At 73.6% G+C, this 55,813-nt stretch carries 50 protein-coding genes, 2 tRNA genes, 1 pseudogene and 1 riboswitch (2 of these 54 cut by a window edge); of the genes and pseudogenes, 34 read left to right on the top strand and 19 right to left on the bottom strand.

The genetic code is table 11. From position 1 onward, the window contains the following. Positions 1–442, bottom strand: the start of a protein-coding gene (locus ACWPXV_RS02970; protein ID WP_454083823.1) for a metallophosphoesterase. It extends 1,592 nt beyond the left edge of the window; only the first 442 of its 2,034 coding nucleotides appear in the window; its start codon is at positions 440–442; the stop codon falls past the left edge of the window. A gap of 184 nt (positions 443–626) precedes the next feature. On the opposite strand from ACWPXV_RS02970, the gene ACWPXV_RS02975 reads away from it, so the two are divergent. Further along, a complete protein-coding gene (locus ACWPXV_RS02975) occupies positions 627–1,211 on the top strand; it encodes an alternate-type signal peptide domain-containing protein (protein ID WP_454083824.1) in 585 nt (194 codons plus the stop codon). A gap of 53 nt (positions 1,212–1,264) precedes the next feature. After that, positions 1,265–2,188: a signal peptidase I gene (locus tag ACWPXV_RS02980; RefSeq protein ID WP_454083825.1), complete on the top strand. Its 924-nt coding sequence runs from the start codon at positions 1,265–1,267 to the stop codon at positions 2,186–2,188. 276 nt (positions 2,189–2,464) lie between these two features. On the opposite strand, the gene ACWPXV_RS02985 is transcribed toward ACWPXV_RS02980, so the two are convergent. The 3 genes from ACWPXV_RS02985 to ACWPXV_RS02995 are packed head-to-tail and all read right to left on the bottom strand — an operon-like array spanning position 2,465 to position 5,537. Continuing rightward, entirely contained in the window at positions 2,465–3,280 is an 816-nt protein-coding gene (locus tag ACWPXV_RS02985; RefSeq protein WP_454083826.1) for a heme ABC transporter ATP-binding protein, read from the bottom strand. Then, entirely contained in the window at positions 3,277–4,401 is a 1,125-nt protein-coding gene (locus ACWPXV_RS02990) for a FecCD family ABC transporter permease (protein WP_454083827.1), read from the bottom strand. The genes ACWPXV_RS02985 and ACWPXV_RS02990 overlap by 4 nt, the downstream gene beginning before the upstream one ends. Then, entirely contained in the window at positions 4,398–5,537 is a 1,140-nt protein-coding gene (locus ACWPXV_RS02995) for a heme/hemin ABC transporter substrate-binding protein (protein WP_454083828.1), read from the bottom strand. Before ACWPXV_RS02995 ends, ACWPXV_RS02990 begins: the two co-directional genes overlap by 4 nt. 121 nt (positions 5,538–5,658) lie before the next feature. Here ACWPXV_RS02995 and ACWPXV_RS03000 point away from each other — a divergent pair, with 121 nt between their 5' ends. After that, on the top strand, positions 5,659–6,432 hold the full coding sequence (locus ACWPXV_RS03000; protein ID WP_454083829.1) for a hypothetical protein: 774 nt from the start codon (positions 5,659–5,661) through the stop codon (positions 6,430–6,432). Positions 6,433–6,443: 11 nt separating this feature from the next. Then, positions 6,444–11,153 (top strand): HtaA domain-containing protein, encoded by a 4,710-nt coding sequence (locus ACWPXV_RS03005; RefSeq protein WP_454083830.1) that lies wholly within the window; start codon positions 6,444–6,446, stop codon positions 11,151–11,153. Between the two features lie 97 nt (positions 11,154–11,250). Here ACWPXV_RS03005 and ACWPXV_RS03010 read toward each other — a convergent pair whose 3' ends face one another. The 4 genes from ACWPXV_RS03010 to ACWPXV_RS03025 form a co-directional block, all read right to left on the bottom strand. Beyond that, positions 11,251–11,904, bottom strand: coding sequence for a biliverdin-producing heme oxygenase (locus tag ACWPXV_RS03010; protein WP_454083831.1), 654 nt, complete (start codon positions 11,902–11,904; stop codon positions 11,251–11,253). Between the two features lie 175 nt (positions 11,905–12,079). Then, complete coding sequence (gene serC / locus ACWPXV_RS03015; protein ID WP_454083832.1) at positions 12,080–13,189, bottom strand: phosphoserine transaminase; 1,110 nt, start codon at positions 13,187–13,189, stop codon at positions 12,080–12,082. Between the two features lie 124 nt (positions 13,190–13,313). Beyond that, positions 13,314–14,330, bottom strand: a complete 1,017-nt coding sequence (locus ACWPXV_RS03020; protein WP_454083892.1) for a citrate/2-methylcitrate synthase — start codon at positions 14,328–14,330, stop codon at positions 13,314–13,316. 27 nt (positions 14,331–14,357) lie between these two features. Continuing rightward, positions 14,358–14,903: a MarR family winged helix-turn-helix transcriptional regulator gene (locus tag ACWPXV_RS03025; RefSeq protein ID WP_454083833.1), complete on the bottom strand. Its 546-nt coding sequence runs from the start codon at positions 14,901–14,903 to the stop codon at positions 14,358–14,360. A 79-nt stretch (positions 14,904–14,982) separates the two neighbouring features. Between ACWPXV_RS03025 and ACWPXV_RS03030 the strand changes: the two genes are divergently transcribed. The 16 genes from ACWPXV_RS03030 to ddaH all read left to right on the top strand — a co-directional run bounded on the left by ACWPXV_RS03030 (position 14,983) and on the right by ddaH (position 29,349). Beyond that, the gene (locus ACWPXV_RS03030) at positions 14,983–17,169 is read left to right on the top strand and encodes an MMPL family transporter (protein ID WP_454083834.1); all 2,187 of its coding nucleotides are present in this window, start codon (positions 14,983–14,985) and stop codon (positions 17,167–17,169) included. Then, entirely contained in the window at positions 17,166–17,966 is an 801-nt protein-coding gene (locus ACWPXV_RS03035; protein WP_454083835.1) for a TspO/MBR family protein, read from the top strand. The genes ACWPXV_RS03030 and ACWPXV_RS03035 overlap by 4 nt, the downstream gene beginning before the upstream one ends. Continuing rightward, a complete protein-coding gene (gene idi / locus ACWPXV_RS03040) occupies positions 17,963–18,517 on the top strand; it encodes an isopentenyl-diphosphate Delta-isomerase (protein ID WP_454083836.1) in 555 nt (184 codons plus the stop codon). The genes ACWPXV_RS03035 and idi overlap by 4 nt, the downstream gene beginning before the upstream one ends. Continuing rightward, positions 18,514–19,560: a polyprenyl synthetase family protein gene (locus ACWPXV_RS03045; protein ID WP_454083837.1), complete on the top strand. Its 1,047-nt coding sequence runs from the start codon at positions 18,514–18,516 to the stop codon at positions 19,558–19,560. The genes idi and ACWPXV_RS03045 overlap by 4 nt, the downstream gene beginning before the upstream one ends. Further along, on the top strand, positions 19,557–20,426 hold the full coding sequence (locus ACWPXV_RS03050) for a phytoene/squalene synthase family protein (RefSeq protein ID WP_454083838.1): 870 nt from the start codon (positions 19,557–19,559) through the stop codon (positions 20,424–20,426). The genes ACWPXV_RS03045 and ACWPXV_RS03050 overlap by 4 nt, the downstream gene beginning before the upstream one ends. Continuing rightward, entirely contained in the window at positions 20,423–22,021 is a 1,599-nt protein-coding gene (gene crtI, locus ACWPXV_RS03055) for a phytoene desaturase family protein (protein ID WP_454083839.1), read from the top strand. The genes ACWPXV_RS03050 and crtI overlap by 4 nt, the downstream gene beginning before the upstream one ends. Continuing rightward, positions 22,021–22,359, top strand: a complete 339-nt coding sequence (locus ACWPXV_RS03060; protein WP_454083893.1) for a lycopene cyclase domain-containing protein — start codon at positions 22,021–22,023, stop codon at positions 22,357–22,359. The genes crtI and ACWPXV_RS03060 overlap by 1 nt, the downstream gene beginning before the upstream one ends. Further along, a complete protein-coding gene (locus ACWPXV_RS03065) occupies positions 22,360–22,680 on the top strand; it encodes a lycopene cyclase domain-containing protein (protein ID WP_454083840.1) in 321 nt (106 codons plus the stop codon). Next, a complete protein-coding gene (locus ACWPXV_RS03070; RefSeq protein ID WP_454083841.1) occupies positions 22,677–23,555 on the top strand; it encodes a prenyltransferase in 879 nt (292 codons plus the stop codon). Before ACWPXV_RS03065 ends, ACWPXV_RS03070 begins: the two co-directional genes overlap by 4 nt. Further along, the gene (locus ACWPXV_RS03075) at positions 23,555–24,148 is read left to right on the top strand and encodes a hypothetical protein (protein ID WP_454083842.1); all 594 of its coding nucleotides are present in this window, start codon (positions 23,555–23,557) and stop codon (positions 24,146–24,148) included. Before ACWPXV_RS03070 ends, ACWPXV_RS03075 begins: the two co-directional genes overlap by 1 nt. After that, positions 24,145–24,891 (top strand): glycosyltransferase family 2 protein, encoded by a 747-nt coding sequence (locus ACWPXV_RS03080; protein ID WP_454083843.1) that lies wholly within the window; start codon positions 24,145–24,147, stop codon positions 24,889–24,891. The genes ACWPXV_RS03075 and ACWPXV_RS03080 overlap by 4 nt, the downstream gene beginning before the upstream one ends. Then, on the top strand, positions 24,888–25,499 hold the full coding sequence (locus ACWPXV_RS03085; protein ID WP_454083844.1) for a pyrimidine dimer DNA glycosylase/endonuclease V: 612 nt from the start codon (positions 24,888–24,890) through the stop codon (positions 25,497–25,499). The genes ACWPXV_RS03080 and ACWPXV_RS03085 overlap by 4 nt, the downstream gene beginning before the upstream one ends. Next, positions 25,496–26,182, top strand: coding sequence for an iron dependent repressor, metal binding and dimerization domain protein (locus ACWPXV_RS03090; RefSeq protein ID WP_454083845.1), 687 nt, complete (start codon positions 25,496–25,498; stop codon positions 26,180–26,182). Before ACWPXV_RS03085 ends, ACWPXV_RS03090 begins: the two co-directional genes overlap by 4 nt. Before the next feature lie 179 nt (positions 26,183–26,361). Next, positions 26,362–26,515, top strand: a riboswitch (cyclic di-AMP (ydaO/yuaA leader). Between the two features lie 2 nt (positions 26,516–26,517). Then, a complete protein-coding gene (locus tag ACWPXV_RS03095) occupies positions 26,518–27,390 on the top strand; it encodes a C40 family peptidase (RefSeq protein WP_454083846.1) in 873 nt (290 codons plus the stop codon). Positions 27,391–27,519: 129 nt separating this feature from the next. Further along, complete coding sequence (locus ACWPXV_RS03100; RefSeq protein ID WP_454083847.1) at positions 27,520–28,452, top strand: universal stress protein; 933 nt, start codon at positions 27,520–27,522, stop codon at positions 28,450–28,452. Positions 28,453–28,521: 69 nt separating this feature from the next. After that, positions 28,522–29,349, top strand: a complete 828-nt coding sequence (gene ddaH, locus ACWPXV_RS03105) for a dimethylargininase (protein ID WP_454083848.1) — start codon at positions 28,522–28,524, stop codon at positions 29,347–29,349. Positions 29,350–29,362: 13 nt separating this feature from the next. Here the strand turns inward: ddaH and ACWPXV_RS03110 are convergent, their stop codons facing one another. The 4 genes from ACWPXV_RS03110 to ACWPXV_RS03125 are packed head-to-tail and all read right to left on the bottom strand — an operon-like array spanning position 29,363 to position 32,609. Further along, positions 29,363–29,815, bottom strand: coding sequence for a hypothetical protein (locus ACWPXV_RS03110; protein WP_454083849.1), 453 nt, complete (start codon positions 29,813–29,815; stop codon positions 29,363–29,365). Between the two features lie 18 nt (positions 29,816–29,833). After that, positions 29,834–30,277: a hypothetical protein gene (locus ACWPXV_RS03115; protein ID WP_454083850.1), complete on the bottom strand. Its 444-nt coding sequence runs from the start codon at positions 30,275–30,277 to the stop codon at positions 29,834–29,836. Beyond that, positions 30,274–31,761, bottom strand: a complete 1,488-nt coding sequence (locus ACWPXV_RS03120) for a hypothetical protein (protein WP_454083851.1) — start codon at positions 31,759–31,761, stop codon at positions 30,274–30,276. The genes ACWPXV_RS03115 and ACWPXV_RS03120 overlap by 4 nt, the downstream gene beginning before the upstream one ends. Further along, positions 31,758–32,609, bottom strand: a complete 852-nt coding sequence (locus ACWPXV_RS03125) for a hypothetical protein (protein ID WP_454083852.1) — start codon at positions 32,607–32,609, stop codon at positions 31,758–31,760. Before ACWPXV_RS03125 ends, ACWPXV_RS03120 begins: the two co-directional genes overlap by 4 nt. A 389-nt stretch (positions 32,610–32,998) precedes the next feature. On the opposite strand from ACWPXV_RS03125, the gene ACWPXV_RS03130 reads away from it, so the two are divergent. Continuing rightward, complete coding sequence (locus tag ACWPXV_RS03130; protein WP_454083853.1) at positions 32,999–34,255, top strand: O-succinylhomoserine sulfhydrylase; 1,257 nt, start codon at positions 32,999–33,001, stop codon at positions 34,253–34,255. Positions 34,256–34,490: 235 nt separating this feature from the next. Here the strand turns inward: ACWPXV_RS03130 and ACWPXV_RS03135 are convergent, their stop codons facing one another. After that, positions 34,491–34,925: a hypothetical protein gene (locus tag ACWPXV_RS03135; protein ID WP_454083854.1), complete on the bottom strand. Its 435-nt coding sequence runs from the start codon at positions 34,923–34,925 to the stop codon at positions 34,491–34,493. A 55-nt stretch (positions 34,926–34,980) separates the two neighbouring features. Here ACWPXV_RS03135 and ACWPXV_RS03140 point away from each other — a divergent pair. From ACWPXV_RS03140 to ACWPXV_RS03150, 3 genes are all read left to right on the top strand, one after another. After that, positions 34,981–35,053 (top strand) — tRNA-Arg (locus ACWPXV_RS03140). A 225-nt stretch (positions 35,054–35,278) separates the two neighbouring features. After that, the gene (locus tag ACWPXV_RS03145; protein ID WP_454083855.1) at positions 35,279–39,625 is read left to right on the top strand and encodes a hypothetical protein; all 4,347 of its coding nucleotides are present in this window, start codon (positions 35,279–35,281) and stop codon (positions 39,623–39,625) included. A 29-nt stretch (positions 39,626–39,654) separates the two neighbouring features. After that, entirely contained in the window at positions 39,655–39,891 is a 237-nt protein-coding gene (locus tag ACWPXV_RS03150; RefSeq protein ID WP_454083856.1) for a hypothetical protein, read from the top strand. Between the two features lie 2 nt (positions 39,892–39,893). Here ACWPXV_RS03150 and mscL read toward each other — a convergent pair whose 3' ends face one another. The 3 genes and pseudogenes from mscL to ACWPXV_RS03165 all read right to left on the bottom strand — a co-directional run. Further along, positions 39,894–40,295: a large conductance mechanosensitive channel protein MscL gene (gene mscL / locus ACWPXV_RS03155; protein WP_454083857.1), complete on the bottom strand. Its 402-nt coding sequence runs from the start codon at positions 40,293–40,295 to the stop codon at positions 39,894–39,896. 158 nt (positions 40,296–40,453) lie between these two features. Beyond that, positions 40,454–40,780, bottom strand: a complete 327-nt coding sequence (locus ACWPXV_RS03160; RefSeq protein WP_454083896.1) for a hypothetical protein — start codon at positions 40,778–40,780, stop codon at positions 40,454–40,456. Positions 40,781–40,812: 32 nt separating this feature from the next. Further along, positions 40,813–41,319: pseudogene (locus ACWPXV_RS03165) on the bottom strand (SAF domain-containing protein); the annotation flags it as partial. Here ACWPXV_RS03165 and ACWPXV_RS03170 point away from each other — a divergent pair. Next, entirely contained in the window at positions 41,258–43,861 is a 2,604-nt protein-coding gene (locus ACWPXV_RS03170; protein ID WP_454083858.1) for a penicillin acylase family protein, read from the top strand. The pseudogene ACWPXV_RS03165 and the gene ACWPXV_RS03170 sit on opposite strands and share 62 nt — an antisense overlap. Before the next feature lie 45 nt (positions 43,862–43,906). Here the strand turns inward: ACWPXV_RS03170 and ACWPXV_RS03175 are convergent, their stop codons facing one another. Beyond that, positions 43,907–44,551, bottom strand: a complete 645-nt coding sequence (locus ACWPXV_RS03175; RefSeq protein ID WP_454083859.1) for a 5-formyltetrahydrofolate cyclo-ligase — start codon at positions 44,549–44,551, stop codon at positions 43,907–43,909. Positions 44,552–44,638: 87 nt separating this feature from the next. On the opposite strand from ACWPXV_RS03175, the gene ACWPXV_RS03180 reads away from it, so the two are divergent. The 5 genes from ACWPXV_RS03180 to ACWPXV_RS03200 all read left to right on the top strand — a co-directional run bounded on the left by ACWPXV_RS03180 (position 44,639) and on the right by ACWPXV_RS03200 (position 48,592). After that, a complete protein-coding gene (locus ACWPXV_RS03180; protein WP_454083860.1) occupies positions 44,639–45,601 on the top strand; it encodes a UTP--glucose-1-phosphate uridylyltransferase in 963 nt (320 codons plus the stop codon). Further along, positions 45,598–46,812 (top strand): molybdopterin molybdotransferase MoeA, encoded by a 1,215-nt coding sequence (locus tag ACWPXV_RS03185; RefSeq protein ID WP_454083861.1) that lies wholly within the window; start codon positions 45,598–45,600, stop codon positions 46,810–46,812. Before ACWPXV_RS03180 ends, ACWPXV_RS03185 begins: the two co-directional genes overlap by 4 nt. Continuing rightward, positions 46,812–47,423 carry a GNAT family N-acetyltransferase gene (locus ACWPXV_RS03190; protein ID WP_454083862.1) on the top strand — a complete coding sequence of 204 codons (612 nt, stop codon included), beginning with the start codon at positions 46,812–46,814 and terminating at the stop codon, positions 47,421–47,423. Before ACWPXV_RS03185 ends, ACWPXV_RS03190 begins: the two co-directional genes overlap by 1 nt. A gap of 79 nt (positions 47,424–47,502) precedes the next feature. Continuing rightward, complete coding sequence (locus ACWPXV_RS03195; protein ID WP_454083863.1) at positions 47,503–48,087, top strand: hypothetical protein; 585 nt, start codon at positions 47,503–47,505, stop codon at positions 48,085–48,087. 214 nt (positions 48,088–48,301) lie between these two features. After that, a complete protein-coding gene (locus ACWPXV_RS03200) occupies positions 48,302–48,592 on the top strand; it encodes a hypothetical protein (RefSeq protein WP_454083864.1) in 291 nt (96 codons plus the stop codon). Between the two features lie 127 nt (positions 48,593–48,719). Here ACWPXV_RS03200 and ACWPXV_RS03205 read toward each other — a convergent pair whose 3' ends face one another. After that, positions 48,720–49,943 carry an arginine deiminase gene (locus ACWPXV_RS03205; protein ID WP_454083865.1) on the bottom strand — a complete coding sequence of 408 codons (1,224 nt, stop codon included), beginning with the start codon at positions 49,941–49,943 and terminating at the stop codon, positions 48,720–48,722. A 147-nt stretch (positions 49,944–50,090) separates the two neighbouring features. Here ACWPXV_RS03205 and ACWPXV_RS03210 point away from each other — a divergent pair. From ACWPXV_RS03210 to ACWPXV_RS03225, 4 genes are all read left to right on the top strand, one after another. After that, positions 50,091–50,163 (top strand) — tRNA-Ala (locus tag ACWPXV_RS03210). A 249-nt stretch (positions 50,164–50,412) separates the two neighbouring features. Then, complete coding sequence (locus ACWPXV_RS03215; protein WP_454083866.1) at positions 50,413–52,368, top strand: MFS transporter; 1,956 nt, start codon at positions 50,413–50,415, stop codon at positions 52,366–52,368. Positions 52,369–52,911: 543 nt separating this feature from the next. Beyond that, a complete protein-coding gene (locus tag ACWPXV_RS03220) occupies positions 52,912–53,532 on the top strand; it encodes an SLATT domain-containing protein (RefSeq protein WP_454083867.1) in 621 nt (206 codons plus the stop codon). Next, a complete protein-coding gene (locus tag ACWPXV_RS03225; RefSeq protein WP_454083868.1) occupies positions 53,519–54,889 on the top strand; it encodes a reverse transcriptase domain-containing protein in 1,371 nt (456 codons plus the stop codon). Before ACWPXV_RS03220 ends, ACWPXV_RS03225 begins: the two co-directional genes overlap by 14 nt. 34 nt (positions 54,890–54,923) lie before the next feature. Here ACWPXV_RS03225 and ACWPXV_RS03230 read toward each other — a convergent pair whose 3' ends face one another. Further along, positions 54,924–55,813, bottom strand: the 3' portion of a protein-coding gene (locus tag ACWPXV_RS03230) for an NAD(P)/FAD-dependent oxidoreductase (protein WP_454083869.1). The gene runs 106 nt beyond the window's last position; only the last 890 of its 996 coding nucleotides appear in the window; its start codon lies beyond the right edge, outside the window — the gene reads right to left on this strand; its stop codon occupies positions 54,924–54,926.

The raw sequence follows: 55,813 nt of genomic DNA on the forward strand, positions 1-55,813 counted from the left end.
CCTCCCGGCTCGGGGCGGTGGTCAAGGTGCTGCGCACCTCCGAGTCGCCCTGTCGTACGAGGTACTCGTACTCGGTCCCCGGCTCGAGGCCCTCGACCCGCACCTGGTGCCGGTAGGCGCGCCCCTCGCGGAACCAGTCGCCCCACTCCGGGTGGTCCACCGCCTGCTGCCGGTTGTTGTCGGTCCAGTCGAGATGGGCCTGCAGCTCCGGGGTCGAGGCGACGGGCTCCCGTCCGGCCAGCTGCAGCTCACCGGGCTCCTCCTCCCAGGAGAACCAGGTGACGAGCATCGAGTCCGTCGTCGGGCTCTGCAGGTAGGGCTGGACGCGGAAGTCGTCGGTGGCGGCGCTCGCGGGGACACCGGCGAGGGCGGAGACGGCGAGAGCGGCAGCGGCGCCGAGCGCGCACGCGCGGGCGGGGGTGGACGGGCGGACTGTGACCATGCGCACATCGAAGCAGAGGGCGCCGACATCCACGCGCCGGACGGAGGGGACGGTGCCGCCCCGGCAGGAGATCTTGAGGGAGTCCTGAGGTGGGCCTGGGGTGAGCGCGCGGGTCCGCTGAGGTCGGCGGCAGATATTTGCTTCAGCGCCGGACGGACCGGCACCAGCCCGAGAGGACACCACCATGGCTCGCAGCACCACCACCACCTCCCGCTTCACCTCCACCACGTGGAAGGCCATCGCGGCCACCGCCGCCGGCGTCGTCCTGCTCGGTGCGGGCGGCGCGACCTTCGCCGAGTGGTCGGACTCCGAGGCCGCCGCGACCGACACCGCGATCACCTCCGGTGTCCTCGACCTCGCCGCCGGCGAGGGCACGTGGACCAACGTCGTCGGCACCGACGTCACGGCCGCCGTCGAGGACGGCAGCTACCTCGTCGTCCCCGGCGACGCCCTCACCTACCGCGAGACCATGACGGTCGACGCGCAGGGTGACCTGCTCCGTGGAACGGTCGCCCACAACCTCGAGGGCCTCACCGGCGACGCCGAGCTCCTCTCCAAGCTCGCCGCCAGCACGACCATGACCCTCAACGGCACCCCCGTCGCGGGCGCCTCCACCACCGTCGTCGCCGACGACGAGCTCCAGGACCTCGACGTCGCCGTCACCGTCGCCTTCGACGCGACGACCGCCGGCCTCGTCGGCCAGGGCCAGAGCGTCACGCTCGGCGGCCTCGACGTCACCCTCACCCAGGCGCGCATCGCCGGCGAGTGACCCGGCCCCACCACCCGCACCGGCCCCGTCCCAGCAGCGACCAGGAGACCTTGATGAGCACCGCGACCGCCACCCTCACCCCCGCCCGGCACCGCGTCGAGCCGGCACCGCGCCGCCCCGGCATCGTGCGCACGCTGGTCACCCGCGTGCTCCCCGGGGTGCTGCTCGTGGCGCTGCTCGCCCTGCTCGGCGCCCTCATTTTGGTCCCGCGTCTGCTCGGGTGGGCCCCGCTCACCGTCCTCAGCGGCTCGATGGAGCCGACCATCCCCACCGGCAGCCAGATCGTCATCTCCCCGGTGACCGACGTCGAGTCGCTCGAGGTGGGGGACGTCATCACCGTCATGCCCTACCCGGACGACCCCACGCTCGTCACGCACCGCATCGTCGAGCGGGCCGAGACCCCGGCGGGCCCCTCCTTCAGCACCCAGGGCGACGCGAACGACGTCGTCGACCCGTGGCAGGTCACCGAGACGCAGGTCCGCGGCGAGGTCCGCTACTGGGTCCCCGCCGCCGGCTACGTCGCGACCGCGCTGTCCGGTCACACCAAGGCGATCGGCACGGCCGTCATCGCCGCCGCACTCTTCGGCTACGCCGCCCTGCAGGTGGTCCGCGCCGGGCGTGAGCGCCGCACCGCGGACGCCGTCGTCGGCCCGGTCGTCGACCGCGAGCGCCTCACCCGCCTGGAGGACGAGGTCGGCCACGAGGCCGCCGTCGGGATGGTCGAGCGCTTCGTCGACATGCTCCCCACCCGGGTGGCCCGTCTTCACGACGCGGTCGCCGCCGGCGAGGTCCCCGAGCTGCGCGACGCCTCGCTCAGCCTGGGCGGCACGGCGTCGATGCTCGGCGCCGACCGGCTCGCCGAGGTGGCGGCCACGTGCCGCGCCGCGGACGCCGCCATGGCGCGCGAGGTCCTCGCCGAGCTCGACCGGCTCGCCGACGCGACCGAGCGTGAGCTCGTTGCCGTGCAGCAGGCCTAGCGCCGGGCGAGATCGGCGCGTTGCTCGCCGGGTGGGGCAAGCAGCACGACGACGTGTTGCGAGAGGTACAGCACGAGCGTCATGTACAGACACTGGACACGACTCGTTTACATGTTAAGTTTCCCAGTCAATAGTTGACATGTTGGCGAAGTGTGTTGAGGGAGTTGACGCGTTTCCACGACGTCAAAGTGGGACGCGAGCGGCTCTTCGTCAACCACGAGTTCCTCGGCGTTCTCATCCGCCCGGAGTAAGCCCTCCCGTCGCCGCGCAGCAGGCCTAGCGCCGGGCGAGGATGATCGGCGCCGCCGTGCGGGGGTGGGGCAGGACCTCGACGGCGTGCTGGTAGACGCCGGACAGCAGGTCCGGCTGCAGCACCTCGGCCGGCGCGCCGACCGCGGCCACGCGGCCACGGTCGAGCACGGCCACCCTGTCCGCGTACCCCGCGGCCAGATTGAGGTCGTGAAGGACGACGACGACGGCGTCACCCGCCGCCGCCCGGTCCCTCGCCAGGGCCAGGACGAGCTCCTGGTGGTGGAGGTCGAGGGCGGCGGTCGGCTCGTCGAGGAGGACGACGCCCGCGGACTGGGCGAGCACGCGGGCCAGCGAGACGCGGGCCTGCTCACCGCCGGACAGCGAGCTGAAGGTGCGGTCGGCGAGAGCTGTCGTCTCGGTCAGCTCCATCGCGCGGGCGACGGCGGCGTCGTCGTCGTCCTCGCGGGCGGTGTGTGACCACGGGGAGCGGCCCATCTCCACCACCTGCCGGCAGGTGAAAGGGAAGGTGAGGGTGACGCGCTGGACGAGGACGGCGCGGCGCATCGCGGCCTCCGTCGTCGACCACTCGCGGAGCGGACGGCCGGCGAGCGTCACGCTGCCGCCCGCCGGGACGTCCCCGCTGAGCACGCCGAGGAGCGTCGACTTGCCCGCCCCGTTGGGGCCCACGAGGGCGACGACCTCGCCCGCGCGGACGCCGAGGCTCACGTCGTCGAGGATCGTGGCGCCGCCGAGGACGACGCGGGCGCCGTCGACGGTGATCGCGGTCTCGCCCCGCTCGAGCGGCTCGGGCAGGCGGGGGCGGCGCGGCAGGAGCCTCATGCCCACCCTCCCTGGGTCGTGCGCATGCGGCGCATGAGCCACAGGAAGAACGGTCCGCCGACCACCGAGGTGAGCATGCCCAGGGGCAGGTCGGCGAAGGGGACGGCGGTGCGCGCGACGAGGTCCGCGACCGTGAGCAGCAGCGCGCCCCCGACGGCGCTGGCCGGCAGCAGCAGGCGGTGGCCCGGCCCGGCGACGAGCCGCACGAGGTGCGGGACGACGAGCCCGACGAAGGCGATGACGCCCGCGAAGGCGACGCCCGCGCCGACGAGGAGCGCGATGACGACGATCGCCACGACCCGCAGCCGTTCGACGTTGACCCCGAGGTGCCGGGCCGAGCGGTCCCCGAGCGAGAGGAGGTCGAGCTGGCGGGCGAGGAGGAGGGACACGGCGATCCCGACGACGACGAAGGGCGTGACGACGCCGACCGCTTGCCAGCGGGCGCCGTTGAGGCTGCCGAGCTGCCAGAAGACGATCTGCTCGCGGGCGGTGGGGCTGGCGATGAAGGTGTTGAAGGCGACGATCGCCGAGGCGATCGCGGTGACGGCCACGCCGGTGAGGATGAGGGTGATGGCCTCGGTGCGCCCGCCGGAGCGGGACAGGGAGTAGACGAGCAGGGTCGTGGCGAGCGCGGCGACGAAGGCCGCGAGCGGCACCGTCCACGTGCCGAGGACGTCGAGCCCGGTGACGATCGCGAGGCTCGCGCCGACGGCCGCGCCGGGGGAGACGCCGATGATGGCCGGCTCGGCCAGCGGGTTGCCGAAGACGCCCTGCATGAGGGCGCCGGCCACCGCGAGCGCCGCCCCGACGACGACGGCGAGCGCGATGCGCGGGAAGCGCACCTGCCACAGCGCGGCGTCGCCCTGCGGGTGGCGGGGGCCGGTGACGGAGTCGAGCGGGAGGTCGACGTGGAGGCCGATACCGCCCAGCAGCCACTCGAGGGCGCCGTCGAGCCGGCCGAGCACCGAGCCGGCGACCTCCCCCGGGGGGATCGCCAGCTGCCCGGCGCCCGCAGCGACGACGCACACGACGGCGAGCGCGAGGGCGGTGCCGGTGAGCAGCCACCAGCCGCGGCCGCGCCCGGCGGTGGTGGCGGCAGGCGCGGTGACGGTCGCGGTCACTCGTAGACCGCCTCGGCCAGGGCGGTGACGACCCGGCCGGTGCGCGGTCCGAAGCTGAGGAGCACGGTGTCGTCCACGTCGACGACGCGGCCGTCGGCCACCGCCTCCGTCTGCGCCAGGCCAGGGACGAGGGAGAGGCCGTCGGGGCCTCCCACGGACTCCAGGCCGGCGCTCATGAGGAGGAGGACGTCGGGCTGGACGCTGATCATCGTCTCGGCGCTGATCTGGGTGAAGGGCCGCTCGAGGCCGGCCTCGGTGCCGACGTCACGCGCGCCGATGGCGCGGATGAGCGAGTCGGCGCCGGATCCCGGACCGCCGAGGAGCTGGACCATGCCGCCGCGCAGGTAGAGGAAGGCGACGGCGGGGGACTGGGCGCCGGTCGGGGCGTCGTCGAGGGCCGCGGTGATCTCCTGCTGGGTGCGCGCGACGAGCTCCTCACCGGCGTCGGGCACACCGAGCGCGCCGGCGACGGCGCGGATGTGCGTGGGGATCGTGTCCATCGAGCGGGTGTCGTCGAAGAAGATCACCGGGATGCCGGCGTCACGCAGCTGGAGCTGGACCTCGGTGGGGCCGATGGTCGTGTCGGTGAGGACGACGCTCGGGTTGAGGGCGAGGATCGCCTCGGCGTTGAGGTCGTGCGCCCCGGGGGTGACGACGGGCAGGTCCGCCGCCTCGGGGAAGCCGGTGGAGGTGTCGCGCCCGACGACGTTGTCCCCCAGTCCGAGGGAGAAGACGATCTCGGCGAGGGTGCCGTAGAGGTCGACGGCGAGGATGCGGCTGGTGTCCGCCACCTCGACGACGGCGCCGTCGCAGGACTCGACCGTGACGGGCAGCTGCTGCGCGGGCGCCGTCGCCACCGGGTCGATGGTGTCATCCGTCACGACGGCGGTGGTGGGCGCGGTGAGCAGGCTCGCGTCACCGCTCGCGGTGCGCTCGGGGAGCGGCTCGCCGTCGTGGTCGTGCGTGACGGCGAAACCCTCGACCGGGTCGCCGCACGCCTGCACGGTTTCCGCGGCCGCAGGCGCCGTCTGCGCCGTCGTCGTCCCAGCCGGTTCCGCCGGGCCTCCTGCGCACGCCGAGAGGGTCAGTGCCGCGACAGCGGCGACGAGCGCGAGGCGCGCGGGAAGGCGGGTCATGAAGTTCCTTGGACGGGCGGGTGCGCTGGGCGTGTGTGCGCTGGTGGACAATTTACGTGACGTACCCGTAGCGTAATCGTCGATTAGGCTTGCCTTACCTAAGTGTGCCACGAGGAGAGAGATGTCACGGACCCCTGAACCTGCTGGCCACGGCCAGTTCGACGGCCGCGCACGCGGCCGTCTTCTTGCCGTGCTGGCTGCCGGCATCGCCCTCGTGGGCGGCCTCTTCGTCGCGGCCCCGGCGGCCGCCGCCTCCGCCAGCGGCCCCGACGGCCAGCAGGTGACGGTCGAGCCCTCGAGCGGCCTCGACCCGGACGGGCAGCAGGTCACGGTGAGCGGCTCCGGCTTCGACACCTCCAAGGGCGTCTACGTCGCGCTGTGCGTGGACAAGGGGGCTGGCCAGCAGCCCGGCCCGTGCCTCGGTGGCGTCGACATGGAGGGCGCCGGCGGTGCCTCCGCCTGGATCTCCTCCAACCCGCCCGCCTACGGCGAGGGACTTGCCCAGCCCTTCACCGAGTCTGGGGGGCGCGGTTCCTTCTCCGTGACCCTCAGCGTCTCCGCCGCCGACTCCTTCACCGACTGCCTCGACCCCGCCGTCGCCCCCAACGGCTGCGTCATCGGCACCCGCGCCGACCACACGCGCGGCGGTGACCGCTCCGCCGACGTCCGCATCCCCGTGACCTTCGCCACCGGCAACTCCGACGCGGGCGCCGACGCCGCCGCGGGATCCGGGTCCGAGCAGTCCGGCTCGGGCGGCGATGCCGCCGCCGAGGCCGACTCCGACGGCTCGCTCGCCACCACCGGTGTCACCGTCGGCATCATCGCCGGCGCCGCTGCGCTCCTCCTCGCCGCGGGTGTCGCGGCACTCCGCCTCCGTCGTCGTCACTCCGCCTAGACAGGACCCTGATGAGCACCACGACCTGGCGCGCCCGCGCGCGCCGCACCCTCGCCGCTGTCACGACGACGGCGCTCGCAGCCGGCGCCGTCGTCGTCGGCACCGGCACGACGGCGCTCGCCGCCGAGCCCGCCGCGACGGTCGAGTCCGGCAGCGCCCAGTGGGGCGTCAAGGAGTCCTTCCGCCGGTACGTCACCTCGCCCATCGCGCACGGCTCGGTGACGGCAGTCGCGCCCGCCCAGCAGCTCGACGACGGGCGCTTCGGCTTCGTCGCGGAGAGCGGCAGCGTCGAGGGCACGACGGCGCGGGTCGACCTCGCCGGCGGCGTCTCCTTCGCGGGGCACGACGAGGGCGAGGGGCCGGTCCTCGAGGTGCACCTCTCGGACGTCCAGGTGGTCATCGACGGCGACGAGGGATCGCTGGTCGCAGACGTCACCTCCCGTGCATTCGTCAACACGACGACCGTCGGCGAGCTCGTCGCGTACACGGACGTCGAGCTCGGCTCGATTGACCTCAGCTCCGCGCCGCTGACGGTCGCGGACGGGGTCGCCTCCCTCGTGAACGCTCCGGTCACGCTCACCGCGGACGGCGTTCCCGCGTTCGCCAACTTCTACAAGGCCGGTGACGCGCTCGACCCGCTGAGCTTCAGCGTCGAGCTCGAGGCGAGCACCGTGGCCCCGCAGGTCACGGTCCAGCCGCAGGACGTCTCGGTCGACACCGGCGACGACGCGGTCTTCAGCGCGGCCGCGACCGGCACGCCTGAGCCCACTGTCCAGTGGCAGACCCGCCCCGGCGCGGACGCCGAGTGGCAGGACGTCGCGGACGCCACGGCCACCGACCTCACGCTTCCCGCCGTCGCCGCGGAGCGGAACGGACTGCAGGTGCGCGCCGTCTTCAGCAACGGCACCGAGCCGGACGCCGTGACCGCCGCCGCGACCCTCACCGTCGCCGCCGCGCCGGTCGAGCCGGAGGAGCCGGTCGAGCCCGAGGAGCCGGTGGCGTTCGAGCCGGCGATCGAGGTCTTCGCCGCCGACGGCGTGACGCCGCTCGGTGACGCCGAGGTGGCCTACGGGGACACCGTCGTCGTCAAGGGCACGGGCTTCGACCCGGCCGCGAACGTCGGTGGCCGCGGCGTCCCGATCCCGAGCACGCTGCCGCAGGGCACCTACGTCGTCTTCGGCAAGTTCGCCGAGCAGTGGCAGCCGTCGCAGGACGTGCCGTCCTCCGCCCGCGTGGTGGGCGCGCAGAAGTGGGCGCTCGCCGAGGGTGTGCTCGACCAGGTGCCGCCGAACTACCAGCACGTGATCCGTCGCCAGTGGGTCGACATCGCCGAGGACGGTTCGTTCACGGCCGAGCTCACGGTCACCGAGCCGGCAGCGGGCTGGCCGGAGGACGGCGGCTTCGGTGTCTACACCTACGCGGCGGGCGGCGTGAAGAACCCCGCGCAGGAGCTGTCGGTGCCGCTCAACGTGGTCGACGAGCCGACTGAACCGGTGGAGTGGACCCCCGCGATCGAGGTCTTCGCCGCCGACGGCGTCACCCCGGTCGGTGACGCGATGCTCACCTACGGGGACACCGTCGTCGTCAGGGGCACGGGCTTCGACCCGGCCGCGAACGTCGGCGGGCGCGGCGTGCCGATCCCGAGCACGCTGCCGCAAGGAACCTACGTCGTCTTCGGCAGCTTTGCTGACCAGTGGCGCCCCTCGCAGGACGCGCCGAGCTCCAACCGCGTGATCGGGGCGCAGAAGTGGGCGCTCGCCGAGGGGGTCCTCGACCAGGTGCCCGCCAACTTCCAGGGCGCGATCCGTGGTCAGTGGGTCGACATCGCCCAGGACGGTTCGTTCACGGCCGAGCTGACGCTCGGTGGCCTGGGCAAGGCATGGCCCCAGGACGGCACCTTCGGTGTGTACACCTATGCCGCCGGCGGCGTGACGAACGCCGAGCAGGAGCTCAGCGTCCCGCTCAACTTCATGCCCGAGCCGCAGATCGAGGTCCTCACGGCCGACGGCAAGCCCGTCGGAGAGTCCCAGCTGGTGGAGGGGGACACCGTCGTCGTCAAGGGCACGGGCTTCGACCCGGCCGCGAACGTCGGCGGGCGCGGCGTGCCCATCCCGAGCACGCTCCCGCAGGGCACGTACGTGGTGCTCGGGAAGTTTGCCGAGCAGTGGCAGCCGTCGCTCGACGTGCCCTCCTCGGCACGGGTTGTCGGTGACCAGCGCTGGGCGCTGGCCGAGAACGTGCTGGACCAGGTGCCGCCGACCTTCCAGGGTGCGATCCGTCGCCAGTGGGTGGACATCGCCGAGGACGGTTCCTTCACGGCCGAGCTCACGGTGACCGAGCCGAAGGACGGCTGGCCGCAGGATGGCACCTTCGGTGTCTACACCTACGCCGCTGGCGGCGTGAAGAGCCCCGCGCAGGAGCTGTCTGTCCCGCTCGACGTCGTCGCGGAGCGCACGCCGCAGCTCGAGGTGACGCCCACCGAGGACATCACCGTCGGCACGGTCGTCTCCGTCGAGGGCACGGGCTACGCCCCGAACCGGAAGCTCTCGGTCGCCTTCACCTCCGACACCCCGACCGCGGAGGGTGTCATGGTCGGTCCGCCGCCTACCGGGTGGCTGCAGCACGAGGTCGTCACGACCGACGCGCTCGGCAGCTTCGAGCGTGAGATCACCGTCCGCGGCTGGTTCACCGGCACCGGGGACGACTGCAGCCAGGTGCAGTGCTACCTCGCGACCTTCAACTCGGCCCAGCTCAGCGACGCCGACGAGGTCGACGTCACCGACCGCAGCCAGGACGTCTTCGTCCCGGTCACCTTCGTCGCCGGAGCCGTCGAGCCGACCCCGGAGCCCGGCGCCCCGACCGTCGTCGCCGACCCGGGCCAGGTCGAGCGGGGCGATGTCGTCACCATCAGCGGCAGCGACCTGCCCGCGGGGGACGTCACGGTCGAGCTCGCGCCGAGCACCGCACCGGCCACCGGGCACCTCGACTGGGGCGTCAAGGAGTCCTTCCGCTCCTACGTCACCAGCCCGATCGCCCACGGCGCGATCACGACGAGTGAGGACGTGACGCGCAACGACGACGGGACCTTCCGCTTCCCCGCCACGCTCGCCTCCCAGGACCCGGCCGCCGGCGCCGCGCTCGTGAGCTTCGCCGGCAGCGTCCAGTTCGAGGGCCACGAGATCGAGGGCGTCCCTGCTCTCGACATCCTCCTCGAGAACCTGCGCGTCCAGGTGACGCCCGACTCGGCCGTCCTCGTCGCCGACGCGACCTCCCGCGAGTTCGCCGGCACGACGAGCACCGGCGAGCCGGTCGAGTACCCGGGCGTCGTGCTGGCGTCCCTCGACCCCGAGGCCTTCACGGTCGCGGGCGCCGAGGTCACGGCGGAGGCCTCCGCGGCCACGCTGACGACCGCGGGCGTCCCCGCGTTCGGCACCTTCTACGACGCCGGGGACGAGCTGGACCCGGTGAGCGTCGCGGTCACCGTCGGGGGCGCCGTCCCTGCCGCTCTCGCGCTCCCCACCGACGAGCCGACGGAGATCGCCGTCGTCACGGTCGAGGAGGACGGCTCCTTCACCAGGTCGTGGACCGTGCCGGAGGACTTCCCGCTGGGTGGCTACGCCGTCGTGCTGCGGGACGAGGCCGGGGCGGTGCTCGCGAGCGACGCCCTCACCGTCCTCGCCGTGACGCCTGACGCGCCGTCCGAGCCCGGGGAGCCCGGGGAGCCCGGTGAGGAGCCGGGTGAGCCCGGCGAGGAGCCTGCGCCGACGCGTGGCGCGGTCACCGTGTCGCCGGACCCGGTGGTGCAGGGCGCCACGGCGACCCTCACCGGCAGCGGTCTCGAGCCCGGCACCCGCGTGGGCGCCGTCATCGACGCCGCCGGCGCTCCGGGCGGCCTCACCTGGGGTGTCAAGAAGTCCTTCCGGAGCTACATCACCGGCAGCATCGCCCACGGCTCGGTGACCGTCACGGCACCGGCCAGCGAGACCGCCGGCGGCTACGTCTTCGGCGACGGCCGGGGCAACGGGGACGCGACCGACGGCACCGCTCACTTCGGCGGTGAGGTGGCCTTCGCCGGCCACGAGATCGGTGGTGCCTCCCAGCTGCAGATGACGATCACGGACCCGTCCGTCGTCATCGAGGGTGGCGAGGGCTACCTCGTCGCGGACGTCACCAGCCGCTCGCTCCAGGGCGACGGCGTGGTCGACTACCCGCGCGTCCGTCTCGCCGAGCTCGACCTCGACGCCGTCCAGGTGGCCGGTGGTCGGCTGGTCGGGACCGACGTGCCCGCGCGGCTGACGGACGCGGGCGTGCCCGCCTTCGCCGACTTCTACGAGGCCGGCGAGGCGCTCGACCCGGTGACCTTCAGCGTCCCCGTCGCGGAGGGCGAGCTCGACCTCAGCGAGCTCGACGTCGCCGAGGCGGTCGTCGGAGAGGACGGCACGGTCGAGCTGAGCTGGACCGCCCCCGCGGACATCGCCCTCGGCTCGCACCGCATCGACCTCGTGACCGACGGCGAGTCCGTGGCCGACACGACCTTCACGGTCGCGGCTGCAGGCGCCGGCACGGACACCGACGACGACGGCGCAGGCTCCGGCACCACCGCCGGTGGCACCGGCGCCAACCTCGCCCAGACCGGTGCGGAGGCGGCGGCCCTCGCGGCCCTCGCGGCCACCGTCCTGCTTGCCGGCCTGGTGCTCGCCACCCGCAGGCAGCGCGCCTGACCCGACGGGGCCGCACCCGGGTGCGGCCCCGTCGCCCAGGCCCGAGAACGACGAAGCCCCGCGTGGAGGACCACGCGGGGCTTCGTCGTCGGGCAGGTCAGGCGTGGTGCCGCTCGCCGAGGGCCGCGAAGAGGGCTGTGCTCAGCTCGAAGGCGACGGTCGCCTCCTCGACAGCCATCTCGATGTCGAGAGGACTGAGGTCGAGGGCGTCGAGCTGCTCGCGGTAGGTGTCCTTGAAGACCTTGGGCTTGGCGATGCCGGCGAAGGTGTAGAAGGCCACGCCCTCCTCGCCCAGGCCGTAGTGGCGCTGGACGAGCCGCTTGATGGCCTGGCCGCCTGAGAGGTCCCCGAGGTAGCGGGTGTAGGCGTGCGCGGCGTACCGCGGCAGGTCCCCGGCGACCTGCGCGATGCGCTCGGCGTAGGCGCGGGCCGCGGGCAGGACGGCGATGCGCTCGCGCCAGTCCTCGCCGTGGAGGAACGCGAGGTCCGCCTCGATGGAGGGGGTACGGGTGAGGTCGGCGAAGACGAGGCTGGAGCCGCGCGCGGCCCCGACGAGCTCGGCGCTGGCCGCCTCGAGGGCGACGTAGATGCCGTACTGCTGGGCGGCGAGGTCCGCGTAGGCGGCCCGGTCGAGGCGCCCGTGCATGAGGTCGGTGATGAAGGGGACCGACTCCGCACGCTCGTGGGCGGCACGCGTGCGCTCGCGCAGCTGCGCGGAGAGCGGGGCAGTGGCGATTGAGGGCGCACTCATGTGGGCTCCTTCGATGGTCGGCCGGTGAGGTGAGCCTTACCTTAGCCGAGTTTCGTGACGCTCATGTTGCGCAATTCATCAGACGAAGGTAAGCCCCCTCTCCGCATATGGGCGATCTCGGCAACGAGATCCCCGCAGACGCCGCAAGAATCGCCCATATGCGGAAGGGGGAGTGCTAGAGGGCGGCGACGACGTGGTCGACGCAGGCGGTGAGCGCGCGGACGTCCTCGGGGTCGACGGCGGGGAACATGCCGACGCGCAGCTGGTTGCGGCCGAGCTTGCGGTAGGGCTCGACGTCGACGATGCCGTTCTCCCGCAGCACCGAGGCGACCCTCGCCGCATCGATCTGCTCCGCGAGATCGATCGTCCCGACGACGGGGGAGCGGTGCTCGGGCACGCCGACGAAGGGGGTGGCCCAGTCGCGCTCGGCGGCCCAGCGGTAGAGGATCTGCGCCGACTGCGCGCTGCGCCCTGCCGCCCACGCGAGCCCGCCCTGGTCGCGCATCCAGTCCAGCTGCTCTGCCATGAGGACGAGGGTGGCGATCGCCGGGGTGTTGAGCGTCTGGTCCTTGCGGGAGTTCTCCACCGCCGCGGGCAGGGACAGGAACTCCGGGACCCACCGGCCGCTCGCCGCGATCTCCTCCACCCGGGCCAGGGCCGGGGGCGACATGACGGCGAACCAGAGCCCGCCGTCGGAGCCGAAGCTCTTCTGCGGCGCGAAGTAGTAGACGTCGGTCTGGCTGAGGTCGACCGGCACCCCGCCCGCGGCGGAGGTGGCGTCCACGCAGACGAGGGCGCCGTCGTCGGCCACCCGCTCGACGGGGGCGACGACGCCGGTGGACGTCTCGTTCTGCGGCCACGCGTAGAGGTCGACGCCGTCGACGGGGCCGAGCGTCGCGAGCGAGCCGGGCTCGGCGGTCTCGACGTGCGGGTCGGCGAGGAAGGGCGCGCGGTGGGTAACGGCGGCGAACTTCTGGCCGAACTCCCCGAAGGCGGCGTGGGCGGCGCGCTCGCGGACCAGGCCGAGGCTGGCGGCGTCCCAGAAGGCGGTGGACCCGCCGTTGCCGAGGACCACCTCGTAGCCCTCCGGTGCCCCGAGGAGGTCGGCCACGCCCTCGCGGACCCGGCCGACGAGCGAGCGCACCGGTGCTTGCCGGTGGGAGGTGCCCAGCAGCGTCTCGCCGACGGCGGCGAGCGCCGCGACGTGGGAGGGGCGGACCTTGCTCGGGCCGCAGCCGAAGCGGCCGTCCGCGGGCAGGAGCTCGGCGGGGATCTGGATCGTCATGGTCCCCGATCCTCCCACCTGGACGGCTCGGGAGGGTCCCGCGTCCAGACGGGACGGCCGCGTTTCCGGCTCCGGTTCCGGGCGGGATCTGGCTGTCGGGAACAAGTCGGCTGTCGGTAACAAGTCAGCTGTCGTGGGCGGGGAGCGGGGGCGGGGGCGGGTCAGGGTGGAGGGACTTCTGGGCCTCGAGGATGTGGGCGGACCAGCCGGCGGTGCGGCCGCAGACGATGAGGGCGTTGAAGAGCCTCGCCTCGAAGCCGACGTGATCGAGGAGCAGGGCGCCCCAGAAGTTGACGTCGGCGCTCGACGGGCGCCCGGTCACCTCGGCGATCCGCTCACGGCCGACCTCCTCGATGGCGCGGCCGGCGGCGAAGAGCCGCACGTCGAGCTGGCGGCACACCTCGCGGAGCATGGCCGCGCGCCGGTCCCGCTCGCGCGGCACGAGCCCCGGGACCATCGCCCGCTCGCGCAGCGCGTCGTCCACGGCCGTGGCCGGGTCCACGCCGTCGTGCACGCGCACCGCGACCTGCTGGGCGCGGGCCGCGGCTCCGGCGGCGAGCGGCCCGCTCACCCCGGAGATCGCCCCCGCGAGGCAGGCGCCGACGTCCGCGCCCGTGCTCGCCGCGGTCCGGGCGATCAGCGTCGAGGGGGAGTCGGGGCCGTCCTCCGCGACGATCGTCCACAGCGCGTCCAGGGCGCGGGCGTGGTCCGGGCGGGTGTCCCCGCGCCACCGGATGAGGAAGCGATCGGCGACCGAGCGGCCCTGCTGCACCTCGTGCTGCGGGACCATCGCCAGCTCGGGTCCGCGGGCGGACTGCGCGACGAAGGACAGTGCCAGCACCGAGGCGCGGGCCAGGTCGTCCCGGGCGCGGGCGGGGGTGATGTCGAGCAGCGGCCGGAAGCCCCACACCGGGGCGAGCTGCGCGATCGCGCTCTGCACGTCCACCCGGGTGTCCCCGGTCCGCACGGGCAGCGGGAAGGGCTCTGCGGGTGGCAGGGCCGGGTTCTCGACGTCGTCGACGAGAAGGCCCCACACCGACTCGACGTGGCGGTCCAGGAGCCCCGACACGGGCTGGCCGCGGTAGAGCGGCTCGTCGTCGGGGCCGAGGGAGAAGATCGGCCGGTGCGGAGTGGTGTCCATCACGCGTCGATGGTAGGCGCTCCCGCCTCAGCCCAGGTCGTCGGTCCGGGGGAGGTCGGCGAGCATCCGGATGAGCAGGGCCCGCAGCTGGGCGGTCTCCGACGGGCTGAGGGAGCTGCCGATGAGCGCCTCCACGGACTGTGCCCGGTCCAGGGCCGTGAGCGCGTCCCGGCCGTCCTCCGTGAGGGAGACGACGTGCCGGCGGCGGTCCTCGGCGTGAGGGGTGCGGGTGATGTGGCCGCTGGCCTGCAGCCCGCGCAGGACCCGGCCGATCGTCTGCTCGGTGACGTGCATCTGCGCGGCGATCTCGCGCTGGGACAGCGAGCCGCGCGCCAGGACGACGAGCACCGGCACCGACGCGTGCGTGAGCTCCCACTGGGCCAGGTAGGCGTCCCAGGCGCGCTCGACGCGCCGGGCCGCCGCGGACAGCAGCCGGCCGGTCGGCCAGGTCTCGGGCGGCGGGAAGGCCGCGCCCTCCGTCGCGGTGCGCGTGCCCCCGGCTCCCGGTGAGCGGTCCAGCTCTCGGTCGGTCACGATGTCCTTCCGGTTGCGCGCCTCGGGCGACTCGATCATATTACTAAGCGTGCTTAGTGTTAAGGGTGGCGAGTCCGGCCCCAGTCACCGTAAGTCCGACGGTCGTCGCGGCGCACTCGTGCGCGCGCTCCTCACCGTCCTCGTCCTCCTCGCCTGGCTCGCCGTCGGCGGTCTGGGCGGCATGGCGCAGGGCTCGCTGTCGGAGGTGCAGACCAACGACCAGGCCGCGTTCCTCCCCTCGAGCGCCGAGTCGACCCGCGCCGACGAGCTCGCCCAGGAGTTCGCCGGGGACCAGCCCCTGCCGGCACTGCTCGTCGCGACGGCGTCCGGCGGCGGCGAGCTCTCCCCGGAGCAGCTCGCCGCGGCCGAGGAGTTCGCCGGGCAGGTGCCCGAGCTCGAGCTGGGGGACGGCCGAGTCCTCCGTGACGTCCTCGAGGGTCCCGTCCCCGTCGTCCCCGCCGAGGACGGCGAGGCCATCCTCCTACCGGTCTCGATCAACGGTGACGAGGCCGAGGAGAACGTCGGTGACACGGGGGAGCGGACCGGCAACGTCGTCGTCACCGAGCTGCGCACCCTCGCGGCGGACACGCTCGCCGACGCGGACCTCGACACCTGGGTGACCGGGCCGGCCGGCTTCGTCTCGGACCTCGGCGCCGCCTTCGGTGGCATCGACGGCGTCCTGCTCCTGGTCGCGCTCGTCGTCGTGCTCGTCATCCTCGTCGTCGTCTACCGCTCCCCGATCCTGCCCTTCACCGTCCTGCTCACCGCGGTCTTCTCCCTGTGCGCCGCCGCCCTCGTCATCAAGCCGCTCGCGGGCAGCGGTGCCCTCCTCCTCAACGGCCAGAGCCAGGGCATCTTGTCGATCCTCGTCATCGGCGCGGCCACCGACTACTCCCTGCTCCTCGTCGCCCGCTACCGCGAGGAGCTCACCCGCAACGCCGAGCCGCGCCAGGCGATGGCCAAGGCGTGGCGTGCCTCCGTGCCGCCCGTCCTCGCCTCCGCCGGCACCGTCATCGCCGGCCTGCTGTGCCTGCTCCTGTCGGACCTCGGCTCCAACGCGAGCCTCGGTCCGGTCGGCGCGATCGGCATCGCCGCCGCCGTCGTCGGCGCCCTCACCCTCCTCCCGGCGCTGCTCCTCGTCGCGGGCAGCCGCTCCCGCGCGCTGTTCTGGCCGCGCCGGCCCCAGTACCGCCCCGACGCCGCCCCGGCCTCGGAGAACGCCACGGGCCTGTGGGGTCGCATCGCCGGCGCGGTCGCCCGCCGCCCGCGCCTCATCTGGGGCACGACCGCCGTCGCCCTCCTCGCGCTCGCCGCCTTCCTGCCCACCCTGCAGGCCGAGGGCACCGGCGAGGGGGACGTCTTCCTCAACCCGACCGAGGCGGTCGAGGGCCAGGACGTGCTCGTCGAGCACTTCGAGGGCGCCGGACAGGTGCAGCCGCTCGTCGTCATCACCGCCGAGGGCAGCGCCGAGGACGCCGTCGAGGCGATCGAGGGCGTCGAGGGCGTCGAGAGCGCCCAGCTCTTCACCGGTGAGGACGACGCCCCCGTCGTCGTCGACGGCCTCGTCGAGATCCAGGCCGCCACCACCGCGACGTCGGAGAGCCAGGAGGCCACAGTCGTGGCCGGCGAGGTCCGGGACACCGTCCGCGGCGTCGACCCCGACGCGCTCGTCGGTGGCGCCGCGGCCCAGCGCCTGGACACGCAGGAGACGGCGGAGCAGGACCTGCGGACGATCGTCCCGCTCGTCCTCGCGGTCATCTTCGTCATGCTCGTCATCCTGCTGCGGGCCATCGTCGCGCCGCTGGTCATCCTCGCGGTCAACGTCCTGTCCTTCGCGGCCACGCTGGGACTGTCGGCGATCTTCTTCAACCACGTCTTCGACTTCCCGGGCGCGGACGCCTCCGTCCCGCTCTTCGGCTTCGTCTTCCTCGTGGCGCTGAGCATCGACTACTCGATCTTCCTCATGACCCGGGTGCGGGAGGAGGCGCTGGAGCACGGCACCCGCAGCGGCGTGCGCCGGGGCCTGACGATGACCGGTGGTGTCATCACCTCCGCCGGCCTCGTGCTCGCCGCCACCTTCGGCGCGCTCGTCGTCATCCCGCTGCTCTTCCTCGTCCAGCTCGCCTTCATCGTCGCCGTCGGTGTCCTCATCGACACCTTCATCGTCCGCAGCCTCCTCGTCTCCGGGCTCGTCTACGACATCGGCCGGAACGTATGGTGGCCCTGGAAGGCCCGCGTGCCCGAGGACGAGGACGACTCGACGGCGGCCGCGAAGGAGACGACGGCGGTGGGGAGCAGCGCATGAGTCAGGACCGGCCGGCGCTCGTGCGCCAGCTCGCGGTGACCGTCGCCTACGTCGTGTGCGTGGTCGGCTCGCTCATCGGGGTGGGCCTCTTCGGCGGCACGCCCATCGCCGAGGCCGCCGGCGGCGTGCTCGCCGCCGACTCCACCCACCTCGCCCCCGACTCCCCGGCGTTCTCCGTGTGGAGCGTCATCTACGGCGGCCTGGGGCTGTACACGCTGTGGCAGTGGTGGGACCGCACCGACCGGCGCCGGATCGCCTGGCTCGTCGTCGCGTCCCTCGTGCTCAACGCCGCCTGGATCCTCACCGTGCAGGCCGGGCAGGTGTGGCTGAGTGTCGTCGTCATCGTCGCGCTCCTCGCCGTGCTCGCGCTCACCTTCCAGCGGCTGCTCGCGGTCCCGCCGCGCAGCCGGGTGGAGGCGCTCGTCGCGGACGGCACGATGGGGCTCTACCTCGGCTGGGTGAGCGTGGCGACCTGCGCCAACACCGCCGCCGCGCTGCTCGACAGCGGCTTCACCGGTGGCGGCGCCCCCGAGTGGTGGGCGGTCGGCGTGCTCGCCGCCGTCGCCGTCGTCGGGGTGGCCGTCGCCGTGGTCGGCCGCGGACGGCTCGCGCCCGCCGCCACCATCGTGTGGGGACTGAGCTGGATCGCCGTGGCCCGCACCTCCGGTGCGCCCGAGTCGACCACCACCGCTGTCGCGGCGGTGACGGCCGCCGCCGTCGTCGCCGGCGTCACGATCGTCGTGCGGCTGCGCACGGGAGCTGAGACACGAGTCGGAAGACAGGAGACCACGACATGACCGCCTCGACCGAGGACCTGGTGACGCTGCTGGCCGAGGACGGCACGGCCATCGGCACGGCCCCGCGGCCGACCGTGCACACCGCGGAGACGCCCCTGCACCTCGCCTTCTCCTGCTACCTCACCGACGCGAGCGGCCGGCTCCTGCTCACCCGCCGGGCGCTGAGCAAGAAGACGTGGCCCGGGGTGTGGACCAACTCCTTCTGCGGGCACCCGCGGCCGGGGGAGGACATCGCCGAGGCGATCACGCGCCACGCCCGCCACGAGCTCGGCCTCGAGGTCACCGACGTGCGCCCCGCCGTCCCCGACTTCCGCTACCGCGCCGTCGACGCGTCCGGCATCGTCGAGAACGAGATCTGTCCCGTCTTCGTCGCGACGACCACGCAGGAGCCGGAGCCCAACCCGGAGGAGGTCGCCGAGCACCGGTGGGTCGAGCCCCGCGAGGCCGTGCAGACCGTCGAGGTCGCGCCGTGGGCCGTCAGCCCGTGGATGGTCGCGCAGGTCGAGCGTCTCGTGGCCGCCGGCCACCTGCCTGAGAGCGCCTCCGGATGAGCGCCCCACCGCGCGAGACGGTGGACACCGCGCCGGTGGACGCCGCGCTCGCCGGCTTCTTCACCGACGGCACGCGCCACCTCGTGGGCGTGGAGCACACCCGCCTGTGGGCCGCGCTCCGGGACGCCTCGGCGGGCGGCAAGCGGCTGCGGCCCATGCTGTTCCACAGCGTCTACCTCGCCCTGGGCGGGCGGCAGACCGACGTCGCCGCGCAGGTGGGGGCCGCCCTCGAGCTGCTCCACACTGCGCTCGTCGTCCACGACGACGTCATCGACGGCGACACGGTCCGCCGTGGCCGGCCCAACGTCGTCGGCGCCTTCGCGGCCGACGCGCGCGGGCGCGGCCACGACGCCGAGCGCGCCACTCACTACGGGCAGAGCGCGGCCATCCTCGCGGGCGACCTCGCCCTCGCCGGAGCCGTCCGCGTCATCGCGCTGTGCGGGGCGAGCCCGGCCACCGTCGCGCGCATGCTCGACCTCGTGGACCGGGCGCTGCACCTCAGCGCCGCCGGCGAGCTCACCGACGTGCGCCTCAGCCTCGAGGGCGACGCCGACGTCCCCTCCGTCATCACGATGGAGCACCAGAAGACGGCGGTGTACTCCTTCGAGCTGCCGCTCCAGCTGGCCGCGGTGCTCGCGGGGGCCCACGCCGAGCACGAGGCCGCGCTCACCCGCTTCGCCCGGCTCCTCGGCATCGTCTACCAGATCCGCGACGACCTCGACGGCATGTTCGGTGACGAGGCGGCCACCGGGAAGAGCTCGGTCTCGGACCTGCGTGAGGGCAAGTGCACCCCGCTCATGGCCTACGCCCGCACCACCCCCGCGTGGGCGCAGATCCGCCCCTACCTCGCCTCCGGCACCGCCGACGACGACGACGCCGCGCGCGTCCGTCTCCTCCTCGAGGAGTGCGGGGCGCGGGCCTTCGTCGAGGGGCTCGCCGAGGAGCTGACCGGTGAGGCCCGCGAGGCCGTCGCGCACCTGCCCGAGGCCCCGCTCCTGGACGAGTGGGCCAGTGCCGTCACCCGCGGGGCGAGGGCGGCGTGAGCCAACCGTCCCGCCGGCCCGCCGCGGCCTCCCGGTACGACGACGTCGCCAGCCGCAGCGCCGCCGTCGTCATCGCCACGTACTCGACGTCCTTCGGGTGGGCGTGCCGCCTGCTCGCGCCCGGCGACCGGGAGCACGTGCGCAACATCTACGCGCTCGTGCGGGTCGCCGACGAGGTCGTCGACGACCCCGACCAGTCGTGGTCCGCCGCCGACCGCGGCGCCATGCTCGACGCGCTCGAGGAGGACACCGGGCAGGCGCTGCTCAGCGGCCGCAGCGCCAACCTCGTCGTCCACGCCTTCGCCCGCACCGCCCGCCGCTACGGCATCGGCCCCGAGCTCATCACCCCGTTCTTCGCCTCGATGCGCGCGGACCTGTCCGTCGACGCGCACGACGAGGCGAGCCTGGCCGAGTACGTCCACGGCTCGGCGGAGGTCGTCGGGCTCATGTGCCTGCGCGTGTTCGTCGACGGCGACGACGACACCTACGAGCGCCTCGCCTCGGGCGCCAGCCGCCTGGGCGCCGCCTTCCAGAAGGTGAACTTCCTGCGCGACCTCGGCCAGGACCACGACGCGCTGGGGCGCACGTACTTCCCGGGGCTGGACCCTGCTGCCTTCACCGATGCCCACCGCGACGCCCTCCTCGACGACATCGACGCGGACCTGGCCGCCGCCGAGCGCGCGCTGGTCCGGCTGCCCTCGAGCAGCCGCCGCGCCGTGCGGGTGGCTCACGGCCTGTTCAGCGAGCTGTCCCGGCGGCTGCGGGAGACCCCCGCCACGCAGATCCGGTCAGAGCGGGTGCGGGTCCCCGACCCCGTCAAGGCGCGCATCGTGCTGCGCGGGACCCTCACGGGAGGACGTCGATGACCCACTCGGCCGCACCGGGCGGGGCGGCGCGCGCCGACGCGCCCACCGCCGTCGTCGTCGGGGGAGGGATCTCGGGGCTGGCGACGGCCGCCCTGCTCGCCCGCGACGGCTTCCGCGTCGAGCTCCTCGAGCAGCGCGAGGAGGTGGGCGGCCGCGCCGGCAGCTGGAGCGCCGAGGGCTTCCGCTTCGACACCGGCCCGTCCTGGTACCTCATGCCCGAGGTCTTCGACCGGTTCTTCGGGCTGCTCGGCAGCTCGAGCGCCGAACAGCTCGACCTCGTCACGCTCGACCCCGCCTACCGGGTCTTCTACGAGGGGCACACCGAGGCGCTGGACGTCCTGCCGGACCGCGAGGCCAACCTCGCCGCCTTCGAGCGGGTCGAGCCCGGGGCCGGCCGCCGCCTGGCGCAGTACCTCGACACCGCGCAGGAGACCTACGACATGGCGCTGCGCCACTTCCTCTACACGAGCTTCACCTCGTGGCGGGACCTGGCCGTGCCGGACGTCGCCCGCCGGGCCCACCGGCTGCTCCCGCTCCTGGGCCGCTCGCTCAAGGCGCACGTCGCCGCGAGCTTCACCGACCGCCGGCTGCGCCAGATCCTCGGCTACCCGGCGGTCTTCCTCGGCTCCTCGCCCGACCGCACGCCGAGCATGTACCACCTCATGAGCGCCCTCGACCTCACCGGCGGGGTCCAGTACCCGCAGGGCGGCTTCACCCGGCTCATCGAGGCCGTCACCGGGCTCGCCGAGCAGCAGGGAGTCACCGTCCGCACCGGCGCCACGGTCACCGCCGTGACGACCGAGTCCGGCCCCCGGGGCCGGCGCCGCCCGCGGTCCCGCGTCACGGGCGTCCGCTACCGCGACGCCGCCGGCGCCGAGCACCGGCTGCGTGCCGACGTCGTCGTCGCGGCGACGGACCTCCACCACGTCGAGACCGAGCTGCTCCCGCCCGCCGTGCGCGAGCGGCCCGCCCGCTGGTGGCAGCGGCGCGACCCCGGCCCCGGCGGCGTGCTCGTCTACCTCGGCGTGGACGGCAAGCTGCCCCAGCTGCCCCACCACACGCTCCTGTTCACCGAGGACTGGGACCGCAACTTCCGCGACATCCGCGAGGGGCGCGTGCCGAGCCCCGCCTCCGCCTACGTGTGCACGCCCTCGCGCACCGACCCGGGCGTCGCGCCCGCGGACGCGGAGAACGTCTTCATCCTCGTCCCGGTCCCCGCCGACCCGTCCCTCGGGCGCGGCGGTGTCGACGGCGGCGGGGACCGCGCCGTCGAGGAGATCGCCGACGCCGCCATCGACCAGCTCGCCTCCTGGACCGGGATCGCGGACCTGCGCGAGCGCATCCGGGTGCGCCGGACCGTCGGGCCCGGTGACTTCGCCGCGGACCTCAACTCCTGGCGCGGGGGCATGCTCGGCCCGGCGCACACCCTGCGGCAGAGCGCCTTCTTCCGGCCGGGCAACGCCTCGCGGAAGGTGAGCGGCCTGTACTACGCCGGGGCGAGCACCATCCCGGGCATCGGGCTGCCGATGTGCCTCATCAGCGCCGAGATCGTCCGTGACCGGGTGCACGCCGAGATGGCACTGTGGGCCTCGTGATCGCTCTTGCCTACCTCGCGGCGCTGCTCGTCTCGCTCGGCTGCATGGCCCTGCTCGACGCCCGCTTCCGGCTCGTCCTGTGGGCCGACGCCCGGCGCGGCGCCCTCGTGCTCGCCGTCGGCGTCGCGTTCTTCCTCCTGTGGGACGTCGCCGCGATCGCCTCCGGCTTCTACCACCGCGGGGAGAGCGACGCGATGACCGGCATCATGCTCGCCCCCGAGCTGCCCCTGGAGGAGCTCGTCTTCGTCACCTTCCTCTGCTACCTCACCCTCGTCCTCCACGGGCTCGTCCTCCTGCTCCTGCGCTCGCGCCGCACGACGACGGCGGAGGTGGGCTGAGTGAGCTACCTCCTGCTCGCGGGCCTGTTCCTGGTGCCCGTCCTCGCCACCGCCGTCGTCGCCACCCGGGTGCGGCGGCTGGGCCGGCGCTGGTGGGCGGCGACGGCGGTCACGCTCGTCACGCTGTTCGTCCTCACGGTCGTCTTCGACAGCCTGATGATCGCCGCCGACCTCTTCCGCTACGACGAGTCCCAGCTCACCGGGGCCCGGCTCCTCCTCGCGCCGGTCGAGGACCTCGCCTGGCCGCTCGCCTCGGTGCTGCTCCTGCCCGCGCTGTGGGAGCTGCTGCGCCCCCGCCGGGCCGACGAGGAGCGAGCATGAGCGACACCGCCACCAGCGCGCTGCGCCAGCTCCTCGGCTCCTCGCGGCCGGTCAGCTGGATCAACACCGCCTACCCCTTCGCGGCGGCCTACCTCATGGCGGGCGGCGGCGTGGACCTCGCGCTCGTCGTCGGCACGCTGTACTTCCTCATCCCCTACAACCTGCTCATGTACGGGGTCAACGACGTCTTCGACTACGAGTCGGACCTCCGTAACGCGCGCAAGGGCGGCATCGAGGGGATCGTCCTCGACCGCCGCTGGCACCGCACGACGATCTGGGCGTCGGTGCTGAGCAACCTGCCCTTCGTCGTCGCCCTCGTCCTGCTCGGCTCGGCGGCCTCGACGGCGGTGCTCACCGTCAGCGTGCTCGCCGTCATCGCCTACTCCGCCCCCGTGCTGCGCTTCAAGGAGCGGCCCGTCCTCGACTCGCTCACCTCGAGCACCCACTTCGTCAGCCCTGCGGTCTTCGGGCTCGTCCTCGCGGGCGGCTCCCTGGAGGGGGCGGCGCTCGCCGCGCTCGTCGCCTTCTTCCTGTGGGGGATGGCGTCCCACGCCTTCGGGGCCGTCCAGGACGTCACGGCGGACCGGGAGGCGGACATCTCCTCCGTCGCGACGTGGCTCGGCGCCGCCCGCACCACCCGGCTGTCCCTCGGGCTGTACGCGGCGGCCGGTGTGGCCGCGCTGTGGACGGGGTGGCCGGGCGCGCTGGCCGCCGTCCTCGTCGTGCCCTACATCCTCTCGATCTGGCCCTACCGCTCCCTGCCCGACGCGCGCTGCGAGGAGGCCAACGCCGGGTGGCGCCGGTTCATCTGGTTCAACCTCGGCACCGGCTTCCTCATCACCCAGCTCCTCATCGCCATCGCCTGGACCCGCTGATGGCCGATGAGCACCCGACCCGCCCCACCACGCCCTCCGGCGTGCTCCTCACCGTGCCCGGGCCGCGCCCCGCGCGGGTCGCAGCGCAGGCCGTCGCGGTGGCTGCCGTCCTCAGCATCCCGGCGGCGATCGCCGTCGACGCCGTCGCCGCGGCGGTGGCCCTCCTCGTCCTGGGCGGAGTCACGCTCGCCCGGGTGCTCTTCCTCCCCGCCACCCTCCAGGCGCTGCTGGGTGCCGCCCTCATCGCCGCCGGCTGGGCCAGCGCCGTCGGGCTCTACGAGACGGTGCCGTGGGTGGACGTGCCCGCCCACCTGCTCGTCAACGGCCTCATCGCCGCAGCGCTCGGCATCGTCATGCTGCGCGGCGGCCTGCTGGCCGGGCCCGCCACCCGCGCCGGCCGGGCCGGCATCGCGCTGACGACGGCGAGTATCGGCGTGGCCCTCGGCGTGCTGTGGGAGATCGCCGAGTGGGCCGGGTTCACCTACGTCGACGACTCCGTGTACGTCTCCTACGGCGACACGATCGGTGACCTCACCGCAGGCGGGGTGGGCTCCGTCGTCGCCGGTCTGCTCGTGGCCCGGTGGGCGAGGTGAGCCCGCTGAGCGTGAGCGTCGTCATCCCGGCGCTCGACGACGCGCCCGCCCTCGAGCGCTGCCTCACCGCCCTGGGACGCCAGACGGTGGCGCCGCTCGAGGTCGTCGTCGTCGACAACGGCTCGCGTGACGCGACGGCGGAGGTGGCCCGCCGGTACGGCGCGCGCGTCGTCGACGAGCCGCGGCGCGGGATCCCCATGGCGGCGGCGGCCGGCTACGACGCCGCGCGCGGCGACGTCATCGCCCGGCTCGACGCCGACTCGCTGCCCGGCCCCGACTGGCTCGAGCGCATCGCCGCCGCGATGGCCGACCCGCGCCGGGACGCCGTCACCGGCGTCGGGAGCTTCTACGAGCTGCCCCGCGCTGGCCGCGTCGTCTCCGCCGTCTACCTCGGCGCCTACTACGGGCTGTGCTACCTCGCGCTCGGCCACCACGCGCTGTGGGGCTCGAGCATGGCGGTGCGGCGCACCAGCTGGCTCGCCGTGCGCGCCGCGGTCCACGACGACGATGCCGAGCTCCACGACGACCTCGACCTCGCCTCCGCCCTCGGCCCGCGCCGCCGGGTGCGGCTGGACCGCTCGATCGTCGTCGGCGTCTCCGCGCGCAGCCTCGTGGGGCTGGGCCAGCTGCGCCGCCGCTTCCGCCGTGCCTTCCGCACCCTGGCCGTCAACTGGCGGGTGGCTCCGCCGTGGACGCGGTGGGCGGTGCGCCTGGGACTGCCCGCGAGGGACGGGGCGGCATGAGGGTCTGGTCGGTGCACCCGCGCTACCTCGACCGGCAGGGGCTCGTCGCGTGCTGGCGCGAGACGCTGCTGGCACAGGCGGTGCTCGCCGGGCGGACCAAGGGCTACCTCAATCACAGCCAGCTCGTCCGCTTCCGGGCGACGGCGGACCCGCTCGCGTCGGTCTGCGCCTACCTCGGCGTGCTCGCCGTCGAGGCCGACGAGCGGGGCTACCGCTTCGACCGCAGCCGCATCGACCGAGCCGTGGCACTCGACGCCGTCGCCCCGCTGCCGGTGACCGAGGGGCAGGTCGCCTACGAGTGGGCCCACCTGCTCGCCAAGCTCGCCGTGCGCAGCCCCGACCGCTACGCCCTCGTCCGGGACGTCACGGACGTCGAGGTCCACCCCTCTTCGTGCGGGTCCCGGGCCCCGTCGAGCCCTGGGAGAAGACCTGAACCGGCTTCCCCCCCCCCCCCCTCTCCCCCGCCACCTCAGCGCTCGGCGGGAGGGAAGGGGAGTGGGGGAGCGGAAGTGTGGGGGAGTGGGGACCGCTGTCCCAGGACGGCCACGGGGGTCAGCGGGTCGGCCTATCCTCGGGAGGAGGAGCGAGAGATGGGCAGCGACGTATGAGTGACCTGATCGACACCACCGAGATGTACCTCAAGACGGTCTACGAGCTGGAGGAGGAGGGCGTGGTGCCCATGCGGGCACGCATCGCCGAGCGCCTCGGCCACTCCGGCCCGACGGTGTCCCAGACGGTCGCCCGCATGGAGCGCGACGGCCTGCTCCACCTGGAGGAGGCGCGGCGCATCCGCCTGTCCGACCTCGGCCACGAGCGCGCCACCCAGGTCATGCGCAAGCACCGCCTCGCCGAGCGGCTCCTCACCGACGTCATCGGGCTGGACTGGGAGTACGTCCACGAGGAGGCGTGCCGCTGGGAGCACGTGATGAGCGAGCAGGTCGAGCACCGCCTCGTCGCGCTGCTCGACCACCCCCACCACGACCCCTACGGCAACCCCATCCCCGGGCTCGCCGAGCTCGGGGAGCGCAGCCTCGCGCCCGTCGACCCGCCGCTGCAGCCGCTGGCCGCCGTCGTCGGCACCCCGGAGGCTGAGGTCGTCCTGCGACGCATCGGGGAACCCCTCCAGGTGGACGTCGAGCTGCTCGCCCGCTTCTCCGAGGCCGGGGTGCGCCCCGGGACGCGCCTGACCGTCCAGCGCGGCGCGGGCTTCGTCTCCCTCCAGGCCGAGGGCTCCGAGCTCGTCCTCGACGTCGCCGAGGACGTCACGCGGCACCTCTTCGTCGACGCCTGAGAACCGCGAGATTTTGCGGTTCTTGCCGCCCCACAGGTGTGAGTCGTGACACGAGGCCCACAGGCTTCGTAACCAGAACGTGACAATTGGCTTGACGCTCAGGTAGTGTCCGACTCGCTCCTCACGCCCTCCAGTGATGAGCCCATGGACGGAGCCCAACCCTGCCGCCGCCCGTGGTCCCAAGAGAATGACCGTCGGCAGGGGCGGGGGAACCAGGTAGTGGCGGTCGGCTCCGGTCGGCCCCTAGGGGTGAAGCCCGTCCGCAAGGACGGGCCGGGTGAACTCCCATCCGAACCCGACAGCTCACCTCGTCGGCAACACAGGAGAGGCAGTTCGTGACCGTAACTATGCCTGGGGCGCGCCACCGCGCAGCGTGCCGTCCCACCACCCCCTTCACCGCTCTCAGCCAGGCCGTCGCCGGCCCGGCGGCCCGCCGCGGCATGCTCGTCGCCGCGTCCTCGGGCCTGGCCCTGACGATGGCCGCCAGCACCGCCGTCGCCGCGCCGGAGGGCTCCTCCCTCCCGCAGGTCGACGTCTCCGCGCTCTCGAGCCAGGCCCGCACGGCCCTGACGGTCAACCCGACCGTCTCCGTGCCCGCCGACGTCGAGTTCGCCGTCGCCGACGTGGCCGTGGCCGCGACGCCGCCGAAGACCACGGTCGCCGAGGACTCCGACCCCATCGCCGAGCACATCGCCGCGGAGGAGGCCGCTGCTGAGGCTGCCGCCGCCGCCGAGGCGCAGGCCCTCGTCGCCGCCCGGTCCACCGAGACCGCCTCCCGCAGCGGGGCGTCGACGTCCTCGTCCTCCTCCTCCTCCGCAGCCGTCGCGGAGGAGAGCGCCACCCAGGCCGCCCCCGCGCCGGCCGCCTCGGGCAACGCGATCGTCGACATCGCCTTCCGCTACGTCGGCACCCCGTACGTGTGGGGCGGCTCCAGCCCCTCGGGCTTCGACTGCTCCGGCTTCACCTGGTACGTCTTCCAGCAGGCCGGGATCAGCATCCCGCGCAGCTCCAGCGCGCAGGCCGGCGCCGGCACCGTCGTCTCGGCCGCCGAGGCCCAGCCCGGTGACCTCGTGTGGTGGCCCGGTCACATCGGGATCTACCTGGGCGACGGCCAGCACATCGCCGCCCGCAATCCCTCCAAGCCCCTGCAGGCCGGTCCGATCTCGGACGTCGGCCGCGGCACCCCCACCTTCATCCGGGTGGGCTGAGCCCCAGCACGCTTGCCCGACGGGCCCGCACCGACTCGGTGCGGGCCCGTCGGCGTCCCTGCCGAAGCGCCGCGGCGCCGCGCGCGAGGGAGCACAATGGGGGCAACGGCTCCCGACCTGGAGGGTGACATGCCCCGCGAGAACGTCGTCATCGTCGGTGTGGACGGTTCCGAGACGAGCACTGCGGCCCTGGACTGGGCCGCGGCAGAGGCCCGCCGGCTCGGCTGGCGTCTCCACGTCGTGTGCGCGTACGCGGTGCCGGCCTTCACCGTCGCCTCCCTCGACGGCGGCTTCGCGGCCGTCGACGACTCGGCGATCCAGGCCGGGGCGCAGGCGGTCCTCGACGAGGCCGTCGAGCGGGTCGGTGACGAGCTCGACGTCACCTGCGCCCTCGAGCTCGGGGACCCGACCGGCGTGCTCGTCGAGCTCTCCCGGCAGGCCGGGCTCGCCGTCGTCGGCACGCGGGGTGGCGGCGGCTTCGCCGACCGGCTCCTCGGCAACGTGTCCTCCTCCCTGCCCGCCCACGCCCACTGCCCCACGGTCGTCGTGCCCCGCACCCCCGAGGGGCAGCCCGGCTTCACGCCCGTGCGCCAGATGGTCGTGGGTGTCGACGGCTCGGAGTCGGCGACCATCGCGCTGCGCCGCGCCGTCGACGAGGCCGTCCTGTGGGACGCCCACCTGACCGCCGTCGCCGCTGTCCCCATCGGTGGCGGGTCCGGCTCCCTCGCCTGGCTGCCCGCCGCCGTCGACCGTGACGACGTCCTCGCCGACGTCAAGGTCGGTCTCAGCGTCGCCGTCGACCGCGCCGTCGAGGGCCGCCAGGTCCGCGTCAGCCAGCACGCCCTGGACGGCAACGCCGCCGCCCTCCTCGCCGAGTTCTCGACGGCGGTCGACCTCGTCGTCGTCGGCTCCCGCGGCCGGGGCGGCTTCGCGGGGCTGCTCATGGGCTCCACCAGCCAGGCCGTGCTCCACCACGCCGTCTGCCCGGTCATGGTCGTGCCCGCCCGCTCGGCCCGCGAGGAGGAGGCAGGCCCGGCCGACGTGCCGTGGCGCCGCCGCTGACGTGGCGAGGCTCACGCGTGCCACGCCGCCGGTGACCCCGGGTGTGCCTAGGCTCTAGGCACACCCGAGATGAAAGGGGCTGCCGTGCGCCCATCCCGCGACGCGACGCCTCGGCACTTCCTCATGTGCCGACCGACGTACTTCACCGTGAGCTACGAGATCAACCCGTGGATGCACCCCACCGTGCCGACCGACACGGACCTGGCGGTCGCCCAGTGGCAGGAGCTCCACGACACCTACGTCCGCCTCGGGCACCGCATCGAGCTCATCGACCCGATCGAGGGCCTGCCGGACATGGTCTACGCCGCCAACGGCGGCCTGGTGAGCGACGGCGTCATGTACACCGCGAAGTTCACCTACCCCCAGCGCATGCCCGAGGGCCCCGCCTACGCGCAGTGGTTCGCCGACCACGGCTACCGGGTGCACGAGGCGACCGAGACGAACGAGGGCGAGGGCGACATCCTCACCGTCGGTGACTACGTCCTCGCCGGCACGGGCTTCCGCACCTCCACCGCCTCGCACGCCGAGCTGCAGGAGGTCATCGGCAAGCCGGTCATCACCCTGCGCCTCGTGGACCCGCGGTTCTACCACCTCGACACCGCCCTCATGGTCCTGTCGGACACGGAGATCGCGTACTACCCCGAGGCCTTCAGCGAGGGCAGCCGCCGGGTGCTGGAGCGGCTCTTCCCCGACGCCGTCATCGCCACCGAGGCCGACGCCGTCGTCCTCGGGCTCAACGGGGTGAGCGACGGCCGCCACGTCATCCACAACCCGCGGGCGACGGACCTCGCCGCGGCACTGGCCGAGCGGGGCTTCGAGCCCATCGGCATCGACACCTCCGAGCTGCTCAAGGGCGGCGGCGGTGCCAAGTGCTGCACGCTGGAGATCCGGGCCTGAGCCGTCGCGCCCGTCAGCCCGGCCAGCCGGCCTGACGGGCGCGCTCGAGCCACCCGATGTCGACGGCGGACGGCGGCGCGTCCGCGACGATGTCGAGCACGCGGCGGGCGTCCTCCGTCACCGCGTCGACGACGCCGTCCCACAGGTCGCCGAGGACCGAGCGGGCCTCCTCAGCGGCGGACAGGAGGAAGCCGCGCGCGGCCTCGATCGCAGCGAGGGTCTGCGCCGCGCCGTCGGCGTGTTCCCGCAGCGCCTGGGCGACGTCGTCGACACGGTCCGCGCCGCGCGTCGTCGCCTCGGCGTGGTCGAGAAGGACCACCTGGTACTCCTCGGCGGCGACGGAGCGCCAGCCGATCGTCTCGCGCAGGGCGACGAGGTCCGCGCCCAGCTCGCGTGCCTGCTCGGCGACGTCGTCCATCTGCCCGGCGAGCCCGCGCAGGTCCTCCGGTGCCTCAGCGAGTCCCACGGTTCTCCCTCCGGCCGGTCACGGTCGCCACTCAGGGTCGGCGGCGGGCGGCCCGAAGCGCTCGTAGAGCCCGGTGGGGCCGGCGCCCTGGTGGGTGAAGCCGAGGTCGCGGGCGTCGAGGACGACGCCGCCGGGAGCGGTGAGGACCGTGCTCACGTCGGTGGGGACGAAGGCCGCGGTGTCCCACCCCGCGTGGACGAGCCGGTCGAGGACGGCCAGCTGCTCCTCGGGGTCCGCGCTGGACGTCGCGGCGTCGATGACCACCTGCTGCCCCCACGTGGCGCCCGACCGCACCTGGACCTCCGCGGACGTCACGGTGTCCAGGGCGGTGAGCTCGGCGGTGAGCCGCTCGCTCTCGGTGGCGAGGTCGGGGGAGGCGGGCGCGGGCGTGCCGGCGCCGTCGGAGCAGGCGGGCAGGAGGAGCAGGAGCCCGAGGGCGCCGCACGCCAGCAGCCGCCTCACCGGTGCTCCTGGGAGACGTCGTACTGGAAGACCTGCGCCTCACCGTCGCGCACCTGGGCGAACTGCGCCTCCAGGTCCTGCAGCGCGAGGGCGAGGGCGGGGTCCTCGGCGGCCTGCGCGCTGACGAGCGCGGCGGTGTCGGCGTAGACGCCGCCGCCGTGGGCGGAGATCGGCGAGCCGGCCGTGACGCCGTCGGCGCCGTGGACGTCCCGCGTGACGGTGGTCCAGCCCGGGGCGCCGGGGTTGGGGCTGCCGTCGAGGCGGGGCACCGGGTCCTGGGTGTGCTCGATGGACAGGACGGCGACGTCGTCGGGGACGTCCATGCCCGCGACCGGCGAGCCGCCGGTGACGACCTGCGTGACGTGCAGCCCGTTGCCCGGGTCGGCGGCGAGCGCGGCCGCGACGATCCCGCCCTGGCTGTGCCCCGCGAGCGTGACCGGCTGGGACTGCAGCTCGCTGAGCGGGACGCCCTGCTGGGCGGCGACCTCGCTCATCGACTGGTGCACCGCCTCGAGCACGGCCGCCTCCATCGCGGTGTCGTAGCCCGCCATGAGGTGGAGGTTCGTCGCGAGGTTGGAGGGGTTGCTGCCGGACTCGGGCGCCCAGTCCTGGGTGCCGGGGATCTCGACGATCCAGCTGTGGCCGCCCGCGCCGTCGGGCACGGCGGTGACCCGCACCTCCGAGGCGTCGCCGTCCCCGAGCCGGCCGATGTTGCCGAAGAGCGCGGCGAGGCTGTCGGCGGCGGTGCCGTCCGGCGCCGGGTCCGGCGTCACGGTCGGCGTGCCGTCGGCGAAGAGCCCCATGAGCCCACCGGCGCCGATGACGCCCGCCACGACCTGCTCGTAGCTCAGCGGCACGGGCGGGAAGGTCCACGGGGTGATCGCGCTGAGGACGAGGGGGACCTCGGTGCCGAGGACCCACGGCAGCGCGGCGACGATCGAGTCGGTCACCCACGGCTCGTCGTAGAGCCCGCCGAGCACCGTGTCGAGCGGGTCCTGCCCGACCTCCTCGACCCACGCGGCGAAGGCGTCCGGTGTGAGGGCGTCGGCCACGTCCGCCGGCAGGGCGTCCAGGAGGAGCGCGGACAGCGCGACCCCACCGGCCGTGAGCAGCCCCGCGTGGAGGACGACGACGCCCGTCACGGTCCGCCCCGCCTCGGCCAGCCGCGCGAGCGCGGCGTCGGTCTCCTCGTACACGGTGGCCGAGCCCCGCAGGAAGACGGCGGCGGCCTCGTACTCGAGGGCCACCCACGCCAGCCCCTCCGGGGGCAGCTGCGCCTGGGCCACCTCGGCGAGCACCCGACCTCCCGTCACCGGGGAGAGCACCTGGGAGGACAGGACCGCCTCGTGGGTGGCGACGGCGGCCACCCGCAGCGCGAGCTCCCGGGCGGCGTCGCCCTTGGCGTCGAGGATCTCCGCGGTGGCGCGCATGTCCTCCACGCGCGCGAGGACGCCCGCGGCCCCACCGGTGACCGTGAGGGTCACAGCACCTCCTCGGCGTGGAGGAGGCCGGTCAGTGCGGTGAGCAGGCCGTTGCGGACGCGCAGGAGGTCGGTGCGGCGCAGGGTGACGCCGTGCGTCGTCGCGTCGACGAGCTCGACGACGTCTGCCTCCGTCCAGAGCCACACGCCGTGGAAGGCGAGGGCGCCGTCGTCGTGCCGGCGGGCCGCGCTCACGCAGGCCCCTCCGGTGAGGTCGGTGGAGACGGCGCCGAGCACCGACAGGGCGGAGGCGGGCAGGCCCGACAGGTGGAGGGCGACGTCCTCACGGCCCAGCCGCAGCGCCTGGGCGATGGCGGCCGACTCGGGCCAGCCGACGCGCACGGGGGAGCGGTCGGTGGGCGGGCCGCCCACGTGGTGGGGCAGCGCGCGCATCACCTGTGCCAGCAGCCCACCGGCGGCGGAGAGGGAGACCTCGACGACGGGCTCCTGCTCGAGCACCGTCTCCCCTCCCGGTGAGCGCACCATGCGCCGACGGCGGGCGAGGGCGGCGGTGCGCCCGGCGCTCCACGCGACGGCCTCGTTGACGACGACGTCCCCGGACCAGGAGGAGACGTCGACGCGGACGTCGGACTCGAGCAGCATGAGCATGCCCAGCATGCACGACGGCGTGAGCCCGGTGACGTCGTCGCGCTCGGGGGTGTGGGTGGCCAGGCCGCGCAGCTGGAGGCTCGCCCAGGCGCGCGCCCGCTCGCCGGGGGTGAGCGGCTCGTCGGGGTCCAGGCCGAAGGCCTCGGGCGCGAAGCCGGCGGGCGTCACCGCACCGGGGACGCGGGAGAGGAGGGCGCGGCGCAGCACCGTCCACTCCGCGACGTCGAGGCGGAAGTGGGCCACCCTGCTGCGGTTCTGGCGCCCTTGCTGAACTGTCTGCGCGGACATCGTGCCCCCCGTTCTGGCTCCGGGTCACCACCGGCGCCTTCACCGCTCATCCTCACGGGCCGACAGGGCCGTGACCATGGGGAGAAGTGCCCATCGCAGGCGCCATCGGGATGATCCCGTCGCGCGCGCGGTCCTGCGAAGGAGGGAGCCCAGGAGTCTCATCCCGGGGCTGCGGGACCGGCCGGTCGTCCGGGTGCTGGGACGGGCACCGGCGGTGCGGGCCCCGGCACCCGCGGTGTGGTTAGCATCGCCGAGAACCATCCAGAGCAGCCGAGAGACCTGGCTCGTCGACGCTGCAGCAACCCGGCCCACGGGTGCTCCCGCCAGGACGCGATGGAGGAACCATGACGACCTCGACCACCCGCCCCGCCTGTCCCGGCCCCGGCGGGTACCCCGACCCGGACCCCACGTGGGGCAGCGCGACCCGGGCCGTCCACGCCGGGCACGAGCGCACCGGCTTCCACGAGACCTCCGAGGCCCTCTTCCTCACCCAGGGCTTCGTCTACGCGGCCGCGGCCGACGCCGAGGCCGCCTTCGAGGGGGAGGCGGACCGCTTCACCTACAGCCGCTACGAGAACCCCACGGTGCGCACCTTCGAGGAGCGGCTGCGCGCGCTGGAGGGCGCGGAGGCCTGTGCTGCCACCGCCACGGGCATGTCCGCCATCTTCTCCACGCTCGCGGCGCTCGTGCGCAGCGGCTCGCGGGTGGTCGTGGGCCGGGCCGTGTTCGGCTCGACGATCACGCTCCTCGAGGACATCCTCGCCGGCTGGGGCGTGGTCACCGACTACGTCGACGCCCACGACCTCGAGGACTGGCGCCGAGCGCTGGCCACCCCGGCCGACGTCGTCCTCTTCGAGACCCCGTCCAACCCGATGCAGGACATCGTCGACGTCGCCGGCGTGAGCGCACTCGCCCACGCGGCGGGCGCCGTCGTCGTCGTCGACAACGTCTTCGCCACCCCGGTGCTGCAGCGCGTGCTGCCCCAGGGGGCCGACATCGTCGTCTACTCGGCCACCAAGCACATCGACGGCCAGGGGCGCACGATGGGCGGCGCCGTCCTGGGCAGCCGAGAGTTCGTCGAGGGGCCGCTGCGGCTCGTGCTGCGGACCACGGGGCCGTCGCTCAGCCCCTTCAACGCGTGGGTGCTCCTCAAGGGCCTGGAGACGCTGCCGCTGCGGATGCGCGCCCAGAGCGACGCGGCCCTCGAGCTGGCGCGGTGGCTGGAGACGCTGCCGCGGGTGGGCCGGGTGCGCCACCCCTTCCTCGACTCCCACCCGCAGGCGGAGCTCGCCCGCGCGCAGATGAGCGGCGGGGGCAGCGTCGTCACCTTCGACGTCGCAGTCGGCGGGCGGCCGGCGAACCGTGAGGAGACCTTCGCGTTCCTCGACGCCCTGCGCCTCGTCCTCATCTCCAACAACCTCGGCGACGCGAAGTCGATGGTCACCCACCCCGCGACGACGACGCACCGGCGCCTGGGCCCCGACGGCCGCGCCCGCGTGGGCATCAGTGACGCGACCGTCCGGCTGTCGGTGGGGCTGGAGGAGCTCGCCGACCTGCGCACCGACATCGCCCAGGCCCTCGCCGCCGTCCCCACCAGCTGACGCCCGCCGCGCTGCTCCGCCGCCCGCCCGCTCGCACGCCGCTGCGCCGCCCGCTCGCACCCCGCTGCGATACCTGCTCGCACCCCGCTGCAGAAACTGCTTCCGGCTGCGGATATATCGACAGCGCGGAGCAGTTTCTGCAGCGGAGTGCGCGGAGGTACGGGCGCCGGGTACGGGCGCCGGGTGCGGGCGTGGGACGCGGGCGAGGGGCGCCGGCGAGGGCTGGGGGAGGGCGTCAGGTGCGCCGGCGGCGCTGGCGGCGGACGGACCGGTCGATGCGCCACAGCGCCAAGGCCGTCATCGCCTCGAGGGAGGGGCGCAGCAGCGCAGCCGTCAGCCGGCATGGGAGCGGGCCGCGCAGGTGGACGCCGTCCTCGACCCAGTCGACGACGGCGCGGGCGGGGCCGTCGGGCTGCACCGTGATGACGACCTCACCGAGCAGCAGCGGCCCCGTCTTGACCAGGCGCAGCTCGCGGGGGGCGTCGGCGTGGGTGACGCGCATCCGGTCGACGAGCACGAGCGCGGAGCGGCCCACGACCTCGTCGCCCGCGCGCAGCGCCCGTGCCGGTGCGTCCACCCGGGTGAGCGGGATCCAGCGGCCGTGGTGCCGGGCGGCGGTGACGACGGCGTAGGCCCACTCCTGCGGCAGGTCGAGCGTGCGGCTGGCCATGACCCAGAGCCTATGTGCGTCCGGCCCGGCCCGCCGAGTACGCTGGTCCCGCCCCGCCTCCGTAGCTCAGGGGATAGAGCACCGCTCTCCTAAAGCGGGTGTCGGCAGTTCGAATCTGCCCGGAGGCACCGCTCCGCGACCCTGTGCGGCACTGGGCGAGACTGTGACGCGGATCACAGGAAACTGTACGGAGGTTGGGTCTTGCGCTCCGACGAAAGGTGGAGCAGGATACTGCTCATAGGGCGTGACGCCTGCCCCCCGTGTGCGTCACGCCCTATACCTATTCCCCGGTGAAATCGCCCGCCCCGGCGGGTCGCACGGACCGGCGGCGTGGCGCTGGTTAGCGTGGGGTAATGACCCCCTCACCGCTCTTCGCCCGGCCTCCCGCGGGGCCCCGCCGCAGCGGCGGACAGGGTCCTGTCGGCCTCGTCGGCGGCCGCTCCGAGAGCGGCGAGCCCGACACCGCCACCAGTGCCCGCGCTCGCACCGTCGAGGACGCCGCCCAGCAGTGGCGTGAGCGCCTCGTCGCGCTCAGCGGTGCCAGTGCCCTCTCGGACGTCGCCATGCTCGGCGAGGCCGTCATCGACCTCACGGCCGCGCACCCCTCCGGGATCGCCCAGCTCTACTCCGGCCGCGCCACCCGGCTGTCCAACCTCGTGCGCGAGGGCGGCGCGCTCGTCGCGGCCCGCCGCTCGGCCCGCACCGTCGTCGCCCGCACCGACGAGCTCGCCCAGCGCTACGGCGTGGCCCCCACCTACCTCGCCGCCGGCATCGCCACGTGGACCGAGGTGCCGCCCCCCGTGCCCGTCACCGGCGACGACGGCGACACCCCGGCACCCGACGACGTCGCAGCGGACGAGGGGGCCACCGCGCCCGCCGAGCCGCGCACCGTCCGTGCGCCGGTCCTGCTGCGTCCCGTGCGCCTGACGCCGCGGGGCGGTCAGGTCGCGGACCTCGACCTCGAGCTCGAGCCGGCGGTGGACCTCAACACCGTCCTTGTGCGGGCGCTGCGCTCGCGCGGGGTGACCGCCGACCTCCACGCCATCGCCGCCGGCGCCCTCACCTCCGACGGCTTCTCCCCGCGCTCCACCCTCGGGCGGATCTCCCTGCTCGGCGAGGAGCACCTGCCCGACTTCACCCTCGAGGAGAGGGTCCTCATCGGCCCCTTCGTCCACCCGGGCCAGGTGCTCGTCGAGGACCTCGAGGCCATGCACGACGACCTCGTCGGCCACGACGTCGTCGCCGCCCTCGCCGGCGACGAGGACGCGCGCGCCGCGCTCGACCGCGTCCTGCCCGAGCGGGCGGGCGCCGACCGCCAGCCCCAGGCCGAGCGCGGTGTCGGGGACCTGGACCCCGACCAGCAGCGGGTCATCGACGCCGTCGCCGCCGGCACCGACGTCTTCATCGACGCGCCCCCCGGGGCCGACGTGCCGGCGACCCTTGCCGCCGTCGTCGCCGACGCCGTCGCGTCGGGCCGCCGGGTCCTCTACGTGCCCGGGACGCGGCGCGTGGGACGCGCGCTCGTCGAGGAGCTCGACCGCCTCGGTCTGCGCGAGCTCGTCCTCGACCTGTCCACCGACACCGGGTGGCGGGCCAGCGCGCCGCAGGAGCTGCGCGCCGGGCTCGCCGTCGAGGAGCCGCCGAGCGAGGTCGACACGGTCCGTGCCGTCCGCGCCCAGCTCGTCTCCGTGCGCGAGCGGCTCGCCGCCTACGTCACCGCCCTCCACACCTCCCGTCAGCCGTGGGGCTGCTCGGCGCACGCGGCGCTGCTCGCGCTCGCCGAGCTCACGGCCGCCCGGCCGGGGCCCCGGACAGAGGTGCGGCTCTCCGCCGACACCGTCCGCGAGCTCGCCGGTGACCGCCGCGAGCACGCCCGGGAACGCCTCGTCCGGGCCGCGTCCCTCGGTGCCTTCGACCTGCGCCCGCACGACACGCCCTGGTACGGCGCCCGGCTCGAGAGCGCCGACGCCGCCCGCCAGGCCCTCGAGCGCACGCAGCGGCTCTCCGGCGCCGAGCTGCCCCGTGTCCTGGCCGACGCCGAGCGCACCACCCGCGAGACCGGCCTCACCGCGGCCGGGACCCTGCGCGAGTGGCTCGAGCAGCTCGAGATGCTCGACGGCGTGCGTTCGGCGCTCGACGTCTTCGTCCCCCAGGTCTTCGAGCGCTCGGCGGCGGACATGGTCATCGCCACCTCCACTCGCGCCTGGCGCAAGGAGCAGGGCGTCACGATGTCGTGGGGCACCCGGCGCCGGCTGCGCAAGCAGGCCAAGGATCTCCTGCGTCCCGGCCGTCCCGTGGCCGACCTCCACGCCGAGCTCGTCCACGTCCAGGAGCAGCGCGAGGTGTGGCGCCGCCACTGCCCCACCGGCGGCTGGCCCCGGCTCCCCGAGGGTCTGTCGGAGATGACCCGCCACGCGCGCGCCGTCGAGAAGGACGTCCTCGCCCTCCAGGACGTCGTCGGCGCCGGCGCGGGCAGGCCGGACCTCCTCGACCTGCCCCTCGCGGACCTCGCCGCGCGCATGACCTCCCTCGGCGGCGACGGCGAGGCCGTCCGCCTCATGCCCGAGCGCTCTGCGGTGCTCGCCGACCTCGAGGGCCTCGGCCTCGGCGAGCTCGTCGCCGACCTCACCGAGCGTCGTGTCGTCGCCGCCCTCGCCGGCGCGGAGCTCGACCTCGCCTGGTGGACCTCCGTCCTCGAGGAGATCCTGCGCACCGACCCGGCGCTCGCCGGCTACGACGGCCCCGGCCTCGTCGCCCTGGCCGAGCGCTTCCGTGAGCTCGACGCCGCCCACGTGCGCACGCTGCCCGGCCCGGTCCGCCGTGCCGTCGTCCGCCGGCTGCGGGCCCTGGTCCGCGACCGCCGTGACGAGGCCGCGCAGCTCGAGGCCGAGCTGGGCACCGGCGTGGACCTGCGGCGCACCTACGCCCGGCACCCCGAGCTCCTCGGCGCGATCCGGCCCGGCTGGGTGGTGCCGCCGGTGCTCGTGCCCCAGCTCCTGCCGCCCGCGCGCTGCGTCGACCTCGTCATCCTCGACGGCGTCCACCACCTGCCCACCGAGCAGGCCGTCGGAGCGATCACCCGCGGCAGCCAGGTCGTGCTCGTCGGGGACTCCCGCCGCGGCGGCGACGGGCTCGTCTCCGAGCTCGCGCCGCTCCTGCCGGTCCTCACCCTGCCCACCGACCGCGCCGAACGCGAGGAGTCGATCGCGGCCTTCCTCGCGTCCCACGGCTACGAGGACGTCATCCAGCCCGTGCCGGACCCGCCGTCGCCGGGCCGCATCACCCTCGAGCTCGTCGAGGGCTTCGGGATGCCGGCCCCCGGCGCCGACGCCGTCGAGAGCGTCCAGGCGGAGGTGGACCGCGTCGTCGACCTCGTCATCGAGCACGCCCTGACGGCGCCGGACCAGTCGCTCGCCGTCGTCGCCCTCAACGCCCGGCACGCCGACCGGGTGCGTGAGGCCGTGATCTCCGCCGTCTCCGGGTCCTCGGCCGTGGCCCGTTTCTTCGCCGCGGACCGCGAGGAGCCCTTCGTCGTCGTGGACGCGGACGGTGCCGGAGGCCTGCGGCGCGACACCGTCGTCCTCACCCTCGGCTACGCCAAGACCCCGCACGGGCGGGTGCTTCACAGCTTCGGTGCGGTCAGCGGCCCGGACGGCAAGGCTTGCCTCATCGACGCCCTCGACGCCGTCCGGGAGCGACTCGTCGTCGTCTCCTGCATCGGCCCGGGCGAGATCGACCGCAGCCGGCTCCACACGCCCGGCCCGCTCCTCCTCGCCGACCTCGTCGACTGGGCCGCCGACCCGCAGCCCGCGCAGGACGTCGACGCCGTCGGCGCGGCACCCGACCCGCTCCTCGTCGACCTCGCCGAGCGTCTGTGGCGCCTGGGCCTGACGGTCGTGCCGCAGTACGGCGTCGACGGCGGGGTGCGGATCCCGCTCGCGATCGGGCACCCAGACCTGCCCGGTGAGCTGCTCGTGGCCGTCCTCACCGACGACGCCGCGTACGTCGCCGAGCCCAACCTGCGCCGCCGCGAGCGGCACTGGGTGCAGCGGCTCGCCTCCCGCGGCTGGCGCGTGCACATGGCCTTCTCCACCGCCGTCTTCACCGATCCGCAGCGGGAGGCCGAGGCGATCGTCGCGCTCGCCCTGGACGTCGTCGACGCCCGCCGCCGGGCCGCGGACCCGGTCCGCCCGCCCGCCGCGGCGCTGCCGCGCGAGGTGACGGACACGGATGAGGACGCGGCACCGCAGGAGCCGACTGCCGAGGTGGCTGAGCTGCAGGACCCGGCCGCCGAGGTCGCCGAGCCGAGCGCCGGCACGCTCGAGCCTGCGGCGCCGGTGACCGAGGATCCCGCTGCGGACGCCACGGAGGCTGGTGGGACCGCGGCCACCGAGCCGACGGCTGCCGAGCCGACTGGTGGCGAGCCGGTGGACCCCGAGCCGACTGGTGGCGAGCCGATGCGTGAGCCCGCACCGGATGCGCCGGGCGAGCGCGGCCCGCGCCCGCCGGTGACGCCCGGACTCCCGGTCGGCGCCTACTCCGACGACGAGCTTGACGACCTCGCGGCGTGGATCGACGCCGACGGCACCGAGCGGGACGAGGACGCCCTCGTCGAGGCCCTGCGCGAGGAGCTCGGGCTCACCCGCCGCGGGCTCGAGGTGGACGGCGTGCTGCGCACCGTCGCCGCGCGCCGCCGCTGATGGGGCGGCGCGGCTCGCACCGCCGGGTGGTGGCCCCACCCACGAGGCTGGGGGCGAGCGAGGAGGGCACGCTCGTACCGACCGAGCCGGCGCCCCGGCCCGCAGCGCGACAGCCGGACGCGCGGCCCGCCGCCCCGCGGCGCCCCGCGGCGCAGCCGGTGCTTCCCAGCCGGGCGGCCGAGGACACCGACGCGGCCTGGGGCGAGCTTCCCGAGGGCTGCGACGACGCCCGCTACCTGCGTGACAAGCCGCCCCATTGGCAGTAGCGCTACGGGCGCCCGCTCTGCGCCTTGAGGAGGTCGCGGATCTCCTGGAGCAGGAGGATGTCCTCGGCTGGCGCCTGGGGCTCGGGCTCCTCCCCGCGCTTGCGCCGCTCCTGGAAGGTGTTCATCGGCAGGACGAAGATGAAGTAGACGACCGCCGCCGTGATGAGGAAGACGATGACGGCGTTGATGATCGCGGCGAGGTCGACAAAGGTGTCCTCCCGGCCGGCGATGATCGGGAAGCCGAAGCCCTCAACCTGCGTGCCGCCGAGCGAGTTGACCACCGGAGTGATGATGCTCGTGACGACGGTGTTGACGATCGTGGTGAACGCCGAGCCGATGACGACCGCGACCGCCAGCTCGATGACGTTCCCGCGGGTGATGAAGTCCCGAAATCCCTTGAGCACGGTCTTGCTCCTCCCAGCCCGGGGCTCTCCCGGCTGCACCGCACCCTAGCCGGTGGTGGCAGGCGGTGAGCGCTCAACGTCGGGACTGCAGGCGGCCGCACCCGAGGCGGTCGCGGTCGGCGCCTGACGGCGACGCCTCGAGAGCCCCGACCGGGCCCCTACCCCGGGAGGACCACGCGCAGCGGCGCCCATGCGCTCGCCCCCACGACGTCCGGAGCGGCCCCGCGCGGGACGGCCACGAAGACGAGCGACGTCGGCGCCTCCCCGCCGAGGAGGCCCCCGCCGCCGTCCTCCTCGAGGGCCACGACGAGTGCGCCCGCGGCCACCACCTGCGCCCCGCCCTCGCTGGCCGCCGCGTCCGCCGTCGCCGCGAGGAGGTCCACCCGGTCCCCGGGCCGCAGCGTCCGGGCCACCGCGGCGTCCGCGAGCCGCACGGGCACGACGACCTCGCCCGGGGCGGTGCCCGCCGCCAGCCCCGGACCCACGAGGACCTCCGCCGCCAGCGGGAACCGGCCGGCAGCCCCACCGCCAGGCGGTGCCCGACCGCCTCCGCCGGGACGCGCAGCATCCGGGACGCAGCCACCTCCCGTGGCAGCCGCGCCGTGCGGACGTCGCCCTCGGCCAGCGGCGTGCCCGCCGGCACGTCCCGCGCCAGCACGCCGACGGCCACCGTCGCGGGCGCCGGGGGGCGCACCTCCTGCACCACCACGCCGACCGCGGACACGAGGCCCACCGCCAGCAGGGCGTGCCGCCAGCGCCACAGCAGGCGACGCACGCGTACCCGGCGGCGGCGTGACGGGGGCACCGGCGGGGAGCGCATGGGGCGACGGTAGGACCGGGCGGGGACCGGCCCGGGTCGCGTGGGCGCCGGCTGTGGACGAGAGACGCCCCACCGGTGACGGGGGAGGAGCCCCCGGCGCGGACGGACCGCCGTCGTCGGAGGTTCCGGATACCCTCGGCAGGTGCGTGGCTCCCACCTTCTGCAGCGTCTGGCGATCATCGTCGCGGCCGTCCTCGTCGTCATCCTCGTCGCCGGCGTGGCGCTCGCGGCCGTCCTGGTGCGCCGACCGCTGCCCGACTACGGGGGTGAGACCACCCTGCGGATCCTCTCCTCGGAGGTCGAGGTCGTGCGCGACGAGCGGGGAGTGCCGCAGATCTACGCGGACACCGACACCGACCTCATGCGCGCCCAGGGCTACGTCCACGCCCAGGACCGCTTCTTCGAGATGGACTACCGGCGCCACGTCACCGCCGGCCGCGTCTCCGAGCTCGTCGGTGAGAACGAGAGCGCACTGGCCGCGGACCGGGTCATCCGCACCCTGGGCTGGCGCCGTGTCGCCGAGCAGGAGTGGGACCTCCTCAGCGAGGAGAGCCGCGCGCTGTTCGAGGCCTACGCCGAGGGTGTCAACGCCTACCTCGACTCGCGTGAGGCGAGCCAGCTCGGCGTCGAGTACACCGTGCTCGGCATCGTCACCGAGCTCGGCGAGGTCGCCCCGTGGACCCCGATCGACTCCCTCGCCTGGCTCAAGGCGATGGCCTGGGACCTGGCCGCGAACAACGACCAGGAGCTGGGCCGCGCCACCGCCGTCCGCGCTCTCGGGGGCGACGTCGCCCGGGTCGCGCAGCTCTACCCCGCCTACCCGGAGACGCAGAACCTCCCGATCATCCCGCCGCCGGACGCGACCGAGCCAGAGGCGACGGTCGAGGACGCCTCGTGGCCCGCACCCGCCGGCGCGGTCGACGCCATCGAGAGCGCCTACGCCGCCGTCCAGGCCACCCCGCGCCTCCTCGGTGACGGGGACGGCATCGGCTCGAACTCCTTCGTCGTGTCCGGCGAGCACACGGTCGGGGGCCAGCCGATCCTCGCCAACGACCCGCACCTGGGGATCAGCGCCCCGGGCGTCTGGCACCAGGTCGGCCTGCACTGCCGCGAGCTCACCACCCTGTGCACCTTCGACGTCGGCGGCTTCGACTTCGCCGGCATGCCCGGCGTCATCATCGGGCACAACGCAGACCTCGCGTGGGGCCTGACGAACCTCGGCGCCGACGTCGTCGACTTCTTCCTCGAGCGCGTGTACGACGACGGCACCTACCTCCGCGGCGGGGAGCGCGTCCCGCTCACCCGGCGTACCGAGACCATCGCCGTCAACGGTGGTACCGACGACTCCCTCACCGTCGCGTCAACGGCGCACGGGCCGATCGTCTCCGGGGTCCTGCCCGAGACCGCCGCCGCAAACAGCTCCCCGGTGCCTGACGGCTCGCCGTCACCCGGCTTCGGCGGCTACGCCGTCGCGATGTCGTGGACGGCGCTGACCCCGGGCCGCACCGGCGACGCGATCTTCGCGCTCAACCGCGCCGCGACCGCCGAGGACGTCGCCGCGGCGGCCGCGCTCTTCGAGGTGCCGGCGCAGAACATCGTCTTCGCCACGACCGACGGCGACATCGGCTACCAGGCCCCCGGCCGTATCCCGGTGCGCCAGGACGTCCCCGACGGCCCGGTCCCCTCCGACGGCAGCTGGCCCCGCCCCGGCTGGGACGGGCGCTACGACTGGGCGGGCTACGTGCCCGCCGCGGACATGCCGAGCGTCCTCAACCCCGAGGAGGGCTTCATCGTCGCGGCCAACCAGGCCGTGCTGCCCGCCGGCCAGGGTCCCTTCCTCACCGGGGACTGGGACTACGGCTTCCGCTCCCAGCGGCTGCGCGAGCGCCTCACCACCACCATCGAGCGAGGCGTCAACGTCGACCCGGCCATGGCGAACGAGCTGATGAACGACGAGGCCAACCCGTACGCGGAGGCTCTCGTCCCCGCCCTGCTCAACGTCACGGTGACCGACGGCTTCGTCCGTGAGGCCGTCGACCTCCTCGCCGAGTGGGAGGAGGAGGACTACCAGCAGGACGGCGACTCCGCCGCGGCCGCCTACTTCGCGGCGGTGTGGGCCAACCTCCTGGACCTCACCTTCGCCGACGACCTGCCCGCCACACTCGCGCCGGACGGTGGCAGCCGCTGGCTCGTCGTCGTCGACCGTCTCCTCGAGGACCCGACGAGCGCGTGGTGGGACGACCGGCGCACCATCAACCTCGTCGAGAGCCGCGACGAGATCCTCCTGCAGGCGCTCGTCGCCGCGCGCAACGAGCTCACCCAGACGCTCGGCAAGGACCCCGGGGACTGGCGGTGGTCCCAGCTCCACGTCGCCGCCCCCCAGCACCCCGTCCTCGGTGACGGCGTGCCGGCGGCGGTCTCGTGGTTCGCCAACCCCCGGCCCGTGGGGGTGGGCGGTGGCTCGAGCATCGTCAACGCCACCGGCTGGGACGCGAGCGCGGAGGTCGAGGGCCGGCGGGACTACGGCGTCACGAGCGTCCCGTCGATGCGGATGGCGGTGGACCTCGGTGACTTCGACCGGTCCCTGTGGGTGAACTTCACCGGCGTCTCCGGCCACCCGGCCGACGACCACTACGACGACCAACTCGGCGCGTGGGCCGCGGGGGAGACCTTCCCCTGGCCCTTCAGCCCAGCAGCCGTCGAGGACGCGGCGACGAGCACCCGCACGCTGCGCCACCCCGGCTGACCGGCCGGGGGTCCGCCCGGGTGACGGGTGAGGCCTCGCGCCGGGTCAGGAGGGGCGGTGGGTGAAGGTGGAGCCGCCGATGAGGAACCAGCGCTCCTCGGTGATCACGGCGTCCACCGGGATGTCGTGGGCAGCCCGCGGCAGCTGGGCGCCGGTGATGAGCTCGGCCTCGTGGACCATCGCGAGCACCGGGGCGTCGGGCGCGCGGTGGAGCAGCGCACGGTCGTACCAGCCTCCGCCCTGCCCGAGGCGGATCCCGCTCGCGTCGACCGCGAGCGCCGGGGCGATGACGACCTCCGCCTCGGCGAGCGCCTCCGGCGGGAAGACCTCACCGGCCGGCTCGAGGGGCCGGCCGGGTGCCCGCTGGGCGAGCTCCTCGCGGCTCGTGTACTCGCCCCAGCAGCGGGCCAGACCCGGGCCGAGCACCGGCAGGAGGAGGCGCACCCCACGCTCGTGGAGGGCGTCGATGAGCATGCTCGTGTCCGGCTCGGTGGGCGCCGAGACGTAGGCGGCGACGCAGCGGGCGTCGCCCACCGCCTGCACGCCGTGCTCCGCCAAGCTCGCGGCGGCCTCCTCGCGCTGCCGCTGGGAGCGGGCGGCGCGGGACGAGCGCACGGTCTCTCGCAGGGCGCTCTTGGCGTCCTCCAGCTCCAGTCCGGTCGTTTCGGGGAAGCGGATCGCCGTCGACATGTGGATAGTGTTCCACGACCGGCCTGCCGTGTGGCGGTGCCGCGCCTCCCTCCGGCGGACCTCGCCGGCGCTCGGTAGCCTTCGGGCATGACAGAGCAGAGCGTCACCCCGGTTCGTAAGGCCGTCGTCCCGGTTGCCGGGCTCGGCACCCGATTCGTGCCCGCCACCAAGGCCGTGGCCAAGGAGATGCTGCCGGTCGTGGACCGGCCGGCGATCCAGTACGTCGTGGAGGAGGTGGCCGCCGCGGGCATCGAGGACGTCCTGCTCGTCACCGCCCGGGGCAAGTCCGCGATCGAGGACCACTTCGACCGCAACGTCGAGCTGGAGGCGGCCCTGGAGGCCAAGGGCGACGCGGACCGGCTCGCCGAGGTCCGCCGGCCCACGGCGCTCGCCGACATCCACGCCGTGCGCCAGGGCACCCCCAAGGGCCTGGGCCACGCCGTCCTGTGCGGCCGCGAGCACGTGGGCGACGAGCCCTTCGCCGTGCTCCTCGGTGACGACCTCATCGACGCCCGCGACCCGATCCTGCCGACGATGATCGACGTCCAGCAGCGCCTGGGCGGCTCCGTCATCGCACTGCTCGAGGTCGAGCCCTCCCAGATCAACCTCTACGGCGCCGCTGCCGTCGAGCCCGTCTCCCTCGCCGGTATCCCCGACGGCGACGTCGTCACCGTCACCGAGCTCGTCGAGAAGCCCCCCGTCGAGGAGGCGCCCTCGAACCTCGCCGTCATCGGCCGCTACGTCCTGTCCCCGGCGGTCTTCGACGTCCTCGAGCGGACCGAGCCGGGCCGCGGCAACGAGATCCAGCTGACCGACGCCCTGCAGACCCTCGCCCGGATGCCCGCGAGCGAGGGCGGCGGCGTCCACGGCGTCGTCTTCCGCGGCCGCCGCTACGACACCGGGGACAAGCTCGACTACCTCAAGGCCGTCGTCCAGCTCGCCGTCGACCGCGAGGACCTCGGCCCGGACTTCTCCGCCTGGCTCGAGCAGTTCGTCGCGGGCCGGCACGTCGAGCTCAGCTCCGACCCCGCCGCGAGCCACCCCCGGTGAGGAGCGTCCAGGAGCACCTCGCGGCCTGCCTCGCGGCGGTCGGCCCACAGCCGCCGCTCGAGGTGGTCCTCGCCGACGCCGTCGGGTGCGTGCTCGCCGAGGACGTCCTCGCGCCGCGCGACCTGCCCCTCGCGGACGTCGCGTCCCTGGACGGCTACGCCCTGCGAGCCGGGGACGTCGCCGCTGCTGCGCCGTCGTCGCCGGTGACCCTGCGGGTGCTCGACGAGATCCGTGCGGGCAGCGTCGAGCGCACCCGCCTGCCCGCCGGTGCCTGCGTGCGCATCGCCTCGGGTGCGCCGCTGCCGGTCGAGGCCGACGCCGTCGTGCCGGTCGAGCAGACCGACCGCGGCGCCGCGAAGGTCGAGGTCCGCACGGCCGCGGCCGCCGGCGAGAACGTCAACCGGCGTGCCCAGGACGTCCGCGCCGGTGAGGTCGTCCTGCCCGCGGGGGAGCGGGTGGGGGCCCGGCAGGTCGCGCTCCTGTCCGCCGTCGGCCGCGGCCGGGTGACGGTGCACCCGCGACCGCGCGTCGTCGTCATCTCCGTCGGTGACGAGCTCGTCGAGCCGGGCCAGTCGGCCGCCGCCGGGCAGGTGTACGACGCGAACGGGCACGCGCTGGCCGCCGCGCTGCAGGACGCTGGCGCCGCCACCTACCGGGTGGCCGCCGTCCCGGACCAGCGCGGACCGCTGCGCGAGACCCTCGAGGACCAGCTCGTGCGCGCCGACCTCGTCGTCACGACGGGCGGGCTCAGCCACGGCTCCAACGACACCGTCAAGGAGGTGCTCGCCCCGCTCGGGACGGTGCGCTTCGACAACGTCGCCATGTGGCCCGGACGCCAGCTCGGGCTGGGGCACATCGGCGACGGCACCCCGATCTTCGCGTTGCCGGGCGACCCCGTGGCCGCGCAGGTCGCCTACGAGGTCTTCCTGCGCCCCGCCGTCCTGTCGATGGCCGGCTACACCGAGCTCTACCGCCCCACGGTGACGGCGACGGCGACCACCGCCTGGTACTCCCCGTCCGGACGGCGCGAGTTCGTCCGCGTCACGCTCGCTGGCTCGCCGCGCGAGGGCTACCGCGCCACGCCCGTCGGCTCCCCGAGCATGCTGCTCCTCAGCGCCCTGGCTCGCGCCAACGCGCTGGCCGTCGTGCCCGAGGGCCTCACCGATGTCACCGAGGGCACCGCGCTCTCCTGCCTGCTGCTGGACGCCTGATGCTCGAGCACGAGGGCGTCCGCCTGCGTCTCCTGCGGTACGGGGACCGCTCCACGTGGGAGCGCGTGCGCCGGCTGAACCACGAGTGGCTGCGCCCGTGGGAGGCGACCAGCCCGGTGCCGGCACCGCCCGTGGGCTTCCGGGACTACGTCGCCCAGAGCCGCCGTCAGGGCAGGCGCGGGGAGGCCCTCACCTTCGTCATCGAGGCCGACGGCGAGCTCGTCGGCCAGCTGTCGGTGTCCTCGATCATCCTCGGGGCGCTGCGGGGGGCCTCCATCGGCTACTGGGTGAGCCAGGACGTCGCCGGGCGCGGGATCACCCCCACCGCGGTCGCGATCGCCGTGGACTACTGCTTCACCGTGCTGCGGCTGCACCGCATCGAGATCAACATCCGGCCCGAGAACACGGCCAGCCTGCGGGTGGTGGAGAAGCTCGGCTTCCGTGACGAGGGGCTGCGTGAGCGCTACCTCCACATCGACGGCGACTGGCGCGACCACCGCACCTTCGCGCTCGTCGCGGAGGACGTGCCGGAGGGGCTGCTGGAGAGGTGGACCCGCACCCGCGGGAGACACGCCGCCGACGATCCCGACGGTGGTGCGCCGCCCGGATAGTTTCGTGCCTGTGGATGTTCAGGGGTGGGTAGTCGTCGGACTAGCCCTCATCCTGTTCGGGTACCTGGTCCCTCACCTCGTGCAGAGCCGTCACCAGCTGGCGGAGGCACGGGTGGAGGACCGCTTCTCCGGCACGCTGCGCGTGGTGACCACCGGGGCGACGGCGAGGCGGTCGTCGCCCGGGGAGCACCACGGCACGCTGGAGAGCAGGCCGTACCTCCACGATCCACGACGACGAACGGAGGCACCCGCCGTGAACAGGCCCACCACCCCCAGCGAGCGGGCCGCCGCCGAGGCGCGGCGACTGGCGCAGCTGCGCGCGGCGCGCGCCGCCGAGATCAGCCGACGCAAGGCCGCCGCCAAGCGCCGGCTCGTGCTCACCGTCGTGCTGCTCCTCGCGAGCGTCGGCGGCTGGCTCGGCTTCGGCCTGGGCAGCCTCCCGGTCGTGCTCGGTGTGGTGCCCACGGTCCTGCTCGCCGGCGTCCTCGTCCTCGGCCGCCGCGCCGCGAAGGTCGCCGCCCGGCGCAACGCCGCCGACCGCGCCGCCATGGCCCGCCTCGCCCCGCGCCCCGCCCCCGCACGCGCCTCGCCCCTCCGCCCGTCCGACGACGACGGCGGCACGCACGTCCGCGCCCGCCACCGGTGGCGCGTCCACCGCGCGTGACGAGGCCACCGTCGATCCCGCCGTCACCACCGAGCCGGCAGTCACTGCCGAGGCCGCCGAGGGCGCGGCCACTGCCGAGGCCGCCGAGGGCGCGGCCACCATCGAGGCGACCGGGCCGGCCGCGACGTCGTCCGCGACCGACGAGACGGCGGCCCACGCCGTCGTCGTCGCCGGCGGCGAGACGGCCGACGTAGTCGCGCAGGCAGAGCAGCCCGTGACGCGCAGCTGGACCCCGGTCCAGGTGCCGGTCCCCACGTACACGCTCAAGGCCTCCGCCCCGCGCATGGACATCGCCCCGTACGAGGCGCCCGAGCCGGAGGTCGCGCAGGCCCCTGCCGAGCCCGCGGCGCCCGCCGAGCCCGTCGTCGTCTCCGGCCTGGCCGGCTCGCCCTACGCGCCCGTCGCCGACCCGGAGCCCGAGGCCGCCCCCGCCGCCGAGGCGATGCCGGCGCGCGGCCTGGACCTCGACTCCGTCCTCGCCCGCCGCCGCGCCGTCGGCGCCTGACCCGCCGCTCCACCCCCGCCGCACCCCGCGCCCGCCTCCGCCTGGGACGCACCTCCCGTCGCCTGGGAGCACCTCCGGTCACCCCGGGAGTACCGGAGGTGCGTCCCAGAGGTGGCCGGGGACGAGGTCAGATGCCGTCGCGGATGGTCGGGCAGCTCATGCACCTGGGCCCACCGCGGCCGCGGCCCAGCTCGGAGCCCGGCACCTCGATGACCTCCACGCCGTGGGAGCGCAGGTAGGCGTTGGTCGTCGTGTTGCGCTCGTAGGCGACGACGACGCCCGGCGCCAGCGCCAGCACGTTGCACGCGTCGTCCCACTGCTCACGCTCGGCGCTGAGGAAGTCCTGTGCCGGGGTGAGGATGCGCAGGGAGTCCACGCCCAGGGCCTGGGCGATCGAGGCGTGCATGTCCTCGGGCGGGTGGTCGGTGATGACGAGCTCGCCGTCGGCGTCCCCGGGGGTGATCCGGTAGGAGGGCAGCGCACCGAGCCCGGCGTACTCGGTGAAGGTGTGGTCGTCGACCATCGTCATCACGGTGTCCAGGTGCATGAAGGCCCGCTCGTGCGGCAGCGCCAGCGCGACCACCTGGGTCGCCGACCCCGTCTCGAAGAGCCGCTGGGCGACCCGCTCCACCCCCTGCGGCGTGGTCCGCTCGCTCATCCCGACGAGCACCGCGCCGCGACCCAGGACGAGGACGTCCCCGCCCTCGACGTTGATGGCGGTGCGGCCGCCCGCACCGCTCCACAGGTGGAAGCCCACGCCGGCGAAATCCGGGTGGAAGCGGTAGATCGCCTGGTAGTGCAGGGACTCGCGCAGCCGCGAGCGCTTGCGCATGTTGCTCACGCCCACGCCGTCGTACACCCACGCGGACGCGTCGCGCGCGTAGAGGTGGTTGGGCAGCGGAGGGACGACGAACTCGTCGTCGCCGAGGACGTGCAGCGCGACCGACCGCGGCTCCTCGATCCGCTCGAGGAGCTCGCGCTTGGTGAGGCCGCCGACGAGGAGGGTGGTGAGCTCGCCGTCGTCGAGGGTGTTGACCATGTCGAGGACGGGCGCGACGCCCGCGGTGCCGAGGAGCGCGGGCCCGAAGGTCTGCTCGACGATGAGGGACCGGGCCGCCGGGACGGCGAGGGTCTCGCGGAGCAGGTCGGTGAAGTAGCGGACCGACACGCCCTGGTCGCGCAGCGCCCGGGCGAAGGCGTCGTGCTCCTCCTCGGCGCGCTCCACCCAGAGGATGTCGTCGAAGAGCAGCTCCTCCCGGTTCTGCGGCGTGAGGCGGCGCATCTCGGTCCCGGGCCGGTGGAGGATCACCTCGTGCAGGCGTCCGACCTCGGAGTCCACGTGGTAGGTCATGGCATCCTCGTCGTCGGGGTCAGGGACGCCCCTCAACGTACTGCGAGGGGTGTCACCCGGCCCGCCGACCTGTGACCCACGTCAACACCGGGCCGGGTTCACTCCCTCCCGACGGCGGTGCTAAAGTTGGCGGTGCTCGCAGAGCATGGGGCTATGGCGCAGTTGGTAGCGCGTCTCGTTCGCAATGAGAAGGTCGGGGGTTCGAATCCCCCTAGCTCCACCCGGTGAAGGCCGCTGAACCGCACGAGAGTGCGGGTCGGCGGCCTTCTGCGTTGCCGGGTGGCAGGGCGATGGTGACGAGGACCTCGCTCCCGGCCCCAGGCGCCGACGGACCTTCGTCCCGTACTCTCGTCACTGGCTCACGAGCCGCAACGACGCATCGATGACACGACACGAGAGGTGCCCTCCGGGGACCTCTGACACGGCACGGTCGACCGCGTGTCCCGTCATCACCGTCAGGAGCACCTTCTTGTCCTCCCCTCGCGCCCAGCAGGGCACCTCGCGCGCCGCCATCGGCATGATCGCCGTCGCCGCCGCGGCGGCCTTCCTCGCGACCTTCAACGAGACCTTCCTCAACGTCGCCCTCACCCCGATCATGCTCGACTTCGGGGTGGACGTCTCCGTCGTGCAGTGGCTGGCCACGGGCTACCTCCTGGTCGCCGCCGTCTTCGTTCCCGTCGCCAACGTCCTGTACCACCGCTTCCCGACCCGGGGGCTCTTCGTCGCTGCCGTGGCGCTCCTCGTGGTGGGCTCCGTGGTCGGCGCCCTCGCGCCGAGCTTCGGTGTCCTGCTCACCGGCCGTCTGCTGCAGGCGGCGGGGACCGGTCTCCTCACGCCGATCGGCATGAACATCACCCTGGCCGTGGCCCCGCGCGAGAAGCTCGGCCTGGCCATGGGCATCATGGCGGCGATGACGACGCTCGGTCCGTCGCTGGCGATCGTCGTCTCCGGCGCCCTGCTCTCCGCTGTCCCGTGGACCGCCCTCCTGTGGGTCTTCGGGGCGCTGTCCCTCCTCGTGCTGCTCGCCGGCGCGGTGCTGCTGCGCAACGTCGCCGAGCTCGGCCGCCCCGTGCTCGACGTGCTGTCCTTCGTGCTCGTCGCCGTCGGCCTCGTCGGCCTCCTCTATGGCATCTCCACCGCGTTCAGCGGCTCCGCACTCACGGCCGGGGTCGCCGCGGTCATCGGTGTCCTCGCGCTCGTGGCGTTCGTCGTGCGTCAGAACCGGGTCGAGCACCCGCTGCTCGACCTGCGGCCCTTCCGCAGCACGCCTTTCGTCCTCGGCGTCTCGATGACGATGCTCGGCCTGTTCTTCGTGTTCGCCATGAACGTGGTCATCCCGATCTTCCTCCAGTCGGTCAGGGGGCAGGACCCGCTGGGCGCCTCCCTCGCGCTGGCTCCCGGCATCCTCCTGACCGTCGTCCTCGGCCCGATCGTGGGGCGGCTGTTCGACCGCCACGGCGGGCGCCTGATGATCCCTGCCGGCTTCGCGATCATGGCCGTCTTCGCCTCGCTGGTGGGCGTGGCCGCCGGCCAGGACTCGGTGCTGCTCTTCGCCGCGCTGTACGTGCCGGCCGTGCTCGCGACCGCGCTGGTCATCGGACCGTCGCAGACCTTCGCGCTGTCCAGCCTCGACCGCGAGAGCAGCCCCCACGGCGTCACCGTGGTCGCCACGAGCTTCCAGGTCGCCGGCTGCCTGGGCACCTCCCTCGCCATCGGTGTGTTCAACGCGCTGACGACGCGCGGCGTCGAGGGCGGTACGGAGCTTCTCGACGCCTCGGTCGTGGGCTTCCGCGGGGCCGCCGGCCTGGTCGCCCTCGTCTCGGTCCTGGGCATCGTCCTCGCCCTCGCCGCAGGAAGGGCAGCGCGTGCCGCCCGCACGCTCCGGGCTTCGGAGGAGACCACCGGCCAGGCGCGCACCGTCGTCGACCTCATGAAGACCGACGTCTACGCGCTGAGCACCGAGCAGAACGTGCTCGAGGCCCTGCAGATGTTCACCGAGCGCGGCATCTCCGGCGCGCCGGTGCTACACACCGACGGCTCGCTGGCCGGGTTCCTCTCCGACGGCGACGTCATGCGCTACCTCTCGGCCGAGCACCCGAGCTCGACGACCATCTACTCCTTCGCGACCGGTGAGTCCGCCGACCTCGAGGACGCCCTCGCGGATCTCGTGTCCCTGCCTGTCATGCGCCTGGCCACGCCGGACGTCGTCACGGTGGACGAGACCGCCTCGGTCGCCGACGCCGTCGCCGTCCTGTCCGACAAGCACCTCAAGAAGGTGCCGGTCGTGCGCGGCGAGCACGGGGAGGTCGTCGGCATCGTCAGCCGCTCCGCGGTCAACCGCCTGGCGATCTCGTCCTACCTCGCCTCCCGCGAGGAGCAGGGCGAGGGCACCCTTGTCGGCGAGCGCGAGCCGCAGCTCGCCTGAGCACTAATGCACAGCGGTTCGTGTACAGCGAAGTGGGGGGCACCGACCGGTGCCCCCCACTTCGTCGCTGCATGACCTTCAGTGCCAGAACGGTGTGCGCGTCGCGTGCACGCGTCGCCGTCATCCGTCATGAGTCAGGCGTTTGATGTGCGTACCTGCGGCGGCATCGCGCCGCCCAGGCGAGATGTGGTGCATGTGGCACCAGCATCCGCCACCCCGCACCAGCGGAGCCGGTGCTCCGTACGTCCACTAGTCCGCTGGAACAGCCGTACACACGATCCAGCGAGCCCGCAAAGAGTTTCCCTAGCTACGTCAGCCGGCTGCCGGAGTTGCGCTACTGAAGCGAACAAGCCGGTGTAGGCCCAGCCGACGTCTAGGAGAACTTGAGGACGATCTGCTGATTTCGCGACCCGTCGACCGGTAGGATCTGTCCCGGCTGGGCCACTTGCTTGCGCCTCCCAAAGCGCGGGCAGGACTGATAAGCAGGCTTATGCCTTCACCTGTGGTGACGCTTTCGCGGAAGGCGGCGGAGGTGATTGCTTGATGTTGTGCAGCTCCAGTATAGGGAGACTAGTGGCCCAGCCCCGCGAACCCAAGACTACACCTGTGCTTTTGCAAGCCCTTGAGGAACGCTCCTTCACCACCTACAAAAGCCGACTCCGCGCGTACGAGCGTATGCAGGCGCGCAATTCAGCTTGGAATGCAGCACTCATTTCCCTCTCCGTAGCCACGACAGTAGCGGCCGTAGGACTCCTGGTGGATGAGCAAATGTATGGACCATCCGGCCCAGTGCTCCTAGCCGCCTGTGCGGTATTGAGCCTCGCTGCATCACTCGTCGTCGCATCGTTGGACTATCCTGGGCGTGCTGCACGAATGGAGGCCAACTACAAAGAGATTCAGGATGTCTCATCGCGGCTAGAGGCGACGCACGCCTCCGACCGCGGGCCGACGTCCGCAGCCTATAGCGAGCTTTATGAGCGCTATAGCGATCTTGTGCGCCGCTCGGAGAATCACACGACTGCAGATTTGCATGCGGCAACGAAGGTTTGGTCGCCATCGCGACTACTTAGTGCGGTAGGTACTTTCCTGCCATATCTCACGCTCGTGCTCCCCGGATGGCTTCTCTGGCAGTTCACAGTCTGGGTGATCGATGGTTCCGCATAGCGCACGGCGGTCTCCGTCGGAGATATACCGCCAGGTCACCACCTTGAAGCACCTCAGGGGCATCTTCGTGGAGAGAGTGGCCGCGGGGACTGTGAGGGGGCGCGATGGAATCTCACCATCCGGATTTGCAAACTTGCTGGACGATGAGACTCGCCTTATTTCAACGCGATGCCGAGCCGGCACTTATCGGTTTACTCCATACCGGCAGCAGTTGATTCTCAAGGGGGCTGGTAAGCCTCCCCGCGAGATCTCCATTCCTACTGTGCGGGACAGGCTGACGCTGCGTGCGCTTTCTGAACTGCTGAGCTGCGCCTACCCTGACTGTGTCGGTAGTTTGCCGCAAACGGAAGTGGCACGCGTGAGGGATGCCCTTGCGGGGCATTCTTACAGCACGTTCGTGAGAATCGACATTAGAGACTTTTACCCGTCGATTGATCACGATATGTTGCTTGCGAGTTTGGGGGAAAGAATAAAGAAGGTTGAGATACTTCGAGTTCTCCGTCGAGCTGTTGCGACGCCGACATCTCCAGACTTGGCCCCGAGGCCGCGGGGACTAGTTTGCAACGGCATACCGCAGGGGCTGTCGATCTCAAACCCACTTGCAGAGATTTATATGAGGTCGCTCGATGTCAGGATGTCGCAATTTCCTGGAATCTCATACTACAGGTTCGTGGATGACATTTTGGTGCTCTGCTCGGCGAACGATGCCCAAGTGGTCGATGAGGCCTGTCGTAGTGTGCTAGCTGGGCTCAAGCTCGAAGCGCATCCTGTTGTCCGTGGAGGAAAGTCGGAAACCGGCTCCATCTCGAACGGGTTTCATTACCTAGGCTATGTGTTTGGCCCGGAGGGTTTGAGTGTAAGACCTTCGAGTGTCCTCCGGGTTGAGTCTCACTTGGCGAGCATATACAGCGAGTATCGGCGCGCTCTCAATGAGGGTGGGGACCCTGAGTTGGTTGCGCGCCGCCTTCAGTGGCGGCGAAACCTGGTCGTCACCGGCTGCGTGTTTAAAGGAGTGGCTAGTGGCTGGCTCCAGTACTTCCGGCAGCTGGATGACTTGACAGTTCTGAAGCGGCTGGACAGGACTGTGGCTAGGCTCAGCGCACGATATGGGGCGCCCGTGGTTCCCGCCCCGAAGTCGTTCATGCGCGCATACTGGGCGGTGCGTCACCCGCGTTCGCGCAGCAGCACATATGTGCCGAATTTTGACCTCTTTGACACGAGGCAGATGGAAAACGAACTCCGGGCTATGGGGTCCGTGGATACGTTTGCGACGGATCAGGATGTCAAGGACGCGTTCTACAGGACGGTGAGCCGAGCCATCAGGGAACTCGAGCGCGACGTTGGCGGTGTGTCGTGATGAGTGGACGTGTGTTCGCGGTAACTGTCAATTGTCATAGGAGCCGAGTCGTTGCGTGCGCACGTGCCGCGACGGCCGCATCGGCGTCCGCCATCACGAGGTGGGCGTTGATGTGCGCCCCGGCCATCGCGCCCGCCGCGGCCGAGGTCCCGACCTGCGCCATCGGCTCGGTGACGTTGCCGGCCACCCACACGCCCGGCACCTCGGTCGTGCCCGCCATGCCTGACACGACGCGCCGGCCCATGGCGCCAGGCAGCTCCTCCACGGGCAGGCCGAGCGCCTCCAGCCCGTCCAGGCGGGGCTGGAGCGAGGTCCCCACCGCGAGGACGCGACGGTCCACCATGCCGCCGCCGGCGAGGAGGACCCCCGCGATGGCGCCGTCGGTGTCGGCGACGACCTCGGTGACCGGCTCCTCGACGACCCGCACGTCCAGCGCCTCGAGCCGGGCCCGCCCGTCGCCGTCGAGCTCGGTGCCGCGGGTGAGGTAGACGAGGTTGTCGGTGAGCTGGCGGAAGAGCAGCGCCTGGTGCATCGAGGCGGGCCCGACGGCGAGGATCCCGATCGGCTGGTCGCGCACCTCCCAGCCGTGGCAGTAGGGGCAGTGGACGACGCCGCGTCCCCAGTGGTCCGCCAGGCCGGGGACGTCGGGGAGCACGTCGCGTGCCCCGGTCGCCACGAGGAGGCGGCGTGCGGTGAGGTCGTGGCCGTCGGTGAGCGTGACGGTGAAGCGCGGGTCGCCGTCGGGGGACGGCTGCGCGGGGGTGGCTGCCGCGACCGTCCCGGTGACGACGGTGCCCCCGTACCCGCGGACCTCCTCGCGGCCGCGGCGGTAGAGCTCGGCGGGCGGCGTCCCGTCCAGGGCGAGCAGCCCGTGGACGGCCTCGGCGGGAGCGTTGCGGGGCGTCCCGCCGTCGATGACGACGA

The organism is Georgenia sp. Marseille-Q6866 (assembly GCF_965111665.1).

Excerpts from the sequence above, each read along its gene's own strand:
- ACWPXV_RS02975 (WP_454083824.1), top strand. The coding sequence starts at position 627 with ATGGCTCGCAGCACCACCACCACCTCCCGCTTCACCTCCACCACGTGG.
- ACWPXV_RS02980 (WP_454083825.1), top strand. The coding sequence starts at position 1,265 with ATGAGCACCGCGACCGCCACCCTCACCCCCGCCCGGCACCGCGTCGAG.
- ACWPXV_RS02985 (WP_454083826.1), bottom strand. The coding sequence starts at position 3,280 with ATGAGGCTCCTGCCGCGCCGCCCCCGCCTGCCCGAGCCGCTCGAGCGG.
- ACWPXV_RS02995 (WP_454083828.1), bottom strand. The coding sequence starts at position 5,537 with ATGACCCGCCTTCCCGCGCGCCTCGCGCTCGTCGCCGCTGTCGCGGCA.
- ACWPXV_RS03000 (WP_454083829.1), top strand. The coding sequence starts at position 5,659 with ATGTCACGGACCCCTGAACCTGCTGGCCACGGCCAGTTCGACGGCCGC.
- ACWPXV_RS03005 (WP_454083830.1), top strand. The coding sequence starts at position 6,444 with ATGAGCACCACGACCTGGCGCGCCCGCGCGCGCCGCACCCTCGCCGCT.
- ACWPXV_RS03010 (WP_454083831.1), bottom strand. The coding sequence starts at position 11,904 with ATGAGTGCGCCCTCAATCGCCACTGCCCCGCTCTCCGCGCAGCTGCGC.
- serC (WP_454083832.1), bottom strand. The coding sequence starts at position 13,189 with ATGACGATCCAGATCCCCGCCGAGCTCCTGCCCGCGGACGGCCGCTTC.
- ACWPXV_RS03020 (WP_454083892.1), bottom strand. The coding sequence starts at position 14,330 with ATGGACACCACTCCGCACCGGCCGATCTTCTCCCTCGGCCCCGACGAC.
- ACWPXV_RS03025 (WP_454083833.1), bottom strand. The coding sequence starts at position 14,903 with ATGATCGAGTCGCCCGAGGCGCGCAACCGGAAGGACATCGTGACCGAC.
- ACWPXV_RS03035 (WP_454083835.1), top strand. The coding sequence starts at position 17,166 with ATGAGTCAGGACCGGCCGGCGCTCGTGCGCCAGCTCGCGGTGACCGTC.
- idi (WP_454083836.1), top strand. The coding sequence starts at position 17,963 with ATGACCGCCTCGACCGAGGACCTGGTGACGCTGCTGGCCGAGGACGGC.
- ACWPXV_RS03045 (WP_454083837.1), top strand. The coding sequence starts at position 18,514 with ATGAGCGCCCCACCGCGCGAGACGGTGGACACCGCGCCGGTGGACGCC.
- crtI (WP_454083839.1), top strand. The coding sequence starts at position 20,423 with ATGACCCACTCGGCCGCACCGGGCGGGGCGGCGCGCGCCGACGCGCCC.
- ACWPXV_RS03070 (WP_454083841.1), top strand. The coding sequence starts at position 22,677 with ATGAGCGACACCGCCACCAGCGCGCTGCGCCAGCTCCTCGGCTCCTCG.
- ACWPXV_RS03075 (WP_454083842.1), top strand. The coding sequence starts at position 23,555 with ATGGCCGATGAGCACCCGACCCGCCCCACCACGCCCTCCGGCGTGCTC.
- ACWPXV_RS03085 (WP_454083844.1), top strand. The coding sequence starts at position 24,888 with ATGAGGGTCTGGTCGGTGCACCCGCGCTACCTCGACCGGCAGGGGCTC.
- ACWPXV_RS03090 (WP_454083845.1), top strand. The coding sequence starts at position 25,496 with ATGAGTGACCTGATCGACACCACCGAGATGTACCTCAAGACGGTCTAC.
- ACWPXV_RS03100 (WP_454083847.1), top strand. The coding sequence starts at position 27,520 with ATGCCCCGCGAGAACGTCGTCATCGTCGGTGTGGACGGTTCCGAGACG.
- ddaH (WP_454083848.1), top strand. The coding sequence starts at position 28,522 with ATGAAAGGGGCTGCCGTGCGCCCATCCCGCGACGCGACGCCTCGGCAC.
- ACWPXV_RS03130 (WP_454083853.1), top strand. The coding sequence starts at position 32,999 with ATGACGACCTCGACCACCCGCCCCGCCTGTCCCGGCCCCGGCGGGTAC.
- ACWPXV_RS03135 (WP_454083854.1), bottom strand. The coding sequence starts at position 34,925 with ATGGCCAGCCGCACGCTCGACCTGCCGCAGGAGTGGGCCTACGCCGTC.
- ACWPXV_RS03145 (WP_454083855.1), top strand. The coding sequence starts at position 35,279 with ATGACCCCCTCACCGCTCTTCGCCCGGCCTCCCGCGGGGCCCCGCCGC.
- ACWPXV_RS03175 (WP_454083859.1), bottom strand. The coding sequence starts at position 44,551 with ATGTCGACGGCGATCCGCTTCCCCGAAACGACCGGACTGGAGCTGGAG.
- ACWPXV_RS03180 (WP_454083860.1), top strand. The coding sequence starts at position 44,639 with ATGACAGAGCAGAGCGTCACCCCGGTTCGTAAGGCCGTCGTCCCGGTT.
- ACWPXV_RS03190 (WP_454083862.1), top strand. The coding sequence starts at position 46,812 with ATGCTCGAGCACGAGGGCGTCCGCCTGCGTCTCCTGCGGTACGGGGAC.
- ACWPXV_RS03205 (WP_454083865.1), bottom strand. The coding sequence starts at position 49,943 with ATGACCTACCACGTGGACTCCGAGGTCGGACGCCTGCACGAGGTGATC.
- ACWPXV_RS03220 (WP_454083867.1), top strand. The coding sequence starts at position 52,912 with ATGTTGTGCAGCTCCAGTATAGGGAGACTAGTGGCCCAGCCCCGCGAA.
- ACWPXV_RS03225 (WP_454083868.1), top strand. The coding sequence starts at position 53,519 with ATGGTTCCGCATAGCGCACGGCGGTCTCCGTCGGAGATATACCGCCAG.